The sequence below is a fragment of the Streptomyces bungoensis genome, from assembly GCF_001514215.1.
GTDB lineage: Bacteria > Actinomycetota > Actinomycetes > Streptomycetales > Streptomycetaceae > Streptomyces > Streptomyces bungoensis.
In genome coordinates, this window is the sequence record NZ_KQ948867.1 from 5,291 (window position 1) to 60,208 (window position 54,918).

The 54,918-nt window shown below is 73.5% G+C and carries 55 protein-coding genes, 1 tRNA gene and 3 pseudogenes; 30 read left to right on the forward strand and 29 right to left on the reverse strand.

Translation table 11 applies throughout. From position 1 onward, the window contains the following. Positions 1-94 precede the first annotated feature (94 nt). From AQJ66_RS40350 to AQJ66_RS27235, 3 genes are all read left to right on the forward strand, one after another. Complete coding sequence (locus AQJ66_RS40350) at positions 95-1,126, forward strand: hypothetical protein (protein WP_244162953.1); 1,032 nt, start codon at positions 95-97, stop codon at positions 1,124-1,126. Positions 1,127-1,157: 31 nt separating this feature from the next. Continuing rightward, the gene (sigJ, locus tag AQJ66_RS27230) at positions 1,158-2,102 is read left to right on the forward strand and encodes an RNA polymerase sigma factor SigJ (RefSeq protein ID WP_061927355.1); all 945 of its coding nucleotides are present in this window, start codon (positions 1,158-1,160) and stop codon (positions 2,100-2,102) included. 120 nt (positions 2,103-2,222) lie between these two features. Next, a complete protein-coding gene (locus tag AQJ66_RS27235) occupies positions 2,223-3,491 on the forward strand; it encodes an NAD(P)/FAD-dependent oxidoreductase (protein ID WP_079060458.1) in 1,269 nt (422 codons plus the stop codon). A gap of 13 nt (positions 3,492-3,504) precedes the next feature. On the opposite strand, the gene AQJ66_RS27240 is transcribed toward AQJ66_RS27235, so the two are convergent. Both AQJ66_RS27240 and AQJ66_RS27245 read right to left on the reverse strand, forming a co-directional pair. Then, a complete protein-coding gene (locus tag AQJ66_RS27240) occupies positions 3,505-3,834 on the reverse strand; it encodes a hypothetical protein (RefSeq protein ID WP_061927356.1) in 330 nt (109 codons plus the stop codon). A gap of 87 nt (positions 3,835-3,921) precedes the next feature. After that, the gene (locus tag AQJ66_RS27245) at positions 3,922-4,770 is read right to left on the reverse strand and encodes an RNA polymerase sigma factor SigF (protein ID WP_061927357.1); all 849 of its coding nucleotides are present in this window, start codon (positions 4,768-4,770) and stop codon (positions 3,922-3,924) included. Positions 4,771-4,984: 214 nt separating this feature from the next. Here AQJ66_RS27245 and AQJ66_RS27250 point away from each other — a divergent pair, with 214 nt between their 5' ends. Next, positions 4,985-5,389 (forward strand): ATP-binding protein, encoded by a 405-nt coding sequence (locus tag AQJ66_RS27250; RefSeq protein WP_167359191.1) that lies wholly within the window; start codon positions 4,985-4,987, stop codon positions 5,387-5,389. Between the two features lie 227 nt (positions 5,390-5,616). On the opposite strand, the gene AQJ66_RS27255 is transcribed toward AQJ66_RS27250, so the two are convergent. Then, positions 5,617-5,787, reverse strand: coding sequence for a hypothetical protein (locus AQJ66_RS27255; RefSeq protein ID WP_061927359.1), 171 nt, complete (start codon positions 5,785-5,787; stop codon positions 5,617-5,619). Positions 5,788-5,924: 137 nt separating this feature from the next. On the opposite strand from AQJ66_RS27255, the gene AQJ66_RS37805 reads away from it, so the two are divergent. The 4 genes from AQJ66_RS37805 (at position 5,925) to AQJ66_RS27270 (ending at position 9,259) form a co-directional block, all read left to right on the forward strand. Continuing rightward, positions 5,925-6,098: a CsbD family protein gene (locus AQJ66_RS37805; protein ID WP_079060460.1), complete on the forward strand. Its 174-nt coding sequence runs from the start codon at positions 5,925-5,927 to the stop codon at positions 6,096-6,098. A 186-nt stretch (positions 6,099-6,284) separates the two neighbouring features. Next, positions 6,285-6,689 carry an STAS domain-containing protein gene (locus tag AQJ66_RS27260; protein ID WP_159052652.1) on the forward strand — a complete coding sequence of 135 codons (405 nt, stop codon included), beginning with the start codon at positions 6,285-6,287 and terminating at the stop codon, positions 6,687-6,689. A 6-nt stretch (positions 6,690-6,695) separates the two neighbouring features. Continuing rightward, a complete protein-coding gene (locus AQJ66_RS27265; RefSeq protein WP_079060462.1) occupies positions 6,696-8,924 on the forward strand; it encodes a SpoIIE family protein phosphatase in 2,229 nt (742 codons plus the stop codon). Between the two features lie 107 nt (positions 8,925-9,031). Continuing rightward, positions 9,032-9,259 (forward strand): DUF4287 domain-containing protein, encoded by a 228-nt coding sequence (locus AQJ66_RS27270; protein ID WP_061927361.1) that lies wholly within the window; start codon positions 9,032-9,034, stop codon positions 9,257-9,259. 25 nt (positions 9,260-9,284) lie between these two features. Here AQJ66_RS27270 and AQJ66_RS27275 read toward each other — a convergent pair whose 3' ends face one another. Together AQJ66_RS27275 and AQJ66_RS27280 are read right to left on the reverse strand one after the other, a co-directional pair. Beyond that, complete coding sequence (locus AQJ66_RS27275; protein WP_061927362.1) at positions 9,285-10,109, reverse strand: hypothetical protein; 825 nt, start codon at positions 10,107-10,109, stop codon at positions 9,285-9,287. A 64-nt stretch (positions 10,110-10,173) separates the two neighbouring features. Continuing rightward, positions 10,174-10,806: an RNA polymerase sigma factor gene (locus tag AQJ66_RS27280; protein WP_061927364.1), complete on the reverse strand. Its 633-nt coding sequence runs from the start codon at positions 10,804-10,806 to the stop codon at positions 10,174-10,176. 393 nt (positions 10,807-11,199) lie between these two features. Between AQJ66_RS27280 and AQJ66_RS27285 the strand changes: the two genes are divergently transcribed. From AQJ66_RS27285 to AQJ66_RS27335, 11 genes are all read left to right on the forward strand, one after another. After that, complete coding sequence (locus AQJ66_RS27285) at positions 11,200-11,661, forward strand: DUF1877 family protein (RefSeq protein WP_061927366.1); 462 nt, start codon at positions 11,200-11,202, stop codon at positions 11,659-11,661. A gap of 81 nt (positions 11,662-11,742) precedes the next feature. Further along, complete coding sequence (locus AQJ66_RS27290) at positions 11,743-12,504, forward strand: hypothetical protein (RefSeq protein WP_061927368.1); 762 nt, start codon at positions 11,743-11,745, stop codon at positions 12,502-12,504. 14 nt (positions 12,505-12,518) lie between these two features. Then, complete coding sequence (locus tag AQJ66_RS27295) at positions 12,519-15,347, forward strand: glycosyltransferase (protein ID WP_244162954.1); 2,829 nt, start codon at positions 12,519-12,521, stop codon at positions 15,345-15,347. 212 nt (positions 15,348-15,559) lie between these two features. Further along, complete coding sequence (locus AQJ66_RS27300) at positions 15,560-17,626, forward strand: transglycosylase domain-containing protein (RefSeq protein ID WP_159052653.1); 2,067 nt, start codon at positions 15,560-15,562, stop codon at positions 17,624-17,626. A gap of 253 nt (positions 17,627-17,879) precedes the next feature. Further along, positions 17,880-19,094, forward strand: a complete 1,215-nt coding sequence (locus AQJ66_RS27305; protein WP_061927372.1) for a S53 family peptidase — start codon at positions 17,880-17,882, stop codon at positions 19,092-19,094. A 187-nt stretch (positions 19,095-19,281) separates the two neighbouring features. Continuing rightward, positions 19,282-20,595 carry an NAD(P)/FAD-dependent oxidoreductase gene (locus AQJ66_RS27310; protein WP_061927374.1) on the forward strand — a complete coding sequence of 438 codons (1,314 nt, stop codon included), beginning with the start codon at positions 19,282-19,284 and terminating at the stop codon, positions 20,593-20,595. After that, the gene (locus AQJ66_RS27315; protein WP_061927376.1) at positions 20,592-21,326 is read left to right on the forward strand and encodes a DUF1365 domain-containing protein; all 735 of its coding nucleotides are present in this window, start codon (positions 20,592-20,594) and stop codon (positions 21,324-21,326) included. Before AQJ66_RS27310 ends, AQJ66_RS27315 begins: the two co-directional genes overlap by 4 nt. After that, positions 21,323-22,855, forward strand: a complete 1,533-nt coding sequence (locus AQJ66_RS27320; RefSeq protein ID WP_244162955.1) for a class I SAM-dependent methyltransferase — start codon at positions 21,323-21,325, stop codon at positions 22,853-22,855. The genes AQJ66_RS27315 and AQJ66_RS27320 overlap by 4 nt, the downstream gene beginning before the upstream one ends. Then, the gene (locus AQJ66_RS27325; protein WP_061927378.1) at positions 22,852-24,165 is read left to right on the forward strand and encodes an SAM-dependent methyltransferase; all 1,314 of its coding nucleotides are present in this window, start codon (positions 22,852-22,854) and stop codon (positions 24,163-24,165) included. The genes AQJ66_RS27320 and AQJ66_RS27325 overlap by 4 nt, the downstream gene beginning before the upstream one ends. Then, entirely contained in the window at positions 24,162-24,965 is an 804-nt protein-coding gene (locus AQJ66_RS27330; protein WP_061927380.1) for a DUF1295 domain-containing protein, read from the forward strand. The genes AQJ66_RS27325 and AQJ66_RS27330 overlap by 4 nt, the downstream gene beginning before the upstream one ends. Further along, positions 24,962-25,663, forward strand: coding sequence for an alpha/beta fold hydrolase (locus AQJ66_RS27335; protein WP_061927382.1), 702 nt, complete (start codon positions 24,962-24,964; stop codon positions 25,661-25,663). Before AQJ66_RS27330 ends, AQJ66_RS27335 begins: the two co-directional genes overlap by 4 nt. Here the strand turns inward: AQJ66_RS27335 and AQJ66_RS27340 are convergent. The 4 genes from AQJ66_RS27340 to AQJ66_RS27350 all read right to left on the reverse strand — a co-directional run bounded on the left by AQJ66_RS27340 (position 25,633) and on the right by AQJ66_RS27350 (position 29,289). Beyond that, a complete protein-coding gene (locus AQJ66_RS27340; protein ID WP_061927384.1) occupies positions 25,633-26,547 on the reverse strand; it encodes a YihY/virulence factor BrkB family protein in 915 nt (304 codons plus the stop codon). The two genes, AQJ66_RS27335 and AQJ66_RS27340, sit on opposite strands and share 31 nt — an antisense overlap. Beyond that, a complete protein-coding gene (locus tag AQJ66_RS39060; RefSeq protein WP_159052654.1) occupies positions 26,537-26,698 on the reverse strand; it encodes a hypothetical protein in 162 nt (53 codons plus the stop codon). Before AQJ66_RS39060 ends, AQJ66_RS27340 begins: the two co-directional genes overlap by 11 nt. A 217-nt stretch (positions 26,699-26,915) precedes the next feature. Then, complete coding sequence (locus tag AQJ66_RS27345) at positions 26,916-27,581, reverse strand: fasciclin domain-containing protein (protein WP_061927386.1); 666 nt, start codon at positions 27,579-27,581, stop codon at positions 26,916-26,918. An 85-nt stretch (positions 27,582-27,666) separates the two neighbouring features. After that, positions 27,667-29,289: a sulfite oxidase gene (locus AQJ66_RS27350; protein ID WP_061927388.1), complete on the reverse strand. Its 1,623-nt coding sequence runs from the start codon at positions 29,287-29,289 to the stop codon at positions 27,667-27,669. A gap of 457 nt (positions 29,290-29,746) precedes the next feature. Here AQJ66_RS27350 and AQJ66_RS27355 point away from each other — a divergent pair, with 457 nt between their 5' ends. Further along, the gene (locus tag AQJ66_RS27355) at positions 29,747-29,980 is read left to right on the forward strand and encodes a hypothetical protein (protein WP_244162956.1); all 234 of its coding nucleotides are present in this window, start codon (positions 29,747-29,749) and stop codon (positions 29,978-29,980) included. 29 nt (positions 29,981-30,009) lie between these two features. On the opposite strand, the gene AQJ66_RS27360 is transcribed toward AQJ66_RS27355, so the two are convergent. After that, the gene (locus tag AQJ66_RS27360; protein ID WP_061927654.1) at positions 30,010-30,738 is read right to left on the reverse strand and encodes an anti-sigma factor; all 729 of its coding nucleotides are present in this window, start codon (positions 30,736-30,738) and stop codon (positions 30,010-30,012) included. Between the two features lie 573 nt (positions 30,739-31,311). Here AQJ66_RS27360 and AQJ66_RS40355 point away from each other — a divergent pair. Further along, entirely contained in the window at positions 31,312-31,626 is a 315-nt protein-coding gene (locus AQJ66_RS40355) for a hypothetical protein (RefSeq protein WP_061927390.1), read from the forward strand. Positions 31,627-31,653: 27 nt separating this feature from the next. On the opposite strand, the gene AQJ66_RS27370 is transcribed toward AQJ66_RS40355, so the two are convergent. Continuing rightward, a complete protein-coding gene (locus tag AQJ66_RS27370; protein WP_061927392.1) occupies positions 31,654-31,986 on the reverse strand; it encodes a helix-turn-helix domain-containing protein in 333 nt (110 codons plus the stop codon). A 462-nt stretch (positions 31,987-32,448) separates the two neighbouring features. Here AQJ66_RS27370 and AQJ66_RS27375 point away from each other — a divergent pair, with 462 nt between their 5' ends. After that, positions 32,449-32,823, forward strand: coding sequence for a hypothetical protein (locus AQJ66_RS27375; RefSeq protein WP_061927394.1), 375 nt, complete (start codon positions 32,449-32,451; stop codon positions 32,821-32,823). A gap of 120 nt (positions 32,824-32,943) precedes the next feature. Here the strand turns inward: AQJ66_RS27375 and AQJ66_RS27380 are convergent, their stop codons facing one another. The 9 genes and pseudogenes from AQJ66_RS27380 to AQJ66_RS27420 all read right to left on the reverse strand — a co-directional run bounded on the left by AQJ66_RS27380 (position 32,944) and on the right by AQJ66_RS27420 (position 40,301). Further along, positions 32,944-33,270, reverse strand: a complete 327-nt coding sequence (locus AQJ66_RS27380) for an SCO5918 family protein (RefSeq protein ID WP_061927396.1) — start codon at positions 33,268-33,270, stop codon at positions 32,944-32,946. A 34-nt stretch (positions 33,271-33,304) separates the two neighbouring features. Further along, on the reverse strand, positions 33,305-33,619 hold the full coding sequence (locus tag AQJ66_RS27385) for a CBS domain-containing protein (protein WP_061927398.1): 315 nt from the start codon (positions 33,617-33,619) through the stop codon (positions 33,305-33,307). A gap of 90 nt (positions 33,620-33,709) precedes the next feature. Then, entirely contained in the window at positions 33,710-35,200 is a 1,491-nt protein-coding gene (locus tag AQJ66_RS27390; RefSeq protein WP_208611471.1) for a DEAD/DEAH box helicase, read from the reverse strand. Positions 35,201-35,398: 198 nt separating this feature from the next. Next, positions 35,399-35,602 (reverse strand): cold-shock protein, encoded by a 204-nt coding sequence (locus tag AQJ66_RS27395; RefSeq protein WP_028799214.1) that lies wholly within the window; start codon positions 35,600-35,602, stop codon positions 35,399-35,401. Between the two features lie 676 nt (positions 35,603-36,278). Beyond that, positions 36,279-36,695: a YeeE/YedE thiosulfate transporter family protein gene (locus tag AQJ66_RS27400; protein ID WP_061927400.1), complete on the reverse strand. Its 417-nt coding sequence runs from the start codon at positions 36,693-36,695 to the stop codon at positions 36,279-36,281. Continuing rightward, positions 36,695-37,354: a YeeE/YedE family protein gene (locus AQJ66_RS27405; RefSeq protein ID WP_061927402.1), complete on the reverse strand. Its 660-nt coding sequence runs from the start codon at positions 37,352-37,354 to the stop codon at positions 36,695-36,697. Before AQJ66_RS27405 ends, AQJ66_RS27400 begins: the two co-directional genes overlap by 1 nt. Before the next feature lie 1,166 nt (positions 37,355-38,520). Then, positions 38,521-39,313, reverse strand: a pseudogene (locus AQJ66_RS27410) (GvpL/GvpF family gas vesicle protein). A gap of 3 nt (positions 39,314-39,316) precedes the next feature. Further along, on the reverse strand, positions 39,317-39,712 hold the full coding sequence (locus AQJ66_RS27415) for a gas vesicle structural protein GvpA (RefSeq protein WP_061927403.1): 396 nt from the start codon (positions 39,710-39,712) through the stop codon (positions 39,317-39,319). 211 nt (positions 39,713-39,923) lie between these two features. After that, on the reverse strand, positions 39,924-40,301 hold the full coding sequence (locus AQJ66_RS27420; RefSeq protein WP_079060465.1) for an STAS domain-containing protein: 378 nt from the start codon (positions 40,299-40,301) through the stop codon (positions 39,924-39,926). 159 nt (positions 40,302-40,460) lie between these two features. Between AQJ66_RS27420 and AQJ66_RS27425 the strand changes: the two genes are divergently transcribed. Beyond that, positions 40,461-40,940, forward strand: coding sequence for an ATP-binding protein (locus AQJ66_RS27425; protein WP_061927405.1), 480 nt, complete (start codon positions 40,461-40,463; stop codon positions 40,938-40,940). A gap of 161 nt (positions 40,941-41,101) precedes the next feature. Beyond that, the gene (locus tag AQJ66_RS27430) at positions 41,102-41,473 is read left to right on the forward strand and encodes an STAS domain-containing protein (RefSeq protein ID WP_061927407.1); all 372 of its coding nucleotides are present in this window, start codon (positions 41,102-41,104) and stop codon (positions 41,471-41,473) included. A gap of 41 nt (positions 41,474-41,514) precedes the next feature. Here AQJ66_RS27430 and AQJ66_RS27435 read toward each other — a convergent pair whose 3' ends face one another. The 4 genes from AQJ66_RS27435 to AQJ66_RS27450 all read right to left on the reverse strand — a co-directional run bounded on the left by AQJ66_RS27435 (position 41,515) and on the right by AQJ66_RS27450 (position 45,685). Further along, entirely contained in the window at positions 41,515-42,084 is a 570-nt protein-coding gene (locus tag AQJ66_RS27435) for a DinB family protein (RefSeq protein ID WP_079060466.1), read from the reverse strand. A gap of 482 nt (positions 42,085-42,566) precedes the next feature. Then, the gene (locus AQJ66_RS27440) at positions 42,567-43,061 is read right to left on the reverse strand and encodes a DUF5994 family protein (protein WP_244162957.1); all 495 of its coding nucleotides are present in this window, start codon (positions 43,059-43,061) and stop codon (positions 42,567-42,569) included. A gap of 177 nt (positions 43,062-43,238) precedes the next feature. Next, the gene (locus AQJ66_RS27445) at positions 43,239-45,008 is read right to left on the reverse strand and encodes a SpoIIE family protein phosphatase (protein WP_167359189.1); all 1,770 of its coding nucleotides are present in this window, start codon (positions 45,006-45,008) and stop codon (positions 43,239-43,241) included. Positions 45,009-45,184: 176 nt separating this feature from the next. Next, positions 45,185-45,685, reverse strand: a complete 501-nt coding sequence (locus tag AQJ66_RS27450; RefSeq protein ID WP_061927411.1) for a DUF5994 family protein — start codon at positions 45,683-45,685, stop codon at positions 45,185-45,187. A gap of 537 nt (positions 45,686-46,222) precedes the next feature. Between AQJ66_RS27450 and AQJ66_RS27455 the strand changes: the two genes are divergently transcribed. Next, positions 46,223-46,543 carry a hypothetical protein gene (locus AQJ66_RS27455; RefSeq protein ID WP_061927412.1) on the forward strand — a complete coding sequence of 107 codons (321 nt, stop codon included), beginning with the start codon at positions 46,223-46,225 and terminating at the stop codon, positions 46,541-46,543. A gap of 17 nt (positions 46,544-46,560) precedes the next feature. On the opposite strand, the gene AQJ66_RS27460 is transcribed toward AQJ66_RS27455, so the two are convergent. Further along, a complete protein-coding gene (locus tag AQJ66_RS27460) occupies positions 46,561-48,918 on the reverse strand; it encodes an arylsulfatase (RefSeq protein ID WP_061927414.1) in 2,358 nt (785 codons plus the stop codon). A gap of 200 nt (positions 48,919-49,118) precedes the next feature. Between AQJ66_RS27460 and AQJ66_RS27465 the strand changes: the two genes are divergently transcribed. From AQJ66_RS27465 to AQJ66_RS40360, 3 genes and pseudogenes are all read left to right on the forward strand, one after another. After that, positions 49,119-49,460 (forward strand): YidH family protein, encoded by a 342-nt coding sequence (locus AQJ66_RS27465; protein ID WP_061927416.1) that lies wholly within the window; start codon positions 49,119-49,121, stop codon positions 49,458-49,460. 63 nt (positions 49,461-49,523) lie between these two features. Then, on the forward strand, positions 49,524-50,042 hold the full coding sequence (locus tag AQJ66_RS27470; protein WP_061927418.1) for an SRPBCC family protein: 519 nt from the start codon (positions 49,524-49,526) through the stop codon (positions 50,040-50,042). Positions 50,043-50,107: 65 nt separating this feature from the next. Further along, a pseudogene (locus tag AQJ66_RS40360) lies at positions 50,108-50,287 on the forward strand (tyrosine-type recombinase/integrase); the annotation flags it as partial. Positions 50,288-50,361: 74 nt separating this feature from the next. On the opposite strand, the gene AQJ66_RS27480 reads toward AQJ66_RS40360, so the two are convergent. Then, a tRNA-Gly gene (locus AQJ66_RS27480) sits at positions 50,362-50,435 on the reverse strand. A gap of 522 nt (positions 50,436-50,957) precedes the next feature. On the opposite strand from AQJ66_RS27480, the gene dcd reads away from it, so the two are divergent. Then, positions 50,958-51,533 (forward strand): dCTP deaminase, encoded by a 576-nt coding sequence (dcd, locus tag AQJ66_RS27485; RefSeq protein WP_061927420.1) that lies wholly within the window; start codon positions 50,958-50,960, stop codon positions 51,531-51,533. 13 nt (positions 51,534-51,546) lie between these two features. Beyond that, a complete protein-coding gene (locus AQJ66_RS27490) occupies positions 51,547-52,050 on the forward strand; it encodes a phosphoribosyltransferase (protein ID WP_061927422.1) in 504 nt (167 codons plus the stop codon). A gap of 81 nt (positions 52,051-52,131) precedes the next feature. Here AQJ66_RS27490 and AQJ66_RS27495 read toward each other — a convergent pair whose 3' ends face one another. From AQJ66_RS27495 to AQJ66_RS27500, 3 genes and pseudogenes are all read right to left on the reverse strand, one after another. Further along, positions 52,132-53,154: a Yip1 family protein gene (locus tag AQJ66_RS27495; protein ID WP_107119063.1), complete on the reverse strand. Its 1,023-nt coding sequence runs from the start codon at positions 53,152-53,154 to the stop codon at positions 52,132-52,134. Beyond that, positions 53,075-53,284: pseudogene (locus AQJ66_RS41065) on the reverse strand (hypothetical protein); the annotation flags it as partial. The gene AQJ66_RS27495 and the pseudogene AQJ66_RS41065, both read right to left, overlap by 80 nt. Before the next feature lie 72 nt (positions 53,285-53,356). Beyond that, complete coding sequence (locus tag AQJ66_RS27500; RefSeq protein ID WP_061927426.1) at positions 53,357-54,838, reverse strand: FG-GAP and VCBS repeat-containing protein; 1,482 nt, start codon at positions 54,836-54,838, stop codon at positions 53,357-53,359. Positions 54,839-54,918: the final 80 nt, after the last annotated feature.

Below are 54,918 nucleotides of genomic sequence, written 5' to 3' on the forward strand. Positions count from 1 at the left end.
GTCTGCGCGAGTCCTGCCCCGGACGGGGGAGCCGACCCGGGCGCTGTCGACTGCCGGTGAGTCCCCCCGGGTGCCGCCGCCTGCAGGGGAAGCCATGCAGGTGCTGTCGCCTGGGGGAGAGCCCACACAATCCCTCTCCGAGGCAGGCGAGTCCACCAAGTCGCTGTCGATCGCTGGTGGGACCCACCCGGCGCTGCCGCCTGCCGACGAAGCAACGCAGGTGCTGCCGCCTGCCGGTGAGCCCGCTCAGGTCCTGCCCCGGACGGGCGAGCCGACCCGGGCGCTGTCGCCCGCCGGTGAGTCCACCCGTGCGCTGCCGCCCGTCGGCGAAGCCACGCAGGTGCTGCCGTCCGTCGGCGAAGCCACCCAGGTGCTGCTCCCCGTCGGCGAAGCCACCCAGGTGCTGCGGCCCGTCGGCAAGTCCCCTCAAGCCCTCGCCGCCGAGCACGACGCCACCGTCCACCTGAAGGGCCCGGCCGACGACCCCACCCACGCTCCCACCCCCGACGCCGACTACAGCGCCACCGTTCTCGCCAGCCACTGGATCCAGCGACCCGAACCGGACGGCGACGGCACCCTCCCCGAGGAGCCGTCCGCCGGCAGGGCGCAGCCGGGGCCGGAGGCCGATCGCGCCCAGGGCAGCGTGCTGCGGTTCGGGCCGGGTGTGACCGCCGCCGTCGCCCACCGCACCCACCGGACCCTCCCGGCCCTGGCCGCGCCCGCCGCGGCCCCGCGCCGGCGGTTGCGCCGGCACGCTCTGCCCGCCCTGGTGGTGCTGCTCGTCCTCGCCTTCCTCGCCTGGCAGCGGCTCGGGCCGCCCGTGGCGGTGCGCACCGTGGCGGTGCGGGCCGAGCCGGCGGCTCTCGGGTGCGGGGGCACCGCGGACATCGTCGGCCTAGTCACCACGAACGGCCGCCCGGGGACGCTCTCGTACCGCTGGATCCGCAGCGACGGCACCGCCTCGGGCGTCCTGCGGGAGGTGGTGGTCCGCGGCCAGCGGCAGGCGCGTCTGCACCTGCGCTGGACCTTCCAGGGCGAGGGCCGCCGCACGGCACGCGCCGACCTGCGCATCCTCTCCCCGGCCCACCGGCCGGTCGCCGCCCACCTCACCTACGCCTGCCCCTGAGGCCCGGCGCCCGGGGGCTAGGATCCGGGCCATGGCCCTGACCATGAACGACGTGGAGCGGTTCGAGGCCGCCAGGCCCCGCCTGGAAGCCATCGCCTACCGGCTCCTCGGCTCCGCGAGCGAGGCCGAGGACGCCGTGCAGGACACCTTCCTGCGCTGGCAGGCCGCCGACGTCGGTCGCATCGAGGTCCCCGAGGCCTGGCTGACGAAGGTCCTCACCAACCTGTGCCTCAACCAGCTCACCTCGGCCCGCGCACGCCGCGAGACCTACGTGGGCCAGTGGCTGCCCGAGCCGCTGCTCGCCGGGGACCCGATGCTCGGCCCGGCCGACACCGCCGAACAGCGCGAGTCGGTCTCGTACGCGGTGCTCACCCTGCTGGAGCGCCTGTCCCCGGGCGAGCGGGCGGTGTACGTGCTGCGGGCCGCCTTCGACTACCCGCACCGGGAGATCGCCGAGATCCTCGACATCACCGAGGCCGCCAGCCAGCAGATCTTCCACCGTGCGAAGAAGCACGTCGCGGCCGGGAAGGCGCGCGCCGAGATCGACGGGGCCGCCGCCCGGCGGATCGTCGAGGAGTTCCTCGCGGCGGCCACGAGCGGCCGGACCGAGCCGCTGGTGCGGCTGCTCACCCAGGACGCCGTCGCGATCGGCGACGGCGGCGGGAAGGTCCCGGCCCGGGCCAAGGCGTTCGAGGGCGCCCTCGCGGTCGCGAAGTTCCTGCGGGGCCTGTTCAAGCCCAGCAAGGCCAAGCAGGCGTACGTCGGCGGCTCGCCCGAGGTCCACGCCACGACCGCCAACGGCGGCCCCGCCGTCGTGGGGGTCGTCGACGGCCGGGTCGTCGGCGTCATGTGCCTGGAGATCACCGCGGACGGCATCGCCGCGTTCCGCAGCCAGGTCAACCCCGACAAGCTCGACCGCGCCACCCGGCGGTGGGCGGCAACCGTCCACGGCGAACCCGGGATCGGCGGCTTCTGACCCTGCCCCCGGCCCCGGTGTGAGGTGCTTCACATCGCAGGCCTGTCAGGAAAGGGCGGGCCGCCCGGTTCAAGGGGCGAACCGCCCAGGAGCAGGAGCGATCGAGACAGGAGCAACGAGATGCAGCACCGCATCGTCGTCCTCGGAGCCGGGTACGCCGGAGCCGTCGCCGCCGGGCGCCTCGCCCGGCGGCTGCGCCCCGAGGGCGCCGCCGTGACCCTCGTCAACGCCGAGCCCGACTTCGTCGAACGCGTCCGGATGCACCAGCTCGCGGCCGGCCAGGACCTCGAACCCCGGCCCCTCGCCGAGATGTTCGCGGGCACCGGCGTCGCCGTGCGGACGGCGCGGGTCACCGCCGTCGACGCCGACCGCCGCAGCGTCGCCGTCCTCGGCGCGAACGGCCCCGAGGAACTGGCGTACGACACCCTCGTGTACGCCCTCGGCAGCGGCTGGCACGACCAGGGCGTCCCGGGCGCCGCCGAGCACGCCCACGAGATCGGCTCCCGCGCCGGTGCGCTCCGGCTGCGCGAGCGCCTGGCCGGCCTGGACGCCGGGCAGCCCGTCCTGGTGGTCGGCGGCGGCCTCACCGGGCTGGAGGCCGCGACCGAGCTCGCCGAGGCCCGCCCGGACCTCGACGTCGCCCTCGCCGCGCGCGGCGGCCTCGGCGACTGGCTCTCGCCCAAGGGCCGCCGGCACCTGCGCGGGGCCTGCGGCAGGCTCGGCATCACCGTGCACGAGCACACCGAGGTGACCGGCGTCGAGCCCGACCGCGTCACCACCGCCGACGGCACGTCCCTCCCGGCCGCCGTCACCGTGTGGGCCACCGGCTTCGCCGTCCACCCGATCGCGCGGGCCACCACCCTGGAGGTCACCGGCACGGGCCAGATCGTCGTCGACGCCACCATGCGCTCCGTGTCCCACCTGGACGTGTACGCCATCGGCGACGCCGCCCGGGCGGCGGGCCCGGGCGGCAAGCCGCTGCGGATGTCGTGCGCCTCGGGCGTGCCCACCGCATGGCAGGCCGCGGACGCCATCGCGGCGCGCCTGACCGGCGGCAAGCTCCCGAAGGTGCCGCTGCGCTACTTCAACCAGTGCATCTCGCTGGGCCGCGGGGACGGCCTCATCCAGTACGTCACCGCCGACGACCGCGCGGTCCGGGGCGCCCTGACGGGCCGGCTCGCCGCCGTCTACAAGGAGCTGGTCTGCAAGGGCGCGGCCTGGGGCGTCGCCAACCCGACACTCGGACTGCCGGTCCGGCGCCGCCCCGTCGTAGCGCGGCCGGACCACGCGGGCCAGCAGGACCGGTCAGCTCAGCCGGACCGCTCGGCCCGGTCGGGCCAGTCGGCCCAGCCTGACCAGGCGGCCTCGGGGGCCGAGGCCCCGGCCTGACGCGCGGCGGCGGCTACGGGTCCGGCGGAGGCGGCTCCGGCCCCGCGCCGGCCTCCGCCCCCGCCCCGGCGGGGACGGGAACGCGCCGGGCCACCAGCCGACGGGCGAAGGCCGTCACCGCCATGCCGGTGACGGACACGGCCGGCGCCTGCTCCCCGGCCCGCGCGTTGATCCGTACCGGTTCGTCGGCCGCGGCCTCCGTGATGCCCCCTGACGCCGCCTTCGCGCGCAGGGCGTCGTCGCAGACGGCGGTGACCTGGACCTGCTGCTCCACCGACCGGGTCACCAGCCGCTTGACCTTCACCGCCGCCGTCCCGAAGCGGGCCGTCGCCGACGGGATCAAGCGGACCCCGAACTGACGGGCAGAACCACGTCGGGCCGGCCCCGTCTCCGTCGGAGGCGGGTGGCCGGCCCGGGGGCGTCGGTTTCGTCAGCGGTCGGTGAGCATGCCCTCGCGCAGGCGCGCGAGGGTGCGCGACAGCAGCCGGGAGACGTGCATCTGGGAGACGCCGAGGCGCTCGCCGATCTGGGCCTGGGTGAGCTCCTCGACGAACCGCCAGTGGATGATCTTGCGGTCGCGCTCGTCGAGCTCGGCGATCAGCGGGGCCAGGGTGTGGAAGTCCTCCACGAGCTCCAGGGCCGCGTCCTCGGTGCCGATGAAGTCCTGCAGCGCGGCCTCACCGTCCTCGGTGCCGCCGATGGCGGCGTCCAGGGAGGAGGAGTTGTAGCCGTTGGCGGCCAGCCGGGCCTCCCGGACCTCGTCCTCGGGCAGGCTCATCAGCTGCGACAGCTCCTTGACCGTCGGCGTGCGGCCCAGCCGGCTGCGCAGTTCCTCCGTCGCCCGGGCGAGCTGGCCGCGGGCCTCCTGGAGGCGGCGCGGCACGTGCACGGCCCAGGTGGTGTCGCGGAAGAACCGCTTGATCTCACCGACGATGTACGGGATGGCGAAGGAGGTGAACTCCGCCTCCCGGGACAGCTCGAAGCGGTCGATCGCCTTGATCAGGCCGATCATGCCGACCTGGACGATGTCCTCCATCTCCTCCGGGCCGCGGCTGCGGAAGCGGCCGGCCGCGTAGCGGACCAGGGACATGTTCATCTCGATCAGCGTGTTGCGGGCGTAGCTGTACTCCGGCGTGCCCTCCTCCAGCACCGCCAGCCGCCCGAAGAACAGCCGGGACAGCTCACGGGCGTCCTTGGGCGCCACCTGGGAGGGATCGACGACTTCCGGCAGCTCCTCGGCGGACTGACGACCGGTTGCCTTCGTGCTCACGAGCACCATGCTGTTCCCCTCCCGAGTACGAGTCACACGCCGACCGGGGGCGGTCGACGTCGCGCGGTTACCCCGTAATCCTGCACCTACACACACCTCGGTGCGAATGGGCGAACCCGGGGCCCGGATCCCCGTCGCCCCCTTGGGCCCGCCGGTCCGGGGCACACGGGAAGGGCACCCGGCCGGCGGTCGCTAGGAGGAGACAGTGGTGGAGCAGTCGTCGATGAGAGCGGTGGGCTGGGCACGCTCACTGCCGGTGAGCAGCGGACCGAAGGCGGCCAGGGACTGGACCCGGGAGCACCTGGCGGCGCTCGGCTGGACCCGGACGGCCCCGGACCTGGTGGACTCGGTGCTGCTGACGGTGTCCGAGCTGGTCACGAACGCGCACGTGCACGCCCACAGCCCGGCGCAGCTGATCCTGACCTGGGACGAGGAGTGCCTGCACGTGACCGTGCACGACGCCTCCCCGCGCCTGCCCGAGCCGCGCCCCCCGGAGGAGGACGCGCCGGGAGGGCGGGGCCTGCTCCTCGTCAGCGCGCTGGCCGACGCCTGGCAGACCCACCGCTGCCCCCAGGGCAAGGACGTCATCGCCTGCTTCCAGCCGCCCCGCTCGGCCACCGTCGCCTAGGGGCGCCGCTCACCGGCACCCGCCCGGGTGCCGGGGGCGGGGTGCGGCAGGAGGTGGCGCGGTCCCTTCGCGCGTGCCGTCCCGCCCCCGGCCGCCCTCCGCCTACCCCCGTATCCGCTTTGGAACTCCTTCGGGCGATCTGGCCGCTTCACGTTCCGGCGCATGCCTCAGGGCCCGGCCGCCACGGCGGCCGGGCCCTGAGGAGCGATGCGTGTGTCAGGTGGGGGTCACCATCGGTACCAGCGGCCGCGACCGCCGCCGGAGGTGCTGGAGCGCATGACGAAGCCGAGGAGCCACAGCACCAGCACGGCCACGGCCACCCACCAGAGGATCTTGACGGCGAAACCGGCGCCGAAAAGGATCAGGGCGAGAAGAAGAACGAGAAGCAGGGGAACCATAGTTATCAACCTCCTGCACCTCCGTCTGCCCTTTGTCGGTGCCCTCATTCGTCAATGCGACCTTGTTTGTGAAGGGACCGTGGGGGCACGAGCGTTTCACCGCGACAACGGACGATGACCAGGAGGAGGCGCGTTCCATGACTGCCGGTGAGAAGGCCAAGGCGAAGACCGAGCAGGCCGAGGGCAAGGCCGAGGAGGCGCTGGGAAAGGCCACCGGGAACGGCCGCATGGCCGCCGAGGGCCAGGCGCGGAAGAGCACGGGTGACGCCCGTGAGGCCAAGGAAAAGACGAAGGACGCTTTCCGGCACTGACACCGCCCCCGCGGTATTTCCGGAAAGGGGCCCTCCCGGGCGTGACCGGGACGGCCCCTTTCCCGCGTGCCCGGCCGGCGTGTGGGATTCCGCGGGCGGCTCGCGGGTGTTTTCCGCTCTCCGCGGGGTACGGGTTCCGTTCTGTCATCGGGCGGTCCCGGTTGTGGCAAGGTGGAGGCAGTCGAGGTGTTCTCGGTACGAGTGGGGCAAGCCGGCCAGGCGTCCGTGTTCGTGCTGTGCGGCGAGCTCGACTACGAGAGCGCCGTTCAGCTGCAGGAAGCCGCCGACCGGATGCTCACCGGGGAAGGTGGGCCGAACGTGGTGGTGATCGACTGCGCGGGACTGGACTTCTGCGACTCCTCCGGCATCAACTGCCTGGTCCGGATGTACCAGTCGCTCTCCGCCCACGGCGGTGTGCTGCGCATGGCCGCGATGCCCGCGCCCGTGACGCGGATCTTCACCCTGACGGGGCTGGACCAGGCGATCGCGGTGCACGCCACCGTGCACGAGGCCCTGGCCGCCGGCAGCGGCGTCCGACAGTCCCGCGGCGAGGATGCTCCGAGCTCGCTGCGTTCGGCGAGCGGGAGGTAGCGGGCGATGACCCGTGTTCCACGGCAGCAGCCCTCACCCGGCACCTCCCCGAGTCCCGGCGGGCCCGCCGGCGACGGGACGGAGGGGGACGTCGGCGACCTGTTCCGCCGGCCCTCGGCCGTCTTCGCCTCCCTGGCCGGGCCCGCCCACATGGTGGAGGCCGCCAACGCCGCCTTCTTCACCGTGATCGGCGGCGCCGAGCACGCGCGCACCGGGGCACCGCTGGGGCAGCTGGCGCCGGAACTCGCCGGCCAGGGCTTCCTCCGCCTGCTCGACCGCGTCTACCGCACCGGTGAGCGGCGCACGGCCCCCGCCGTCCGCCTCCTGCTGGGCGACGGCCCCGAGGCGCGCGAGGCCTTCTTCGACTTCACCTACGAGCCCCGGCTGGACTCGGGCGGCAACGTCGTCGGCGTGCGCGTCATCGGCGTGGACACCACCAGGACCGTGCACGCCCAGCGGATCACCGCCGAGCACCGCGCCCTGCTGGAGCAGATAGCCCGCCAGGCTCCCCTGGAACAGGTGCTGGAGGGCATGGCACGCGCCATCGAGGATCTCGTGCCCGAGGAGGTGCTCGTCTCCGTCCTGCTGGCCGGGCCCGACGGACGGCACCTGCGGCACGGCGCCGCGCCGAGCCTGCCCGACTTCTACAACCAGGCCATCGACGGCATCGCCACCGGCGAGGGCGTCGGCTCCTGCGGCACCGCCGCCCACCGGCGCGAGCCGGTCGTCGTCGCCGACATCGCCACCCACCCCTTCTGGGACGACTTCCGCGAGCTGGCGGACCGCGCCCGCCTCGCGGCCTGCTGGTCCACCCCGATCCTGGCCCGCGACGGCTCCCTGCTCGGCACGTTCGCCGTGTACCACCGGGTCCCCCGCGCGCCTCAGGACTCCGACCTCGCCCTGGCCCGGGTCTTCGCCGAGACCGCCGCCCTGGCCATCGAACGCCACCGGACCGAGGAGGCCCGCAAGGCGGCCGAGGCGAAGGAGCGGGCGGCCCGCGCCGACCTCGCCTTCCTGCTGGAGGCCAGCACCCTGCTGACCTCCGACCTGGACCACACCCAGACCCTGCGGCGGCTCGCCGCCCTGTGCTCCCCGAAGCTGGCACCGCTGTGCGCGGTCGACATCGTCCAGTCCGGCCGGGTGCGCCGTATCGCGACCGCCGCGCCCACCGCGGCCGAGCAGGAGGCACTCGCCGCCCACATCCCGGTGTACGACACCGCCGACGACGCGGTCGCCCGCGTCCTGGCCTCCGGCCTCACCGAGGTCGCCCGCCGCGCCCCCACCGGGCCCGGCCCCTGGCGCGACCTGTCGGTCACCGGCTACCTGTGCGTCCCCCTGCTCGACCGCGGCCGCGCTTTCGCCACCCTGACCCTGCTGACCACCGGCGCGGACACCTTCGACGGGCACACGGTCGCCCTGGCCGAGGAACTCGCGCGCCGCGCCGCCTCGGCCGCCCTCAACGCCCGCCAGTACAACCAGCGCGTCACCCTCGCCCGGGACCTCCAGGCCGGTCTCCTGCTCCCCGAGGTCCCGGCCCTCCGCGGCGTCCAGGCCGCCACCTTCTACCATCCCGCCGGCGAGGGGCTGGACATCGGCGGCGACTTCTACGACGTCTTCCCCCTCGCCGACGGCACCTGGGCGTTCCTGCTCGGCGACGTCTGCGGGCGCGGCGCCACCGCCGCCACCACGACCGGCCTCGTCCGGCACACCGCCCGGGCCGTCGCCCCCCTGCTGCCCGAACCCGAGGCCGTCGTCCGGGCCGTCGACAAGGCCCTCCGCGACCGTCCGCACAGCCACGGCACCGGCTTCGTCACCCTCGTCTACGGCCACCTCACGCCCGCCCCGGACGGTGGCGCCGACATCACCTTCGTGCGCGCCGGCCACACCCTGCCGGTCCACATCGACGCCCGGCACACCGCGCGCCCCGTGACCGGCGAGGGCTCCCTCCTCGGCATCGGAGCCGTCCCGCACCTGAAGGCCCACCACCTCCACCTGCGGCCGTCCGAGAGCCTGCTGCTCTACACGGACGGCATCACCGAGGCCCGCAACGACGACGGCGAGCAGTTCGGCGAGGAGCGCCTCGTCCGCACCCTGACCGCCACGGGCCCCGCCCCCACCGCGGACGACGTCATCAAGGACCTGACCCACGCGGTCCGCGCGTTCTCCGGCACCCACGAGATAGACGACGACCAGGCGATCCTGGTCCTGAGGGCGGCACCGCCGACCGACCTGTGACCGAGTGGCGCAGGTCACATCGGCGGCCCGATGACTTCTCCCGCACCCGCCGGTCATGACCGGTGACACGTACGGAAGAGCCCGCAGGCCGAGAGGACACGACCGCCATGACCGCACCCGTGAAGGGCCCCGCGAGCTACTTCCCCTCGATCGAGAAGAAGTACGGCCGCCCGATATCCGAGTGGCAGGCCCTGATCGGCGCCTCGCCGCTGACCAGGCACATGGAGCTCGTCTCCTGGCTGAAGAGCGAGCACGGCCTGGGGCACGGCCACGCGAACGCGCTCGTGGCGCACACCCTCGCGGAGAACACCCTCGCGGAGAACATCGGCAAGTGAAGCCGGCGCCACGCGTGGCGGGACGCTATTTGTGCTTCCCGCCGCCCGTGCGGCCCTTCCCGCCCGCGCTGTCCGTGCCGCCGGTGCCGGTGCCGGTGCTGTTGCCGGAGGCGCCGGTGCGGCCGGAGGTGCCGCTGCCGGAGGCGCCGGTCCCGCCCGCCGCCCCGCTGCTTCCGGTGCCCGCGCTGTCGGAACCGCGGTCGGCGGCGGAGCCGCTCGGTGCGGCCGTCGCCCGGGTCAGCCGCTCGGAGCAGTACGCGGCGACCTCGGACCGGCCGCCGGCCGCCTTGACGAGCTGCCGCCAGACCTTCGCTTCGAGCGCCTTGCCGTGGCCTCCCACCTGCTCGTAGGCGCGGCAGTGGGCCTCGGTGTCCCGGGCGGCCGCCGGTCCGCCCGTGGGCTCGGTGGCGCCGGAGTGCGCTGGCGAGGCCGCGGCGCCCGGCCGGTGCGGGGCGAGGGCCGACGGGTGGGTGGTGTCCCGGTCGGCGCCCCCGCCGCCGTGGGAGGGGCCGACGGAACCGATGGCCGCGACGGCGACGCCGCCCAGCGTGAGGCTGGCGAACACCGCACCGAACGTCATCTTCAGGGAGCGCCGGGGACGCCGCCGGCCGGGTGCCCGCCAGTCGTCCCGGCGCCGGGCGTGCGCCCGGTGAGCGCCCGTGTCGCGGGCGGCCCGGAAGGCGGCCACGGCCCGCTGCTCGGCCCGCGGGTCGAGCGTCTCCGTGCGCAGGGCGGCGGACAGAAACGTTTCCAGGGCGGCGTCGTCGCCCCTGTCCGCGGAGCCGGACAGGACGCCGCCAGGCCCACGTCGGCGGCCCGGAACTCCGCCGCCGCTCAGCCCTTCACCCATGTCCGCTTCCGTCCTGTCCCACAGAGTCCGTTCCTTCGGCACGCCGGTCCGCCGCCGCCGTCGTTCATGTCGACTTCCCCAGCGCGCGGTGAGCCCCTTGCGTCACACCTTCCTCGGCCTCGTCCCCGATGCCCAGCTGGCGGGCGAGCCGTTTCAGGCCCCGGTGGGCGGCGGTGCGCACCGCTCCCGGGCGCTTGCCGAGGACGCGGGCGGCGGCGGGGCCGTCCAGGCCGACGACGACCCGCAGGAGCACGGCCTCGGCCTGGTCCCGGGGCAGTCCGCGGACCATCTCCAGGGCCCGCTCGGTGGAGAGGGACTCCAGCGCCTGGTCATGGGTGCTGTGCGCGCCGGGCAGGTCCAGCAGGTCCTGTTCGGTCCCTCCCGCCCGGGGCCGCACGCGCTGGCGCCGCAGGTGGTCCAGGGCCCGGTGCCGGGCGATGGTCGCGGTCCAGCCACGGAAGCCCGCGCCGTCGCCCTTGAACCGTCCGAGGTCGCGGGCTATCTCCAGCCAGGCGTCGGACGCCACGTCCTCGGCGTCGTCGCCGACGATGCCGCGCAGGTAGCCGAGCAGGCCCGGCTGCACGATCCGGTAGGCGACCGCGAAGGCGGTCTCGTCGCCGTCCTGGGCCCGCTCGACCGCCGCGCCCAGTTCCCCGTCGCGCGCGTGCGCGCGCCGGGGCTGCCGTACCTGGCCCAAGATCGTCCTCGTTCGCGCCTGTTCGTAGCGACTGCCCGCCGTCCGCCGCGCTCCGGTCGCACCGACGGCCCCTGATGTTCAGCGTCCGCCCTCACGGAAGTGTCACAACGCCCCAGAGGTCCTTCACGTCCCGCCGGTGTCCCGTCCCGGCCGGGTGACGCTTCGCGCGGCCTCTGCGCTGGGGGAATACCGGGCGCGGTACCGGTCGGGACCCCCGGGCGGCCGCCCGGGGGTGCCGGCGCCGTGACCGCTTCCCGGGACTCCTCCGCGTGCCGTCCGTGACTCCCCCCGTGGGCGGCACGCGGAGGGACGGGACGGCCGGGGCCCCGACCACTGACCGAGGTCCCGGCCGTCCCGCGTGACGGCTCGGCGCCCCCGTGCGCTCCTCCTGGCATGAGTGCCTACCTCCGTCTGCGCGCGGTGCCGCCCCCGGCCCTGCGCAACAGCGCGAACTGGCTGGAACGGTGTTTCGAGGGCGACGCGAAGACCGTCCGCCGCTACCGGGACCAGGAGCGCATCTACGCCGGTGTTCCCCCGCACCCCCCGGTCCGGTGCCGGCCCGGGGCCCAGGTGGTGCTCGGCGGCCGGCCGGTGTTCCGGGCCGACCGGCACAGGCCGCCGTTCCTGGTGCTGACGGCGGCGCAGACCCGCCGGGTGGCCGGGTTCCTGGCGGCGGCCGACTTCGACGCGCTGTGGGACTTCGCCCGGGACGCCCTGCTGCCGCGCTACGGCGGCACGGCCGCGGAGTCCGAGACGTGGGGCGCGTTCGCGGCGGCGCACCAGGAGCTGAGGGCGTTCTACGCGCGCACGGCCGAGCACGGCGACGCGGTCGTGAAGTGGCTGCCCGAGGCCTGAGGTGTAACGGTTCCGGGCCGCCGCGCTCTGTCCATGCGGACGGCCGCGTCGGCCGGCCGGTCAGGACAGGGGACACGACTCGTGCAGTGGACGGACGAAAACGGCGCGTACGGCGGCGACCCGTACGGCGCCGCCGGGTACGGGTACGCCTGCGGCCGGGACGGCGGCGCCGACCCCACCGGACCCGGCCACCTCGCCACGACGGCGTGGGACACGCCCGGCGCACCCCGCGGCCACGGCGACGTCCTCACCGCGTTCTCCCCGCGGCCCGGCACGTACGGCCTTCCCCCGCAGCCCGGCTCCTACGACCTTCCCCAGCAGCCCGGCGGGTATGCCGTCCCCCCGGAACCCGATCCGTCCACCCGCCCCGCGCAGGGGGACACGGCGGAGGGCGAGCCGGTGCGGCCGGTCTTCGTGGACTCCTCGGGGCGCCGCCAGCGCCGCGTGCTGCGCGCCGCCCGATTGCTGGTGATCCCCGCAGGCGGCTACGTCGCCCTGCTGGTCAGCACGGTGCTGGGCGGTCCCACCGTCAGCGCCCCGTTCGTCCCGCAGCCGCAGACCGCCGGTTCGGCCACGCACCGCGCGACCGCCCCCGAACCCTCGTCCGACACCGGCCACCCGGCGGCCGGCGCCGGCTCCACGGCCGCGTCCTCCCGCCCCCGGGCGCGACGGACGACCTCGGGTCCGACCGCCCGGTCCACGGCCTCGACCGCCCCCGCGGCCGGCGCCGGAACCACCGCGGGCCCCACCGCCACCACCACCCCGACGGCCACCGCCGCTCCGGCCCCCGCCTCTTCCCCCCGCGGACATGCCCTCGGCGTGTCCCACAAGCCCGTGAAGTGACCCGAGGCCCCGACGTGACCGATCGCCGCACCGCTCCCCGCCGCCACGGCCGTACCCGCCAGATCACTCCCCGCACGCACTGGCTGCTGCTGAGCGTGCTCGCGGTGACCCTCTCGACGGCTCTCCTGCTGCAGGGCTACACCCACCACATGTTCGGGATCACCTCGGACGACGTGACCGGCGCCCGCGGACGCAGCGCGGCGGTGCCCGCCCGGGTGACCCACGGCGGCCCGGTGATCGCGAACGCCGCCGGCGCCGTGCACACCGCCCGCCCCGGGACCCGCACGATCGCCCTCACCTTCGACGACGGGCCCGACCCCGTCTGGACGCCGCGCATCCTCGACGTGCTGCGCCGCAACCACGTGGAAGCGACCTTCTTCGTCGTCGGGACCGAGGTCGTGGACCATCCCGACCTGGTCCGCCGGATCGTCGCCGAGGGCCACCAGATCGGCATCCACACCTTCACCCACGCCGACCTGTCCCACCTCGCCCCCTGGCAGCGCTCCCTGGAACTGCGCGAGACGCAGCTGGCCGTGGCCGGCGCGGCCGGGGTCACCACCGCACTGCTGAGACCGCCGTACTCCTCGCGGAACGACGCGCTGGACGACGCCGGCTGGTCCGTCCTGAAGCAGGCCGACACGGCGGGCTACGTCACGGTGCTCTCCACCCAGGACGCCGAGGACTGGCAGCGGCCCGGCACGGGCCGCATCCTCGCGAACGCCACCCCGCACGGGCACGCCGGGCAGATCCTGCTGATGCACGACGGCGGCGGCGACCGCTCCCAGACCGTCGCCGCCCTGAACACCCTGATCCCCCGGCTCAAGGCGCGGGGCTTCCGCTTCACGACGGCCGGCGCGGCGGTCGGCATGGCCGGCCCCGTCCAGCCCGCCGGGCTCGGCGACCACCTCCAGGGGATGGCCCTCATCACGGCGCTGCGGACCGGCGACCGGTCCGTGTGGCTGCTGGGCGTGCTGATGTGCGCGGCCGGCGCGATCAGCGTGCTGCGCGCGGTGGTCCTGGTGGTCGCGGCCCGACGCCACCGGCGGCAGCGGACCGGGCGCCGGGCCAGGTCCTGGGGGCCGCCGGTGACCGAGCCGGTCAGCGTGATCGTCCCCGCGTACAACGAGAGCGCCGGGATCGAGGCGGCCGTGCGGTCCCTGCTCGCCTCGGACCATCCGGTGGAGATCATCGTGGTGGACGACGGCTCCACCGACGGCACCGCCGACCTGGTGGAGTCGCTGCGGCTGCCGGGGGTGCGGGTGATCCGGCAGGAGAACGCGGGGAAACCGGCCGCGCTCAACACCGGGCTCGCCGCGGCCTCCTGCGAGCTGGTCGTCATGGTCGACGGCGACACGGTCTTCGACACCGACACCGTCGACGCGATCGTGCAGCCCTTCGCCGACCCCCGGGTGGGCGCCGTCTCCGGCAACGCCAAGGTCGTCAACCGCGGTGGGCTGCTGGGCCGTTGGCAGCACATCGAGTACGTGGTCGGGTTCAACCTCGACCGCCGGCTGTTCGACCTCGCCGAGTGCATGCCGACCGTGCCGGGAGCCGTCGGGGCGTTCCGGCGCCGGGCGCTGCTGGACCTCGGCGGCGTCAGCGACGTCACCCTCGCCGAGGACACCGACCTCACCATGGCGCTGTGCCGCGACGGCTGGCGCGTGGTGTACGAGGAGGGCGCGGTGGCCTGGACCGAGGCGCCCGCGTCCCTGAACGCCCTGTGGCGGCAGCGGTACCGCTGGTGCTACGGCACCCTCCAGGCGATGTGGAAGCACCGCGGTGCCCTGGTCCAGCGCGGTGCCGCCGGGAAACTGGGCCGCCGGGGCCTGGTCTACCTGCTCCTCTTCCAGGTGCTGCTGCCCCTGCTCGCGCCGGCCGTGGACATCTTCGCCGTGTACGGCCTGCTCTTCCTGGACCCGGTCCGGATCGCCGGCCTGTGGCTGGCGTTCCTGCTGATGCAGCTCGGCATGGGCCTGTACGCCTTCCGCCTGGACGGCGAGCGCCCCGGCCCGCTGTGGAGCCTGCCGCTCCAGCAGTTCGTCTACCGCCAGCTCATGTACCTGGTGGTGATCCAGTCCGTCTTCACCGCCGTGTCCGGCTCGCGCCTGCGCTGGCAGCGCATGGAGCGCTACGGCACCCTGCGGGCGCCGGGTCCCTCCGGGGGTGACGGGGCAGCGGCCACGTGGCCGGGGCCGGAGGCCGACGGGGGAGCGGCGCGGCCGCAACCGCACACGGCCGTCTCCTCGCCCCCTCCCGGCCCGATCGACCCGTACGCGGGGGCCCCGGGCCCGGGCCCGCAGGTGTCGGCTCCGGTCTCCGGCTCGTACGCGGCGACCCCGGGCTCCGGCCCGCACGTGTCGGCTCCGGCCTCGGGCTCACACGTGGCGGCCCCAGGTTCAGACCCGTACGTCGCGTCCCCGGGCCCCGGCCCGTACCTGCCCGCTCCGGACTCGGGACCGTACCCGCCCGCTCCGGGTACAGGTCCGAACACGGCCGCTCCGGGCTCCGCACGGTACGCGGGGGCGCCGGGTCCCGGCCCCTCCACGGCCGCTCCGGGTTCCGCGCGGTACGCGGGAGCCCCGGGTCCCGGCCCGTACCCGCCCGCTCCGGGTTCCGCAAGGTACGCGGGGGCGCCGGGTCCCGGCCCCTCCACGGCCGCTCCGGGTTCCGCACCGTACGCGGGAGCCCCGGGAGCCCCGGGGGCCCCGGGGGCCCCGGCCCCAGCACCGCACGCCCCCGCCCCGGACCCCTGGTCGTACCCGCAGCCGGAGCCGTACGCCCCCCACCCGCAGCCGGGCCCTCCTCCTCCCGCGCCGCCCCACGACACCACCCGCTGGTACTGAAAGGAAAGTGATCCGAGCCCATGGGCGGAACCCGGCGCCGACCGGCGCAGCGCACCGTCACCGGCAGCCGTGCGGCGGGTCACCGCGGTACGAGGCGTGCCGCATCGCGCCGACGCCTGGTCGACTATCCGCGGACAGACCGGGCGGGGGTGCGCCGCTGGCTGCCGTCGTGGCGGCAGGTGCTGGGGTCGTCCCTGCTAGGTGTCGGCGCCGTGGCCGCGGCCGTCGGGTACGCCTACGCCACGACGACCATCCCGGACCCCAACCCCTCGACGCTGCTGCAGAACAACGTCTACTACTGGTCCGACGGCACGGTTCTGGCGACCGACGGCACCGTCAACCGGGAGAACGTGTCCCTCGCGCAGGTCCCGGCGGACGTGCAGGGGGACTTCATCGCCGCCGAGAACGCCTCCTTCTACACCGACCCGGGCATCGACCCGCAGGGCATCGCCCGCGCCGTCGCGCACATGGCCGAGGGCGGTTCCGTCCAGTCGGGTTCGACGATCACCCAGCAGTTCGTCAAGAACACCTACCTCGACCAGTCGCAGACGCTCTCGCGCAAGTTCAGGGAGCTGCTGATCTCCGTGAAGATCGGCGCGAGCATGAGCAAGCAGCAGATCCTCCAGGGCTACCTGAACACCTGCTACTTCGGCCGGCAGGCCAACGGCGTCCAGGCCGCCGCCCGCGTGTACTACGGCGTCCCGGTCGAGAAGCTGAACGTGAGCCAGGGCGCCTTCCTCGCCGCCGCGGTCAACGAGCCGAGCCTCTTCCAGCACGCCGACTCCGACCCCGGGGCGCGGGCGCAGGCGCGGGCACGCTGGTCCTGGGTGCTCGACCGCATGGTGGAGACCGGAAAGCTGACGCGGGCGCAGCGCGCCCGGTACGCGGCGGCCGGTTTCCCCGCGCCCAGGAAGTGGGCCCCCGGCTCGGCGCTCACCGGCCAGGCCGGCTACCTGGCCCAGCTGGCCCGGGCCTACGTCCAGCAGCACGATCCCGGCGTCACCGACAGCAGCCTGAGCCGGGGCGGCTACCAGATCCACACCACCTTCGACCGCAAGAGGACGGCGGACCTCGCCCGGGCCGTCGCCGAGGTGCGCGCGCAGCGCCTCGACCCCCGCCACCGGAAGGCCGACCGGGACGTCCAGGTCGGCGCCGCCTCGGTGGACCCGGCGACCGGCCGGATCCTGGCCGTCTACGGCGGCCCCGGGTACGGCAAGGGCCACTACGCGGACAACGCCGACACCTCCGGCGTCCCGGTGGGCTCCACCTTCAAACCCGTCGTCCTCGCCTCCGCACTCCAGTACGGAGCCGTGCTGGAACCCGGCGCGTCCCCGGCGACGATCACCCCGGCCAGCAGATTCGACGGCGACGACGGCATCCGGATCAAGGACCGGCAGGGCGCCTACGTCACCGACGACAAGGACCCCACCGGCCTGCTCCACCAGCACAACGACACCCCGCAGCGCTGGGGGTACATCTCGCTGCGCAAGGCGATGGAGCAGTCGGTCAACACGCCGTACGTGCAGCTGGGCGAGGACGTCGGCTATCCCGGGGTGGCCCGGACGGCGAAGGCCCTGGGCCTGCGCTCCGAGAGCCTCGCGGCGCCCAGCGCCGGCTTCTACATCGGCACCTCCACGCCGAGCGCCATCCGCATGGCGGGTGCCTACGCGACGTTCGCCGCCTCCGGGACGCAGAGCACGCCGTACTCGGTGACCCGGGTGACCCACGACGGGGCGGTGCTGCCCGGGTTCAGGGCCCCCACCCCCGTACGGGCCCTGCCGTCGGCGGTCGCCGACAACGTGACGGACGTCCTGCGGGGCGTCATCGCGCGCGGCACGGGCACCAAGGCGCAGGCCCTCGGCCGGACCGCGGCGGGCAAGACCGGCACCACCGACGACTACCGGTCGGCCTGGTTCGTCGGCTACACCCGTCAGCTCGCCACCTCGGTGGTGCTGTTCAAGGAGGACGCGACCCACCCGCAGCTGCAGTCCCTGGTGGGCGTCGGCGGCCTGCGGAAGGTGTTCGGCGGCGACATCCCGACCGAGATCTGGACCCGGTACATGCGCGACGCCCTGGCCGGCCGGCCCGACCTGCCGTTCCCGGACCCCGCGCCCCTCGGCCACGGCAGCGACGAGCCCGGCGTCCCCTCCGCCTCCCCGTCCCCGTCCCCGTCCCCCACCGCACGTCCGGGCAGGCCCGGCCGGCACGCGACCGCCACCGCCGCCCCCGGGCCGGGCGCTCCGACGGCGCGCCCGTGCCACGGCCGGAAGTGCCGTTGACCATCGGCCCGGGTGAGGCGTCACCCGGGCCGATGGTCAAGCCATGGAAGGGCAGATTCTCGGCCACGGCTTGCCCGGCGGCGTCCCACGATCCGCCCAGCAAAGGCAAAAGAAACGGTTGTGGCTTCAACGTCATCTTGTTGACGTGGCCCCGACATACGTAGGTTCCTCGCGACCTCGGCACACCCGAGCCGAGGCCGCATCGCGCACCCCCCACACCTTCCCGGTTCACCCACCAAGCGAAGGACGTACGTTGCGCAGAACCGTTTCCCTCACCGCTGTGGCCACGCTCGCCACGGCCGCCCTCGCCCTGGCCGCCCCCCTCGGCCAGGCGGCCCCGGCCACCGCCTCCCACGGCGTCAGCGTCGCGCACGCCTGCGCCGCCCCGACGAAGAAGGGCGACATGGCCTGCAACGCCCTGCAGGTCACCGCGGGCACCCCGAAGTCGGCGCATGCCGAGAGCGACCTCACCGCCGCCGCCGCGCCCTCCGGCTACGGCCCCGCCTCCCTCCAGGCGGCGTACAACCTGCCCTCCGCGAGCGGCGGTTCGGGCCAGACGGTGGCGATCGTCGACGCCTACGACGACCCGAACGCCGAGTCCGACCTCGCCACCTACCGCTCCCAGTACGGCCTGTCGGCCTGCACCACCGCCAACGGCTGCTTCAAGAAGGTCGACCAGACCGGCGGCACCAAGTACCCGCGCGGCAACTCCGGCTGGGGCGAGGAGATATCCCTCGACCTCGACATGGTCAGCGCGGCCTGCCCGAACTGCAAGATCCTCCTGGTGGAGGCCAGTTCGTCGAGCATGACCAACCTGGGCACGGCCGTGAACACCGCCGTGAACCTCGGCGCGAAGTTCGTCTCCAACAGCTACGGCGGCTCCGAGTCCTCCAGCGACGCGACCTACGACTCCAGCTACTTCAACCACCCGGGCGTCGCCATCACCGTCTCCTCCGGTGACAACGGCTACGGCGTGGAGTACCCGGCCGCCTCCAAGTACGTGACGGCGGTGGGCGGCACGTCCCTGAAGACGTCCTCCACCACCCGCGGCTGGACCGACACGGTGTGGAGCGGGGCGGGCTCCGGCTGCTCCGCGTACGACGCCAAGCCGAGCTGGCAGAAGGACTCCGGCTGCGCGAAGCGGACGGTCGCCGACGTCTCGGCGGTCGCCGACCCGAACACCGGTGTCGCGGTGTACGACACCTACGGCCAGGGCAGCGGCTGGATGGTCTTCGGCGGCACCAGCGCCTCGTCCCCGCTGATCGCGGCGACCTACGCGCTCGCCGGCAGCCCGTCGGCCGGCTCCACCCCGGCGTCCTTCCCGTACGCGCACACCTCGGCCCTGTACGACGTCACCAGCGGCTCCAACGGCAGCTGCGGCGGCTCCTACCTCTGCACCGGCACCACCGGCTACGACGGCCCGACCGGCCTCGGCGTCCCGAACGGCACCGCGGCGTTCACCGGCTGACCTCCGGCCTCACCTCGGCGACCACACCCGCCCCACCGCCCGGCACCCGAGAGGGAGCCGGCCCGGTGGGGCGGGCGCGTTCCCGGGCGCCCAACCCGCAAGGTGGCCGAGCCGACGGCCAATCCATCGCCCGACCTGCTCCGGATTACGCGCGGAAACCTGATCACGGACCGCCGGAGGGGACACGATGGAGCGGACGTCACGGGACGCCCCGGACAGCCGGGAGCACAGGGCCCGGCACGGGCGGCGGACGGCCGTCGTGGGATCCGGGGTCGCGGGACTGACCGCCGCCCACCTCCTGGCCCGCACCGGTCACGTCACCCTGTACGAGGCCGACGACCGGCTCGGCGGGCACGCGCACACCCACGAGCTGACCTCGCCGTCCGACGGCCGGGTACACCGCGTCGACTCCGGGTTCATCGTGCACAACCGGCGCACCTACCCGAACCTGCTGCGGCTCTTCGACGAACTCGGCGTCGCCACGCAGGAGTCGGAGATGAGCATGTCGGTGCGGTGCGAAGGGTGCGGACTGGAGTACGCGGGCGCCCGCGGCCCGGCCGGCCTCTTCGCCCGGCCCGGCAACCTGCTGCGCGGCCCCTATCTGCGGCTGCTCGCCGAGGTGCCCGTCTTCCACCGGGCGGCCCGGCGCGTGCTGGCGGAGGGCGCCCGGGAAGGCCTGACGCTGGGCGAGTTCCTGGACCGCGAGGGCTTCTCCAACTATTTTCGGGCCCACTTCGTGACCCCGGTGGTGTCGGCCGTGTGGTCCTGCGACGCCGGCACCGCCCAGCGCTACCCGGCCGCCTACCTGTTCCGGTTCCTGGAGCACCACGGGATGCTGTCGGTGGGCGGATCGCCGGTGTGGCGCACGGTGAGCGGCGGTTCGCGCGAGTACGTCGACCGGATCGCCAAGCACCTCGGCGAGGTCCGCACCGGCACACCCGTGCGGGCCGTGCGCCGCCACGCCGACGGGGCCGACGTCACGGCCGAGGACGGCACCACCGAGTCCTACGACGCCGTGGTGATCGCGGTCCACCCCGACCAGGCCCTGCGGCTGCTGGCCGACGCGAGCGCCCGGGAGCGCGAGGTGCTGGGCGCGTTCCGCTACTCCCGCAACACCACGCTCCTGCACACCGACACCCGGCTGCTGCCCCGGGCCCGGGGCGCCCGCGCCTCCTGGAACTACCTGATGCCGGGCTGCGCGGCCGGCGCCGACCGGGTGCGGGTCAGCTACGACATGAACCGGCTCCAGCGCCTGGACGCCGGCGAGTCGTTCGTCGTCACCCTGGGCGGCGAGGACCGGGTCGACCCCGGCCGGGTGCTGGCCCGCATGGTCTACGAACACCCCGTCTACACGCCCGAGTCGGTGGCCGCGCAGCGGCTTCTGCCCGAACTCAACAGCCCGGTCTGCGCGTTCGCGGGCGCCTACCACGGCTGGGGGTTCCACGAGGACGGCTGCCGCTCCGGCGTCGAGGCCGCCGCCGCACTGGGGGAGCGCTGGTGACCGCCGTACCCGCCCTCTACCCGTGCACCGTCACGCACGTGCGCACCACGCCCCTGCGCCACACCCTGCGGCACCGCACCTACCTGTGGCTCGTCGACCCCGACCGCCCGCCCCGCCTCCCGCGCCTCCTGCGGCCGCTGGCCCGGCTCGACGCCCGCGACCACTTCACCGGGGACCAGCCCTCGATCCGCGCCGGCCTGGACGCCTTCCTCGCCGCGCACGGGGTCCGCCTGGACGGCGGACGGGTGCTGATGCTCACCCACGCCCGCGTGCTCGGGTACGTCTTCAACCCGCTCACCCTGTACTGGTGCCACGGCCCCGGCGGCGACCTGCGCTGCGTGGTCGCCGAGGTGCACAACACGTACGGCGGCCGGCACTGCTACCTGCTGCGGCCCGACGCCACCGGCGCCGCCCACGCCGGCAAGGAGTTCTACGTCTCGCCGTTCTTCCCCGTCGACGGCGGCTACCGCATGCGGCTGCCGCCGCCGGGGGAGCGGCTCGACCTGACCGTGCACCTCGACCGCGAGGGCGGCCGGGCCTTCACCGCGACGGTGCACGGCACCCTGCGCACGGCGACCCCGGCGGCCCTGCTGCGCCTCGCGCTGCGCCACCCCTGGTCCACCCTCACCGTCTCGGCCGCCATCAGGACCCACGGCATACGCCTCTACCTGCGGGGACTGCCCGTCCAGCCCCGGCCCGACGCCCACCGCATCCCGGAGAACACCCCATGAGGACAGCAGAGCCCGGCACGACTCCCGCCGGACGGACCGCGCGGCCCGGCCCCGCCGGCGTACCCGCCACGCGCGGGGCGTCGGGTGGTCCCGCCGAGGCCCCCGAGGGACGGACGCCGCCGGCCGGCTCCCCCGCGGCGGGGCATCCGGCCGCCACGTCCGCCCCTGCGGCGGCGGGTTCCGGCGGGCCGAGCGCCCCGGCCGGGCCCTCGGCCGCCGACGGACCGGCCGGGCCGGCCGGCCCGCCCGCCGGCCCGGCCTCTCCCGCCCGCCCGGCCTCTCCCGCAGCGGGACCCGCCGCCCCGATCGACCCCGCCCGCTGGCCCGACGTGGCCGCCGTGCCCCGCTCCTCGTGGGCGCGCACCGCCGTGACCGGGGCCCTGGTCCGCCGGGCCCTGCGCGGGCTGCCGCTGCGCGCCCGGTTCGCCGGCGCGGAGCCCGTCGGGCGGGGCGGCCCGCTGCTGGAGGTGCGCGACCCGGCCGCCTTCCACGCCCGCGTCGGCACGAGCGGTCTGGTCGGGTTCGGCGAGTCGTACATGGCCGGCGAGTGGGACGCCCCCGACCTGGTCGCCGCCCTCACGGTGCTCGCCGCGCACACCGCCGACCTCGTCCCGGCCCCGCTGCAGCGGCTGCGCGGCCTGTGGGCGCCGCGCCACCCGCACGAGGAGCGCAACACCCCCGACGGCTCCCGCTCCAACATCAGCCGCCACTACGACCTGTCCAACGACCTGTTCGCCCTCTTCCTCGACGACACCCTCAGCTACTCCTCCGCCGTCTTCCGGGGCTTCCCGGCGACCTGGGACCTGCTCGCCGCCGCCCAGCGCCGCAAGGTGGACCGGCTGCTCGACCTGGCCGGCGTGCGCGAGGGCACCCGGCTGCTGGAGATCGGCACCGGCTGGGGCGAGCTGGCCCTGCGGGCCGCCGCCCGCGGCGCCCGGGTCACCTCCATCACCCTCTCCCGCGAACAGCGCGAGCGGGCCCTGGAACGGGTGCGCGCGGCCGGGGCCGGCGACCGCGTGTCGATCGAGCTGTGCGACTACCGCGAGGCGCGCGGTACGTACGACGCCGTGGTCAGCGTGGAGATGATCGAGGCGGTCGGCGCGGAGTTCTGGCCGGCGTACTTCCGCACCCTGGACGAGCGGCTGGACCCCGGCGGCCGGGTCGCGCTCCAGGCCATCACCATGCCGCACGAGCGGATGCTCGCCACCCGGGACACCTTCACCTGGATCCACAAGTACGTCTTCCCCGGCGGCGTCATCCCCTCCACCGAGGCGATCGAGGACACCGCCCGCGCCCACACCCGGCTGCGCCCGGCCCGCCGCGACGCCTTCGGCGCCCACTACGCCGAGACGCTACGCCTGTGGCGGGAGCGGTTCACCGCACGCGCCGGGGAACTCGGGGCGCTCGGCTTCGACGAGACCTTCCGCCGCCTGTGGACCTTCTACCTCGCCTACTGCGAGGCCGGGTTCCGGGCCGGCTACCTCGACGTCCAGCAGTACCTCTTCACCAAGGAGCGCCCCGCCCGATGACCAGCCTCCTGCCCGCCACCCGGACCGGCGCCGCCCACCGGCTCGCCGCCCTCGCCGCGGACGCGCTCGGCGGCCCCCTGCCCGTACGGCTGCGCGCCTGGGACGGCAGCGAGACCGGCCCGGCCGGAGCCCCCGTCGTCGTGCTGCGGTCCCGGCGCGCGCTGCGCCGCCTGCTGTGGCAGCCCGGCGAACTCGGCCTGGCGCAGGCGTACGTCACCGGCGAACTCGACGTCGAGGGCGACCTCGGCGAGGGCCTGCGCACGATGTGGGCCGCCGCCCGGGAGCGGGGCCCGCGCCCGCCCCGGCTCACGCCCGCCGACCGGGCCAGGGCGCTCGCCACCGCCGTACGCCTCGGTGCCGTGGGCCCCCGGCCGCCCGTCCCCGCCTCCCAGGCCCGGCTGCGCGGAGGCCTGCACAGCCGGGCCCGGGACCGGGCCGCCATCAGCCACCACTACGACCTGTCCAACGAGTTCTACGCCCTGCTCCTCGACGAGACTATGGCCTACTCGTGCGGCTACTGGGCGAGCGAGGACCCCGGGTTCACGCCCGCCGACGCCCAGCGGGCCAAGCTGGAGCTGATCTGCCGCAAGCTCGGCCTGAAGCCCCGCGCCCGGCTGCTGGACATCGGCTGCGGCTGGGGTGCGCTCACCCTGCACGCCGCCGAACGGCACGGCGCCCTGGTCACCGCCGTCACGCTGGCCCGGGAGCAGGCGGCGTACGTGCGCGAGCGGGTGCGCGAGCGCGGCCTGACCGACCGGGTGGAGGTGGTGTGCCAGGACTACCGTGACATCGCGGCCGGCGGCTTCGACGCCGTCACCGCGATCGAGATGGGCGAGCACGTCGGCGACGCCGAGTACCCGGCCTTCGCCGCCGCCCTGCACCGGCACGTCCGGCCGTGCGGGCGGGTGCTGGTGCAGCAGATGTCGCGCGGCCGCAGCGCTCCCGGCGGCGGGCCCTTCATCGAGGCGTACATCGCCCCCGACATGCACATGCGGCCGCTGGGCGAGACGACGGGCCTGCTGGAGGCGGCCGGTCTGGAGGTCCGGCACACCGAGTCGCTGCGCGAGCACTACGTCCGCACGATCACCGCCTGGCACCGCACCCTGGAACACCGGTGGGCGGACTTCACCGCCCTGGCCGGGGAGGAGACCGCGCGGGTGTGGCGGCTGTACCTGGCGGGCGGGGCACTGGCCTTCGAGGAGGGGCGGATGGGAGTCGACCAGATCCTGGCCGTACGGCCCGGCCCGGACGGCGCCAGTGGCATGCCGGCGACCACGTCCGACTGGTACGAGGGGCTGGAGAAGGCGTGAGCGGCTTCCCGTGGGACGCGTTCGCCCTCAACCTGGCCTGGGCCGCCGCCGCGGCCCTCGCGGTCATGCTGGCGACCTTCGCCGTCGCCGTGCGCGCGGGCGTGCACCGGATCGTGGACGTCGCCTGGGGCATCGGCTTCACCGCCGTGGCCGCCGTGACCTTCGCGGCCTCCGCCGGGCACGGGGACCCGCTGCGGCGGGTCCTGGTCACGGCGCTGACCTCGGTGTGGGGGCTGCGGCTCGCCGCGCACATCGCCCGCCGGGGCCGGGGCCACGGCGAGGACCCGCGCTACGAGGCGATGCTGGCCAAGGCGCCCGGCAACCGGAACGCGTACGCGCTGCGCATGGTCTACCTGCTCCAGGGCGCCCTGGTGTGGCTGGTGTCCCTGCCCGTCCAGGCGGCGCAGTACGTACCCGGCCCGCCGTCCTTCCTCACCTGGGCTGGCACCGCGCTGTGGGCGGCCGGTCTCGGCTTCGAGGCGGTCGGGGACGCCCAGCTCGCCCGGTTCAGGGCCGATCCGGCCAACCGGGGAAGGATCATGGACCGGGGTCTGTGGGCCTGGACCCGGCACCCGAACTACTTCGGGGACTTCTGCGTCTGGTGGGGCCTGTACCTCCTGGCCTGCGGCTCGCCCGCCGCGGCGGCCGTGTCCCTGGTGTCCCCGGTGGTGATGACCCTGCTGCTGACGCGCGGCAGCGGAAAACGGCTGCTGGAACGCCACATGGCCGGCCGGCCCGGCTACGCCGCCTACCAGGCCCGCACCAGCGGCTTCCTCCCGCGCCCGCCGAGGCGGCCGTGACCGGCCCCGGCGCCCCGCCGGGGGGAGGCGCGCTCGTACCGCTGGTGCTCCCGCGGCGCCCCCGTGCCGCCGTGCTGGTGCTGCACGGCGGCCGGGCGGACGGCACCGGCCCCGCCCGCTCCTGGCACCTGGCGGCCCTGCGGATGCGGCCCTTCCACCGGGCGATCAGTGCCGGGCTGCCGCACGAGGACGTCCTGCTCGCCCGGGTGCGCTACCGCCTGCGCGGCTGGAACGGCGTCCGCGCCGACCCCGTGCGGGACACCCTGGAGGCGCTGCGCCGCCTCGCCGAACTGGCCGGCCCCGTGCCCACGGTGCTGGTCGGCCACTCCATGGGCGGCAGGGCCGCGCTGCACGCCGCGGGACATCCGCAGGTGCGTGCGGTGGTGGCCCTGGCACCCTGGTGGCCGGCGGGCGAACCGGTCCGGCAGGTGGCGGGCCGTCACCTCGTCGTCCTGCACGGGGAACGGGACCGGATCACGTCGCCCGCCGAGTCGGCGGCCTGTGTCCGCCGGGCGCGCGGCACGGCGGCCAGGGCGGCGATGGCGCTCGTCGGCGACGGCGACCACGCGATGCTGCGCCGCTCCCGCTTCTGGCACGCCACCACCGCCGCGGCCGTCGCCCACCTCCTCGACCCCGCGGGCCGCCCGGACCCCCTGCCGGCGCAGTGCTACGGCGCCGGCACCGTCCCGGTGCTGTGACGCACGGCGGTGCCCTTGCCTAGCTCCGCCGTGAACTGGGCGCCGGTCAGCAGGGCCAGGTTGGACAGCCACAGCCAGATGAGGAAGACCACGACGCCGGCGAGGGAGCCGTAGAGCCTGCTGTACGTGCTCAGGGTGGAGGCGTACACGGCGAACCCCGCGGAGACGACGAGCCACAGCACGGCGGCCAGGGCACCGCCGGGCAGGGTGTGCCCGCGGCGGCGGGCGACGGGCGGACCGGTGTGGAAGACGACCACGACGAGCAGCACCACCAGGCACAGCAGCAGCGGCCAGCGCAGCACGCTCCACGCCCAGGCCGCGCCGGCGCCCAGCCCCAGCACCCGGCCGGCCGTCTCGGCCAGCGGGCCGGTGAGCAGCAGCGCCAGGGAGCCGGTCAGCAGCAGGGCGAGCAGCCCGAGGGCGGTGAGGGCGATGCGGGGGGCCCTGCGCCAGGGCGAGCGCCGGTCCTCCACCCGGTGCATGCGGTGCAGGGCGCGGCGGAAGACGGCGAGGTAGCTGGAGGCCGACCACAGCGCGCTGCCGGTGCCCACCACCAGCAGCGGCCAGGCGCTGCCGTCGGCGCCCAGCATGCGCGACAGGGCGGCGTGCAGGTCCCCGGCCGACTCGGCGGGCGCGTACGCGGTGACGACGGTGACGAACTCCTTCGCCGTGTCCGGGCTGATCAGGCCGAACGCCAGCACGGTGACGAGCATGGCGGGCAGCACGGCCAGGATCGCGTAGTACGTCAGCGCCGCCGCGTAGTCCGAGATGTCGTCGTTCCACAGGGACACCGGGGTGCGCCGCAGCGCCAGCCACCACGCGGCGGGCGGCCGGGGGCGGACGGCGCGGCGGGCGGCGTCGTCGGGGTACGGGTCAGCGGACATGCGGCGTCCGGTGCGAGGTGGCGCTGAGGCGCAGGCGGGTGTGGACGGTGTACGGCGCGGCCGACTCCTCCGCCTCGGCGACCACGACGGAGGGTGGCCACCGGCCGGTGCCGAGGGCCGACCGGTTGACGACGGTACGAGGCCGCAGCATCACACCTTCCCTTCCGTGACGCCGCCGAGGGCGGGAGCACCGGACCGTACCGTCTCCGGGTCCGGCGCCGGCGGCTGCCGGACCACCCGGGAGGCGTTTTCACCCGCGGCCGCGGCGAACGGCGCAGCCGCGGCTGTGACGCGGATTCCCGTAAAAAGCCCGCCGGAACGCCGACGGGGGCCGGGACCGTACGGCCCGGCCCCCGTCGGGGGCGTCGTCAGGAGGACGGCGGCATCAGCACCGTGTCGATGATGTAGACGTTGGCGTTGGCGGTCTTGACGTTGCCGCAGACGACCTTGGCGGAGTCGTTCACGGTGTAGGACTCGCCCGAGCCGGAGGTGGTCAGCTTCGACTTCTCCAGGGTGTCGAAGGAGCCGTTCTCGAGGTCCTTCGGCGTGAGCTTCTTGCCGACGACGTGGTAGGTGAGGATCTTCGTCAGCTGGGCCTTGTCGTTCAGGACCTTGTCCAGGGTCGCCTTGGGGATCTTCTTGAAGGCGTCGTTGGTCGGCGCGAACACCGTGATGTTCTGGGCGTTGTTGAGGGTGTCGACCAGGCCGGCCTTCTTCACGGCGGCCACCAGGGTGGACAGGGCCGGGTTGTTGGAGGCGGCGGTGGCGACCGGGTCCTTGGCCATGCCGTCGAAGGAGCCGGCACCGGTCTTCGGCACCGCCGAGCAGGCGGCCCCGAAGGGCTGGTCCATGGCGGCGGCGGTGGTGCCGCCGCCACTCATGCCGTCGTCCGGGGTGGTGGCCGACGCCGACGCCTTCGAGGCGGAGTCGGACTTGCCGGAGTCGCTGCCGCTGTCGGAGCAGGCGCTGAGCGCGAGCGGCAGCACGGCGGCGGCGGCCACGATCACGGCGGTACGGCGGATACGAGTGTTCATGGTGTTTCTCCTGATGGTGTTCGCAGGCTGAGCTGCCGGTCGGTAGGGGAAATCGGTAGGTGGGGGGAAGGGGCGGTCCGGTGGGTCACTCGACGGTGACCACGACGGAGTGCCGTCCACTGGCCCCGTCGGGGACGGTCCGGGTGCGTCTGTCGGTCTGCACCCGGCCGGTGCGGTCGGTGGCGCGCACGGTGAGCGTGTGGCCGCCCTTGGCGGCCTGCCAGGGGAAGGACCACTGGCGCCAGGTGTCCCGGCTGTCCTCGGGGGCCAGCCGGGCCTCCTGCCAGGGCCCGTCGTCGACCCGGACCTCGACCTTGTCGATGCCGCGGTGCTGGGCCCAGGCGACGCCGGCGACCATCACCGTGCCCGCCTTCGGCCGGGCGAACGGCTTCGGGGTGTCGATCCGGGACTGGGTCTTGATCGGTGCCTCGCGGGCCCAGCCGCGCTTGACCCAGTAGGGGTCGTAGGCGTCGAAGGTGGTCAGCTCCAGGTCCGTGATCCACTTGCAGGCGGAGACGTACCCGTAGAGGCCGGGGACGACCATCCGGACCGGGAAGCCGTGGTCGAACGGCAGCGGCTCCCCGTTCATGCCGACGGCGAGCAGCGCGTCGCGGCCGTCCATCACGTCCTCGACCGGGGTGCCGATCGTCATGCCGTCCACCGAGCGGGCCACCAGCTGGTCGGCCCGGCCGCCCCGCGACGGCGGCTTCACCCCGCACTCGGCCAGCAGGGGGGCCAGCCGGGCCCCGACCCAGCGGGCCGTGCCCACGTAGGGGCCGCCGACCTCGTTGGAGACGCAGGTGAGGGTGATGTCGCGTTCGACCAGTTCGCGGCGCAGGAGGTCGTCGAAGGAGAGCACGACCGGCCGGGACACGCCCGTGCCGTGGATCCGCAGCCGCCACGCCGCCGCGTCCACCTTCGGCACCACGAGGGCGGTGTCGACGCGGTAGAAGTCGGCGTTCGGGGTGAGGAAGGGACTGGCGCCGGGGATCCGCAGTCCGGCACCCCGGGGGACGGCGGCGGCGGGCGAGCCGGGCGCCGGCAGCACCAGCCGGTCGCGGGAGGCGACCGCGCTGCCGCCGCTCGCACCGTTCAGGGCCCGGCCCACCGCCCCGGCCCCCGCGGAGGCGACGGCGGCGGCCGTGGCCGCGATCACGAACCCGCGCCGGTCCCAGTCCTGTTCGGGACCCGCGCCCGAGCCGGACGCACGGTCCGCCGGACCGGAGCCGGCCGGTTCGCGCCGGGCGAGCCTGCCCGCCAGGACGTGGAGGAGAACCGCTCCGGCGCCCGCGCCCACGAGCGACGGCAGCGCGTCGGACAGGCCGCGCGAGTCGGGCCGGGTGGTCGCCGCGAGCGCGCCGACCGCACCGAACAGCACGACGCCCGCCGCTCCCGCCCGCCGGAATCGCAGCGCGGCGATTCCCAGGGCGAGTGCGAAAAGCGCCAGCACCGCGAGAATTCCGAGTTGCAGCACGAGTTTGTCGTCGGTGCCGAAATTCCTGACCGCCCAGTCCTTCACGGCGGCGGGCGTGCGGTCGATCGCCGCCCCTCCCACCGCGACGACGGGACCCGCCTGCGGGCGGACCGCCGCCGAGACCAGCTCGGCCACGGCGAGCGCGGCGAAGCCGGCCAGGGCACCCGCGAGCGCGCCCGCCACGAGGCGGAGCGCCCCCGAGGGCTTGCGCGGTTTCTTCTCGTCGTCGGTCACGTGGGGAATCCGGCTCCGGAGGGGCGCCGGATTGGTCGTCCCCCCGATCGGGTGAATCTTTTTTCCGCACCAATCCGCCCGCGGAGCGGCTACGGATGAAAAGGAAAAAGGAAGAACGGAGAAGGCGAGGGAAGTGGCGGGCTCCCGCGGACCGACCGCACCACCGGACGTCGCAGGCGCCGGGGAGGGCACCTCGGCGCCGCCCTGCCGGACCTGGCGGGGCGGCTACGGCAACGGGTGCGGGAGACCGCCGACCGCGAACCGGGCACGGTCCTCGCGGCCGGGGACATCCGCGTCACCGGCCTCGTCGACACCCCGGCCGACGATCAGCAAGGGCGAACCGCATGACCGTGCGCCTCGCGCATCACACGCTCGTGGAGGACGCGGGCAGGGGCGTGGAGAGCGTGCCGGGCGTCGCCTTCCCCAAGCCGGGCCTGGCCGGCCGGCTCCGCCCGGCATGGTCCGGGCCCGGGCCCGGCGCCGGAGCCCGCCGACCGCCGGAGTCCGCCTGACGCCGGGAGCCGGCGACGGCGCCGTCCGGCACGTCGACGTCCAGGTGGTGGCGTCGCGCCGGACCCGGACCGTCGACGTGGCCCGCGCCGTCCGCACCGCCGTCCGGGGGCACCTGGCCGCGCTGTTTCCCGGCCGCCCCGGGGCACGGGTGACGGTGACGGTGACCGGCCTGCTCTGAACGTGCCGCCGGGTGCCGCGCGGCAGTTCTCACACGGGCAGGCCCAGGAGGGCCACCGGCGCGGAGGTCGGCGCCGAGGAGCCGCCCGCCGGCTCCACGGTGACCCCGACGCCCGAGGCGCCGTCGACACCGCCGCGCAGCAGCACGGCCTGGTCGGTGCGGGCGGGGTCCATGAGCCCGGCCGGCCGCATGGTGCCGTCGTGGTCGAACCACAGCTGGTAGACCTTCCCGGCCGCGGGCCGGGCCATCCCGGTGGCGGCGAACACGGCCTCGTCCCGTCCCCGCGAGACGACGACCGTGCCGGTGGCGCCGCCGCCCAGGGCGGCGGTCCGGGCCCGCGCGTCCGGCGCGGCCAGCACGGCGGCGACCTCGTCCGCCCCCTGCCGCGCGCCGCTCGCCCGGTGCAGGGCGTCCTCGGCGCGCTGGTGCTGCCACACCGTCGTACCGCCGAGCGCGGCGGCCGCCGCGAGACAGGCGGCGAGCGCCCACCGGGACAGCGGCCGGGCCCGCCGTCCGGCCCGGCCCGCGCGCACCGCCGTCCCCACGCCGGGCGGCTCCTGCCGGACGCAGGGGATACGGCGCAGGACCTGCTCGCGCAGGGCCGCCGGAGGCGTCACCGTGGCTGTGAGTCCCAGCCGGGCCACGGCGGCGGACAACTCGGCGGTCTCCCGCGCGCACGGCTCGCAGCCCGCCAAGTGACGCTCGAACGCGGCGTGCTCGTCGTCGGGCAGGGCGTGCAGGGCGTAGGCGCCCGTCATCCGGTGCAGGTCGGCGGTCCTGCGGTCGGCGGTCCTGTTCACGCGGTCACCCCCGGTCGGTCACGCAGGCGGACCAGACCGCGGCGGCGCGCGGCCCGCCGTACCTCCGGCACGGCTTCTCTCACAGGGGGCCTCCGAGGTCGCGACATCTCCGGACGTAATCCGGTCCCGGCCGGGCGGCGGATTGGTCGGAACGGCGAGAGAACCGAACGCGCGGCCGCCGCCTGCCGCCGGACGCGTAACGCGGGAGCACCCCCACCGCGTGTAAGAGGTGACGTCCGACCACGAAAGGACCCACGGTGAGGGAAGCACCCGCGGAGGGCTCGGCCGGCGGGTCCGACCCGGTGCTGTCGACGGACCGGCTGACCTCCATCGCGCGCAGCCCGCTGTGGAAGGAGGCGATCGCCGCGCTGCCGGCTCCCGAAGGTGCCCCCACCGGCCCGGCGCAGGCGCCCGCGAGCCACCTGACCGGCGTGCTGAGGTCACACCTGCCGCCCGGCGGCACCGTTTCGGATCTGAACGCGGGCGACGGCCTGGTCCAGCTGGTGTACGACGACGGCCACGGCAGGAAACATGCTGGAGGTCGACGTGCGGCGCCACGCGGCCGCCTCTCTGGCCGGGCACATGGGCTGCGCCGGCGTCTCCGGCGACTGCGAGTCCACTCCCCTGGCCGACGGAACCATGGTCAAAAAGGTCGAGGGCCCCTCGGAGAAGGGCGGTCCGGCCACGGTGTGGCAGGTCGACACCCTGCGTCCGGACGGCCGCCGGGTGGTGGTCCGGGAGATCAACTCCTACGCCGAAAGCACCCCCGTGACGCGCCCGCGCCCGGCGCTGGCCATGGACCTGCTGCTGACCATCGCGCTCGACGGGCGGTTCTTCACCGGCTGAGCCGGCACGGGGCGGCGGGTCCTGCCCTCAGCCACCCGCCGCCCCGTGTGCGGCACGGCGGTACTCCTCGTTGATGCGCTGCGCTTCCTCGAGCTGGTCCTCGAGGATGACGATGCGGCAGGCGGCTTCGATCGGAGTGCCCCGGTCGACGAGCTCGCGGGCGCGTGCGGCGACGCGCAGCTGGTAGCGGGAGTACCGGCGGTGTCCTCCCTCCGAGCGGAGCGGAGTGATCAGGCGGGCCTCGCCGATGGCGCGGAGGAACGCCGGGGTGGTGCCGAGCATCTCGGCGGCCCGGCCCATGGTGTACGCGGGGTAGTCGTCGTCGTCCAGACGATCATTCAGAGGGTTGTCCGATGTCATGTCACCTCGCTGTGCAACGCGTCGAGGGGCCCTGGTGCCGTACGGCACCAAGGCCCCGAAGGAAATTGAACACCATCTGTCGGCCCTGTAGCTGGGCCGGCCTTCTGTTTCCGCTACCCGGCCCGGCAGGGCGGAGCGGGGGATCGCAGCTGCGTGACCGGGGACCACCATCCATTCCGGGGTCTTGCGGTACCCGGCCGAGTGCTCCTCGGGCCGGGCGATCCTGATGGCGTCTGCTCCCTCACTTTCTCGTCGCGTTCGACCTTGTCTACGAGAAGAAGCGTACCCATGGTGGGAGCGAAAGTCTACTGCCGCAAGGATAGATTTCACCCTTCCGGTGGAGGAGGTACCCGGCCGCGGCCGGCCCTTGCCGGCCGGCGGGCGGTCACACCCCGCCGCGTACGCAACCAGTTCGGCCCCGCGGGGAGTTCGAGTCCCGGTGGGCCGCATAAGCTCTGCTGCATGTCGAACCCTGATGAGCTGCTCGTCGCCATCTCCGCCGCGGTGGAGTCCGAGCGAAGCAATCAGATGTCCCTGACCGTGGTCGTCGGCGGCGCCGTCATCACCGGCCGGCTGGCTCCGGAGGCCGTGTGGAGGGAACGGGTGGCGGAGGTCCTGCGGGACTCGGACCGCCTCGGCCCGTTCTCGGACGTCTTCGCCCGCGGCTCGCGGGGAAGCCGGTCCTCTCGCGGCGAGACGCCCACGCATCTGCACTTCCACCTCGCCCGGATCCTGCAGGGAAGCCTCGGCATCCCGGAGACGGGCGGCATGTACCGGGTCGCGATCGAGGACGTCAGCGCCTGGACCGTGGGCGACATCAGCTACTCCGACCGCTGAGACGCCGCCTGCGGCCCCGGCCCGGCCGGCGGTTCCCGGGCGGACACAGCGGTGGGGGCCCTGCCGACGCGCGTCGGCAGGGCCCCCACCGGGATCCCGAGGGCGGTTTCCCGCCCGTCCTCACCCTCCCGCGGGACCGGCACCGCCGAGCAGTGCCGACGCGGTCTGCAGCGGAGTGGGAACGCCCGCGTCCGAGCCCGCGGGCTCGGCGCCGGGGCGGTCGTGACAGGTGAACCCGAGGCGTGTCATGGCCCGCGTCACCTCGAGGGTGGTGAAGTCACGGGGGTCCTGTCGCGTGACGATCCGGCCCACCTGCTTCACGGGGTAGCGGCGGCGGCCGATGGTCACGGACTCACCCGTGACGAGTTCGGGCCTGACGCCCTTCATCGAGGCGACCACCCCGTCCTTGGTGAGGTCGAACGGGTAGCGGGCGATGACACAGCGCATGATGCCTCTCAGGGGTAGTCGCGGGAAGGACGCTTCAGCGCGAGACGGCGAGCACGTCCGGCGTCCGGCCGTGTCCACCGGTGCCGCCGAGGACGTCCCGCAGGCGGATCCGGTCCGTGTACGTGGGACTGTCACGCAGGACGGCGAGCCGGCCCAGGGTGATCAGGCCCGTGCGCTCGTCGTCCTCGTCGCACACGGTCAGGTACGCGACGCGGGCACCCGCCATGACGGCCAGAGCCACCTCGACGGTCATGTCGTCACCCACCCGGGGCCCGTGCCGCTCGCTGTCGTCGGCCACGGACCCGGGGGCGGGCTCCGGCCTGCGGTACTGCGTCCGCGCTGGCGTCAAGGGTGTCTCCTTCGGTGCGGGCTGGTCGGCCTGACGGCCCTGTGCGTTCCGGCACCGGGAGGCCACGGGGCCTCCCGGGACCGCGCCGGTCTACGCGGCCGAGTCGTTTCCGGGCCGCCGCTGCGCCCCGCGGCGCATCCCCGCGCCGGCGGGGCGGCCCTGACCGGTACGGCTGCGGCGGCCGCGGGACGCGGAGGCCGTGCGGCGGGGGCGTTCCACGACCGGTGCGGTGATGACGACCGGGACACCGGAGGGCGCCTGGGCGCCGGTGATGCGGCTCAGCTCCGCCTCGCCCGAGCGGACCGGGGTGATGTGCGGGGTGATGCCGGCCGAGGCCATCAGCCGGGTCATGCCGCGGCGCTGGCCGGGGGTCACCAGGGTGACGACGCTGCCGGACTCCCCGGCGCGGGCCGTACGGCCGCCGCGGTGCAGGTAGTCCTTGTGGTCGCTGGGCGGATCCACGTTGACGACCAGGTCGAGGCTGTCGACGTGGATGCCGCGCGCCGCGACGTTGGTGGCCACCAGGACGGTGACGTGACCGTCCTTGAACTGCGCCAGGGTCCGGGTGCGCTGGGGCTGGGACCGGCCGCCGTGCAGGGCCGCGGCGCGGACACCGTTGTTCAGCAGGTGCTTGGTCAGCCGGTCCACGGCGTGCTTGGTGTCCAGGAACATGATGACCCGGCCGTCCCGGGCGGCGATCTCGGTGGTCGTGCGGTGCTTGTCCGTGTCGTGCACGTGGAGGACGTGGTGCTCCATCGTGGTGACGGCACCGGCCGACGGGTCGACGGAGTGGACCACCGGGTCGGTCAGGTAGCGGCGGACCAGCAGGTCGACGTTGCGGTCCAGGGTGGCGGAGAAGAGCAGCCGCTGGCCGCCGGGCCGCACCTGGTCGAGCAGGGCGGTGACCTGGGGCATGAAGCCCATGTCGGTCATCTGGTCGGCCTCGTCGAGGACCGTCGTGGCGACGTCGTCGAGCCGGCAGTCGCCCCGGTCGATGAGGTCCTTGAGCCGGCCGGGCGTCGCCACGACCACCTCGGCGCCGGTGCGCAGCGCGCCGGCCTGCCTGCCGAGGGACATGCCGCCGACGACCGTGGTGAGCCGCAGGTGCACGGAGCGGGCGTAGGGCGCGAGCGCGTCGGTGACCTGCTGGGCCAGCTCACGGGTGGGCACGAGGACCAGGGCCAGCGGCCGGCGCGGCTCGGCGCGCCGGCCCGCCGTACGGGCCAGGACCGCGAGGCCGAAGGCGAGGGTCTTGCCCGACCCGGTGCGGCCGCGGCCGAGCACGTCGCGGCCGGCCAGGGAGTTCGGCAGGGTCGCCCCCTGGATCGGGAACGGTACGGTCACCCCTTCCCGGCCGAGCGTGGTCAGCAGCGGGGCCGGCATGTCGAGATCGGCGAACGACTCGACGGCGGGCAGCGCGGGCGTGACCGTCTTCGGCAGGGCGAACTCGCCCCGCGCCGGCTGCCGGTTCCCCTGGCCGCCGGAGCGGCGCGGACCGCCGGAGCGGCTCGCGGTGGCACTTCCCGCGAAACGGTCGGACGGGCGGTCGGTGCGTGCGCGAGTGGTACGTGTGCGGTTCATGCGGAACCTTCCTCGATGCGGGCGCGTATCAAGGAATTTCCGCAGCAGAATGAGCGGCGCAGAGAATCGCGAGAACGAGCCGGAAATGACAGGGTCGGCCGGAGAACGACAGGCCGATCATCCTGGAAATGAAGCGAGCTGGGGCCCGCACCCCAAGGTGCGGGCCCCAGCTGCGAAGTATGCGTCAGTGCCGGTGCGTCAGGCGGGAACGATGTTCTCGGCCGTCGGGCCCTTCTGGCCCTGCGCGATGTCGAACGACACCTTCTGGCCCTCCAGCAGCTCACGGAAGCCCTGGGTGGCGATGTTGGAGTAGTGGGCGAAGACGTCGGCGCCGCCGCCGTCCTGCTCGATGAAGCCGAAGCCCTTTTCCGCGTTGAACCACTTCACAGTGCCAGTAGCCATTTTGTTTCTCCTTCGGAGGACGGTGTCAGGAAAACGCCCTGTGCGTATTCCGTGTCGCCGTGATGATCAGCCGTCGGAAAAACCTTCTGGCAACCACACCTGCAACTGATGACGACAGTAGCACGCCGGCATCGGCCCCGCCCGGGCAAGTATTTCCGCGTCGGCAGCCGTTTCGGGAATATTTCTCGTGCGCCGATCCGATTTCTTACTTTGCGGTGACAGATATTGTCTTCCAGGCTGCGGTGCCGCCGCCGGGCGTTTCCGCCCGCAGCGCTGTGACCTCCCCCGACGGCGTGTTCGGGCCCGCTGCCGTCCTCGACGGACCGGACGCCGGCGATCCCGCGCCGATTCCCGAACGAGACGAAGCGCACAGGGGCGTTTTGCACCTCCATGCACCTGCCCGGGGCCGCCGCCGGAACGGTGGTGTCGATCGGCTCGGCCCCCCCCTCGCCCCGACGCTGATCGAGCGCGCCCCGGCGGGCCGCGGAAACTCATCGCCGGCAGCCGGCCGGTGGCACGGTGCGGATGCGGTGAGCGGCCCGCCCACCGCATCCGCGCAACGAACAACCCCCGGGTCTGGGACCTGGGGGTTTCGTCCGGAGCGGGTGACGAGAACCGAAGGCGCACTCTCAGCCCGGGAAGCGACGGCGCTCGGCGCGGCACTCCACGCCCCTGGTCACAGGCCGCAGGAACCGCGGTCGAGGTGGAAGTAGCGGGCGTTGGCCCAGCGGCACAGCCGGATGCCGACGGCGACGCCGACGATGGTGACCAGGGCGGGCAGGTATCCGCCGGCGACCTGGACGATCGGGATCGCCGGACACCCGCCGGAGATCGCCCAGCCCGTACCGAACAGCACCGCGCCGGGGATCACGCCGGCGTGGATGCGCCCCGGGGTGCGTCGGACCCGCAGCAGAGCGAACGCGCACACGATGATCAGGACGGCGCCGGCGAAGGAGAGGAGCATGCGCAGGTCCTGGAAGGTGAACATGCGGTTCAGCTCGGTGTAGTCGCCGAAACCGATGTTGGAGACGGTGTACCCGAGAGCCAGCCCGGTGATGATGTTGGCCAGCAGGATCGCGCCCCGAGTACGCATCAGATCACCTTCCACAGCAGGAACGACACCGCGACGGCGGTGCCGAAGAACACGGCGGTCGCCACCAGGCTGACCGGGCGCAGACGTCCGCAGCCGTTGAGTCCGTGGCCGGAGCTGCACCCACCGGCCAGCCGCGTGCCGAAGCCGACCAGCACGCCTCCGGCGAACAGCAGGATGACCATGGTGGTCGGATTCGCCGTGACCACGTTCCTGAATCCCGGGCCCATGTCGAAGCGGAGGTGGAACCGTCCGGAGGTGACCGCGGCGATCAGTCCGCCGAAGAAGATCGACACCAGCAGGGCGGCCTGGGTGACCAGCGGGGCCGGGCCCGGGCTCCCCACCTGGGCGTCCTCACGCACCGTCGGGTCGACGTCCGTTTCGAGCGGCGACCGGGAGGTCCCGTACGGCGCCGGTGGCACCGCGGGCGCGGTGAGGCCCGTGCCGAAGTGCTCCGCCGTAGCCGCGGCGAGGGCGTCGGCGAGAGCGCGCTCGTCGGTGAACTCCTCGTCCATCTGCTCCAGGCGCCGCTCCCTGCGCCAGTGCAGCACGCGGTCCCACGCGGACGACACCCCGAAAGACCGCTCCGTGGTGAGGGCGTAGTTGACGGTGATCAGAGCGAGCCCGGCAGCGCCGGCCCACCAGGGCCAGTAGCCACTCATGCGGGGCCTCCCATCCATTCGGTGAATCGCGCCCACCAGCCGCGCTTCGACCTGGGCTTGTGCCCCGCGCGCCGAGAGGGAGGACGCGGAGGCTCGGGTAGGTGCGGGGACGGTGACGGTCGGTAGTGCGAGACCGGTATCGTCGGAGACGCCGGCCCGAGCTGAGTCACAGGCTCCGGTGCCGCGGGCACGGATTCCGTCGGCTCCGCCGGCCGTGCCGGTGCCGGCTGCGACCAGGACGCGTTGGCCGCCGACCAGGGACTGGGCTGCGATCGCGGGACCTGATGGGACCTCTGCTCCGCATCGGCGGGCGCGTGTTCGAGGTGCCGTGCGTAGGCTCCGTTGGGCAGCAGGCTGATCGGCACACGATCACCGGTGAGCGACATCTGGTAGCGCGCACAGCCGTGCCACTGATCCGCGCTGTCGCAGTAGTAGTCGCGCCACCCTTGCAAGCTCGCTCTCAGCAAGGGGAAAAGGGGGCATCCTGCGGCGTGCGAGCAACCCACGTTGCTCCCTTCTGACCGGCGCACACCACCCGTTCCGTGAGGGCGGTCGCCGTTCTCGGTCTCCTGCCCTCGCCGCGCCCAGGTCGACGATGTCAAAAGGAGCGGTGATGGCCTGTCACGGTGCGGAGGAATGCCTCCCTTTCTCGACCGGGCGTGATGCAACCACTGTTTCGGTGTCCCGGGCAACCTCAGGGGTATTCCGCTCCCCACCGCTTGGCGGCATCAAGTGACGTATCCCACGAGGAACTTAGGGCATGAAGCCGTCGTCTCCGGGCGTTCCGCTTCCGAATCGGCAGCTATTCATGGAGACGGTGTACGTCCTGGCCGGATTGTGGTGGAGTTGTGAATTTGACTGTGACGAAACTGTTGATATTACTGGTGGTTAATGCCGCAGCCGATGAAGAGGAATTATGTGCCGACGTGCTGTTTGCCAGTCATGCCGGAAGGCGACCTACGAGGGCTGCGGGATGCACGTGGAGCAGGTACTCGCCGGCGTGCCACGGCACGAGCGGTGCCTGTGTGACACGGCGGGGCGTGAGCGCGTGCGCCGAGGGGGCAGGTCGAACGCCGGCTGGTGGGAGCGACTCGTCGCGTGGATGAAGAGCCCGGCATGAGGGTCATGGCGCCCGGCCTCCGGGGGAGGCACGGGGGCGCCGCCTGTCACCCGTGCGGCTGCGCGGCCGCGTTCCCGAACGCTTCCGTGTCGCCGCCTTCGGCCTGCCGGGACGAGGGGGGCTCGGCGAAACCGTAGGGCGGCAGCGGGCCGCTGACGCGCAGCTCGAGGTGGGGGTGCTCCTGGCGGAACGCCTCGACCGCGGTCAGGAACCGCTCTGCTGAAGGGCGGTCCACCAGGAAGGAGAGGTTGGCCGGCCAGCCGCTGCTCGGCGGACCGGCGCTGACGTCCTTGGCCATCGGTGCGAGCGCCTGGTGGAGCAGCTCCGCGTCGGTCGCCTCGCGTTCCTGGACGGCCGCGGCGACCATCTCCCCGAGCCGGATCTTCTCCTCCTGGGTGCCACCGCCGGCCTCGCGGTTCGCGTGCGCCAGGGACCGGATGTCGTCGTGGGCCGCCATGACGAGATGGAGCACGGCCTCCTCGTCGTGGTTGGCCTTGATGTTGTACTCCGCCGTGCCGTCCAGTGCGTGCAGCCGCTCGGCGAATCGGTCCGCGCGCTCGGCGAGCACCGCGGTCACCGTGCCGTCGTCCGGGGAGGTGCTGCCGAACCGCATGGGCAGGACCACGCCGGCCGCCCCGGCTTCGTCCAGTACCCGCTGGTGGGCCAGCAGGTCACGGCGTTTGGGGCGCAGCTCCTGGGGGGGGGGCGTCGCCGACGATCGCGGCCAGCTCGCCCTGACGCAGTACGCGCACCGGCCGCGGGGGGTCCCCGACGCCTTCCAGGTCCTGGGGGAGGGAAGACCGGGAGGCGCGGACGATCCCGTAGACGTAGGTGCCCATCTGCTATTCCCCTCTCCTGGCCCGCTCGCCCTGACGCGCCTGCCCCTCGTCGCGTGCCTGCTTGAAGGCCTCGGAAACGGTCTCCGCGGCTCCGGACAGGGCTCCCTTGGTCTTGCCGTGCGCGCCGGACTCCGTCATCTTTCCCGTGAGTTCCGTGAGCCCGGCCGGCTTGCGGGGGCCCGCTTCGAGGTCGAGGCGGTTGCACGCCTCGGCGAAGCGGAGGTAGGTGTCGACGCTCGCGACCACGACCCGTACGTCGATCTTGAGTATCTCGATACCGACGAGGGAGACGCGCACGAACGCGTCGATCACCAGCCCGCGGTCCAGGACGAGTTCCAGCACGTCGTACAGGCCGCTGGAACCGCCGCCTCCGCCACCCCCCTGTGTCACCATGGTCATCCCGACCAGCTCCTTGCCGTCTGCTCCGCAGGGTCCCGTCGGCGGAGACCGCCCAGCGGCAGCGCGTCGACCTCGCGGTCCTCGCCGCGAGCAGGCTTCGGCCTGCGAGTAGCCGCCACACCCATGACCAAACAGGGGTGCGAGAGGGGAAGTGGACCGGCCTCACGATGCCGATCCGCCGGAGTACCGAGGGGGCGGGGGCTCTGACCGGTCAGTCGGTGAGTGCCTGGTGGAGTGTCTCGTGGCAGTCGATGACGGCGTCGATGCCGACGAGGCGCAGGACCCGTTGCACGGATTGGCCGGGCCGGGCGAGGCGGAGCCAGCCGCCGGCCTCGGTGAGGGTGCGGTGGGCGGTGATGAGCACGTTGATGCCGCTGGAGTCCATGAACGTCACCTGTCCCAGGTCCACCACGACCCGGGGCCGGGGCGCGCCGGAGACGTCGAGGGCCTGCGCGAGGGTGTCACCGGTCTGGTGGTCGATCTCCCCGGCGGCGGTCAGTACGTGAACACCGTCGGTGACGGACGCCACGACCGACAGCTCGCCCGCCGGTGTCGCCTGTTCGGTTTCCGCCACTTCGCCTTCAGCCATGCCGGTGATCCTGGCACAGCCCTTCCCTCGCGGGAACCGCTGCCCTGGACGCACGGGGCGATGCGTGGGTGAGACGAAGACAACACGGGGGCGGGAAGCGTCACCTTCCCCGGAGCGGGTATACGGCGCGATGTGAATGGGGTAATGAGGGCGGCCGCGATGGAATCAGTCCCTGTGGGCGAGGACGGCACCACGCCGAGCGAACAGACCGTCCAGGCCACGGTGGCCCTGGACGGGACCGACTCGGTGATCGCCGAGGCCCGTCACATGGCCGCCGATTTCCTCACCCGTGTCCAGGCCGACCACGGCCTGCCGGTCTCCGAGCGCGCCATGGACCTGACCCGGCTGGTGGTGAGCGAGCTGGTCACCAACGCCCGTAAGTACGCTCCGGGACCGGTGCTGCTGGACCTGCGGATCGCCGGTGACACGGTCGAGGTCGTGGTGTGGGACTCCGACCCGGTGCTGCCCATCGCCCGGGCCGCGGATGCCGGCCGGGTGGGCCAGCACGGCCTGGAGATCGTCATGGCCGTCGCCCAGGGCTTCGAAGCGCAGCGGGAACCGGTCGGCAAACGCATCACCGCCCGCATCGCCCTGCTGGACGACCCGGGCGGTGCGGTCGCCGGACGACGCCCCCTGTAGCGGCGAGGCGTACGAACGAACCCCGGGCCGCCGACGAAACTTGCTCTCCCTTCCCCCGCACATCGCGCGCACCGACGCTTATCAGGGCTCAACCAGGGAAGCCGACGTGCGGGCGTTGGGCCCACAGCGCCCCCGTTCCGGTGTGGAAGTGGTGGAGCGTCGTGTCCGACGTGCCCTCGATCGTGAGGACCCTCGCAGGCAGCTGCCTGGTAGGCCGAGTCATCGGCGAGATGGACTACCTGACCAGACCGGCCTGTCTGACGCTCTTCGGTGACCTCATCGCCACGCGGCATCCCTGTGTCGTCCTGGACCTCTCGGGGGTCACGTTCTGCGACTCCGCCGGCCTGAACGCTCTCCTGGCGGCCCACCGGATCGCGACGAGCAACCGCGCGTCCCTCGTCCTGGCCTGCGTGCCACCACAGCTGAGGCGGGTCCTCGAGCTGACCGGCGCGGACCAGGTGCTCACCGTCCACGACACCGTCGCGGAGGCCGTGGCGGCCCTGGGAGGCGAACCGCTGCCGGACCCGTCCTGACGTCCGGGGCGGCGCCGTCCCGAACCCTGCCGCGCCGCCGGCTAACCCATGCTCTTGGCGCCGTCCAGGGACTCGCGGATGATGTCGGCGTGGCCGGCGTGCTGGGCCGTCTCGGCGATGACGTGCATCAGCACCCGGCGGGCCGACCACCGTGCGCCCGGCTCGGACCACGGGGCCTTCGGCAGTGGCTGTGCGGCGTCCAGGTCGGGCAGGGTGACGACCAGCTCGTCGGTGCGGCGGGCTACCTCGGCGTAGTCGGCGAGCACGCCGGTCAGCGTCTCGCCGGGCAGCATCCGGAACTGGTCGGCCCGACGGGCCCAGTCGGCATCGGTCATGGCGGTGAAGTCGGGCATCGCCGACGGGCCGTCCAGGACGAACCGCGCCCAGCTTCGCTCGACCGCGGTGACGTGTTTGATCAGACCGCCCAGACACAGCTGGCTGGCGGTGGTCCGGCGCCCCGCCTCCTCGTCGGTGAGGTCGCGGGTGGTGAAGCGCAGGAAGTGCCGTTGCTTGGCCAGTGCCTCCAGCAAGTCGCCGCGCTCGCCGGTGACGGCCGGCTCATGGGCCGGTTCGGGGGTGGCCGCTTCGTTGACAGTCACGCTCTCGCTCATGGTCGCTGCCTTCCGTGGTTCGTGTTCCGCCGGGCAAGGAAGACGCTAGGGGCCATGGAGGTCAGATCCTGACCTAAACGGCCGGAGGGACCGTGGTCCACGTGGGCCGAGATCGCCACCCGTGAACTCGGGCGCGTGGGTCCTGCCCGGCGATCTGCCGCTCCGACGGGGGTCGCGAAATTCGATGCCAGGCCGCCGGGGAGAAAGAGGCCCCGCATCGGTGGCCTCGTCCTCGCGGAGTGGGTTCCCTGCTCGCCGCCCGGGTACCCAGCGGGCGGAACGTCGGGTTGGGACCGCAGCTCGGCGGACTCGCGCTCGCGGAGATGCTGCACGCATCCCCGCGAGTGCGTCATGTGCGTCGTTCCCGGGTGACGAGTGGTGGGGGTCTGCCGACCCGGCGAGGCCGATCCCGCGAGCGCGAGCGTCCGCGCTGCGGACAGCGGGTGGCGGTGTCGGCCCCCGGCGGCGGCCGGGCGCGTCCCTCAGTCCGCCTGCCCCGCCGTGCCCCCGAGCCGTCCGGTCTCGGCGAGCGCCAGCATCCGGGTGGCGGTCAGCGGGTTCTCGGGGTCGGCCGCGGCGGCGAGCAGCCGGGCGGCCGTTCCGGCAGGCTCCTCGGGCGGCACGATCAGGAGCACCCAGCGCCCCACGCTGCCGCAGTCCAGGGTGATGACGTGCGCCTCGCTCCCGGGGCCGGCCGGCTCCACGGCGATCACCCTGCCGGGCGCCATGACCGTGCGGGGGGCGTCGGGCCATTCGGAGGGCTCCACGGTGACCCGTACCGTGGTGTCCGGGTCCGGCTCCAACGAGCCCACGAGACAGGGAAGTTCGAGTTCCAGCGCGTCGCAGCGCGGCCACCAGGCCCCGTCCAGAGGGCCATGGCTGACGTCCGTGGTGAGGGTCAGGCGGGGCGGGGGCATGCGGTACGAGTGCGCGGAGGCCGAGGTCGGGTCTTCGGCGGGTGTGTTGCTGGGTTCCATCGTGCGGTCCCGTTCCGGGAGTCGTCGGACGACCGCCCGTTTCGTCACTCGCCGGGAACGGCACCGCCGACCGCGCTGCGCGAAGAGCTCTCGGTGCGATCAGGCTACTCCTGGCCGGGAGAGGTGGGCGGGTCACTCGTCCGGCCGGGCCCTCCGCGCCGGCGACCCCACGGGCGATCACCCCGTCGTCGGTCGCGGTTCGCCTTCGGTCCGGGGAGCGGGCAGGCGCACGGCGAGGAGGGCGATGTCGTCGGTGCTGCCCGGGGGCATCCGGGCGGACAGCCGGTCGCACAGGGTGTCCAGCGGCTCGTGGGCGAGGGCGAGGGCGTGGTTCCGCAGTCGGGCGAGTTCGGTGCCCAGGTCGCTCCCGGGTACCTCGACCAACCCGTCGGTGTAGAGGAGGAGCGTGGATCCCGGCGGCAGGGCGCGGGCGGCGCTCGGCCGATGACCGGCGACACGCAGGTGTGTCCCGAGGAGCAGTCCCTGCCCGGCTTCGAGGTACTGCGCGTTCCCGTCGGGGGTCAGCAGCAGGGGCGGCGGGTGCCCGGCACTGGTCCAGTGAAGCGTCCACGGGCCGGTGCCCGGGGCGGCGGGGCCCTCCAGCCGGGCGAGGACGAGGGTGGCCATCGGCACCTCGGTGATGGCCTGCATGGCGTCGTCGAGCCGGTCCACGACGGCACCCGTCGGGCCGGTGCGGTCCCAGGCGAGGGCACGAAGGATGCCCTGCAACTGCGCCATGCCGGCGGCCGCGGTCAGATCGTGGCCCAGGACGTCCCCGATGACCAGGGCGAGCGTGCCGTCCCTCAGGGTGAACGCGTCGTACCAGTCACCGCCGACCTGCGAGCCGGCCGGCGCGGGCTGGTACCGAGCGGCCAGCTGCACCGGCCCGTGCCGGGGCAGCGGGGGAAGGAGGTTGCGCTGCATGGCCTCGGCGACGGCGCGCTGGCGGCCGAACCGGCGGGCGTTGTCGATGACCGGGCCGACCCGGCGGCCGATGTCGCTCACCACGTCCACGTCGCCGCCGTCGAAGGGGCGCGCCGGGTCGGTGCGCACCAGGGTGAGGGCGCCGGTGACATGCCCCCGGGTGCCCAGGGGCACGGTGACGACGGACTCCGCGCCGGTCGCCCGGAGAAAGGCACTGTGGACGGCGGCCAGGGGGGAGTCCGGCGGTACGTCCACGCACGCCCGGTCCTGCAGGACGGGGTCGCCCCCGCTCAGCACCTGAACCAGGGGCGAGCGAGCCCCTTCCCCGGCCGGTGGAAGGTGACCGCGCCAGTCCTCCTGCCCGGAGTCACGGCCCTCGGGGCCGGTCACCGCCACCCGGTACACCTGGCGGGAGCCGACCCGCAGGTCCACCGCCGCCCAGTCGGCGAGACGGGGAACCAGGAGCCGGCTCAACCGGGCGAGGGCCTCGTCCACCTCCAGCGTCTGCCCGAGCACGTCGGTGATCTCCGCGACGAGCGTCAGCCGCTCGGTGAGGTCCTCCAGGGCACTCGCACGGGCGACCCGCTCCGCCTGGTCGCTCCGGTCCGCCTGCTCCGCGCGTTCCCCGCGTTCCCGACCGCCTCGGCGCTCCGTCGCGGCTGCGGCGACCAGTACGACCATGCCCGAGGGGAGGCCGTCCTCCGTCAGAGGCGTGGCCGACCAGGAGACCGGGACCAGCCGGCCGTCACCCCGCAGGCACCTGTCGTCGTCCCCGTACGCCGCACGTCGTTCGGCCAGTGCCCGCAGCAGCGGGCAGCGCTCGCGCGGGATCAGGTCGCCTCCCGGGTCCCGGTGGCACAGGTCGTGCAGGTCCTGGCCGTGCATCGCCGCCGCCGGGCGTCCCAGCAGCCGTTCGGCGGCGGGGTTGACGACGACGATGCGCCCTGCCGGGTCCACCACGGTCACGGCCGTACCCAGCTGCTCCACCACCCGCTGCCACAGGCCCGGGTCCGCCGCCGACACCCGACGTTCCTCCTCTCCGTCACGCCCCGCACCTTCCACCACACCGCCCACCGCCTCACGGACACTCCGCCGCCGGGACCTGGTCCCCCCGGGGTCACTGGAACTCCGGCGCCCCGATGATCCCGCGCGGGAGCCCGGCTGCCCGGTTGCCACGACCGCCCCGGGGCGAGCGGCGTCTACCGCTGCCCGCCGGGGCCGGTGGGACGCGTCCGATCGCGGGCGGTGTCGACCAGGATCTGGCGGGCCTGCCGAGGGTTGCCGGCTCGGACCGCATCGGCCATCGCGGCCCTCGCCGCGGGCGGGGGTGTGTCCGGGGGGATCACGAGCAGCGAGAAGTGGTCGCGGTCGCCACGGGTCACGAGGGCGGTGTCGTCCCCCACGACGGAGGAGTCGATGTGCACGAGGCGACCGTCGACGGTGATCCGGGTCGGCAGATCGTCCCAGGCGTCGCCGTCCAGGCCGACGCGGGTGACGGGCCCGAGCCGCTCGGACAGCGCGGCGATCAGGCTGGGCAGCTCGGTGGCGGGATCCCTGGAACGGGGCCACCACGCACCGTCGAGGATGCCCTCGCGGTCATGGGTGGTCGCGAGCCGCAGGAGCGCCGTTCCCGGGCGCAGGGACTCGTACACGCCGTCCGCCAGCAGTCCTGCCGGGGGAGGGGGGTCGGAGACGGCCATGGACATCACCTGCCTGTCGGTTCCGGCAGGCCGCCGACCGCGGAAGGCGGTGACGGAGCAGCTGCCGCACAGGGGTCACGCCCTCCTCGCGGCCCGCGCTCCCACGCTACTCCCGCACCGTCACATATCCAGGGGGAGGACGAGAAACAAGGCCCAGGCGGTCGGCCTGGACCTTCGTCATGGAGCGGGTGACGAGAATCGAACTCGCGCTCTCAGCTGGGGAAGCTACGGTCATGTGCGGCCGGTTCGGGGGCTGGCGGAGGCGCGGTGGCAGGGTCCTCGGCGCGTCGACGCAGATGGTGCAGGAGGAGACGGGGCGTGCGGTGGCGTGCGCGAGGTCCTTTGCTCGGTGGTGCAGTTCCCCAGGGGGTTGATCAACAAAGTGGCGTACTGCCAACCGCGCTCGCTCGCCTGAGACACGACCGGCGCTCTTCGTGAGGTGGGTCACCGCCCGGTGGATTCGGCGCGCCGGCTGCTTACCATGGGCGCCACTGCCGAGCGCTTTGCCCGGTTTGTCCGGCGGAAGGGACGGGCGGAATGGTGTGGCTGGTTGCCCCGGACGACGTCCGCGTGACCTCGGTGCGTGAGGCGCTGGCGCCATACGCGTGGCAGTCTCTCCGCCCCGAGGCGCTGTGCCGGCGCGCGCTGGCGGCCATGGACCGCGTGGACGTTCATCGGCCCCTTCCTGGCGCGGCCGAGCGTCTGGCCGCGCTGTCGGCTTTCCTGGACGGCCGCCCGTGGCGGTCACTCACGGTCCAGGCTCTGAGCCGGCAGCTGGTCAGTGCCGCTGAGAGATGGCGGCAGGAGCAGGCCTGGCTCGACATTCAGCTGGGCCTGCTCCTGGACGACGCCGGCTGAGCGGTCGCCGCTCGGCCCTACTGCCGGGCCATGTGCATGCGCATCTCGCTGTTCATATCGGTGATCAGCTCTCCGGACAGGTCGACCGTCACGCTGTGCAGGGTGCCGGTGAACGGGAACGGTGAGGTGTAGTCCGGGTCCACGGCGGAGCCCGGGTTGCGGCCGCACGTCAGGCCGCCGGGGTTGAACATGACCGGGGTGGTGACGGGGAGATCCGTCTCGGCCGCGAGTTGCCGGTCGATGTAGAGCTGGGCCTTGCCCGGGGTGCCCTTGCCGTGCTGGATGTCGGGCTGGCCGGTGGGCTCGAACTCGAACCGCAGCTCGTGGCGGCCCTCGGGGACGGGGTCCGCGCCGGTCAGACGGTACAGGGCGCGGCGGACGTAGTTGTGGGTGTAGTGCAGTCGGCCGTCCTTGACGAACAGCGTCCAGCCGCCGGCGTCGGTGCCCTGGCAGACCAGTACGCCCTCGGCACCTGCCGCGAGGTCGACGTCCACGGTGACACTGTGCGGGCGGTTGAGCACGCGCGGGGTGACCGCGGACGGCAGGCTCTGGGTACCGGGGCGGAAGGTGTAGCTGGTACGGGCCTCGGTGATCTGCGGGCGCTGTGTCATCATCCGCTGCACGGCGCTGCCGTCGATGGGCAGCACGTCGTACTTGCCGGCCTCGACGTACCACAGGGCGACCATCTCCACCAGCTTGTCGCGCTGCCCGGCGGCCAGGTCGCGGGTCTCGGCGAAGTCCTCGTCCACGTGGTACAGCTCCCAGTGATGGGCGTCCAGGTCGGTGAGGTCCTGCACGGTGATCGGGGTGCCGAAGGGGCGGCCGGCCTCGGCGAACGAGGGACCGGGCCACGGGCACACCGCTCGCCAGCCGTCGTGGTCGATGGCACGGTGCCCGATCATCTCGAAGTACTGCGTGTGGTGGTTGCTCGGTGCGTCGGCGTCGTCGAAGGTGTGGGCGAAGCTCACGCCGTGCAGCGGCGCCTGCGTCACCCCCCGGATGGTGGACGGTGGCTCGATGCCCAGGGCTTCGAGCACCGTGGGGACCATGTCGACGAGGTGCGCGTACTGGGTGCGGATCTCCCCGCGTGCTCTGATCCCGCTGGGCCAGTGGACCAGGAACGGGTCGCTGGCGCCGCCGCGGTAGGTCTCCCGCTTCCACCTCCTGAAGGGGGTGTTGCCGGCCCAGGTCCAGCCCCACGGGTAGTGGTTGAAGGTGGTGGGGCCGCCGAGTTCGTCGATGGAGCGCAGGCTGTCCTCCAGCGGCTCGGGGGCGTTGTTGAAGAACTGGGCTTCGTTGGCGGTGCCGGTGACGCCGCCCTCCGGGCTGGCGCCGTTGTCGGACACCACCATGATCAGGGTGTTGTCGAACTCGCCGATCTCCTTCAGGAAAGCGAGCAGCCGCCCGATGTGGTGGTCGGTGTGGCTGAGGAATCCCGCGTAGACCTCCATCATCCGTGCCGCCAGGCGCCGCGCCTCGGGGCTCAACGAGTCCCACTCGGGCACGTCCGGGTCGTGGCGGGAGAGCCGGGCGTCCGCGGGGGCGACGCCGAGTTCCTTCTGCCGGGCGAAGGCGGCCTCTCGGTAGGCGTCCCAGCCCTCGTCGAACCGGCCCCGGTAGCGGTCCGCCCACTCCTTGGGCACGTGGTGCGGGGCGTGGGTCGCGCCGGTGCTCAAGTTCAGGAAGAACGGCTTGTCCGGGGCGACCTGCTTGGCGTCGGCAACGAACGCCATCGCCTTGTCCACCAGGTCGGGGGTCAGGTGGTAGCCCTGTTCCGCGGTGGCCGGCGGCTCGATCTGGTGGTTGTCGTAGACCAGTTCCGGATACCACTGGCTGGTGTCGCCGCCCAGGAAGCCGTAGAACCGCTCGAAGCCGCGCCCCAGCGGCCAGCGGTCGTACGGGCCGGCCGCCGATTCCTGCTCGGAGGGCATCAGATGCCACTTGCCGACCATGTAGGTGTTGTAGCCGTGCTGGAGCAGCATTTCGGAGACGAAGCCGTTTTCGAACGGTATCTGCCCGTTGTAGCCCGGGAAACCCGTGGACATCTCGGTCACACCGGCCATCCCGTTCGCATGGTGATTCCGGCCGGTGATGATGCAGGAGCGCGATGGTGAGCACAGGGCCGTTGTGTGCATGTTGTTGTACAGCAGGCCGCCTTGGGCCAGGGAGTCCAGGTTGGGGGTGGCGATCGGACCGCCGTAGCACCCCAGCTGTCCGTACCCGGTGTCGTCCAGCACGATGAACATCACGTTCGGTGCGCCCGGCGTCGCCCGCAGCGGCTGCGGCCACGCAGGCCGCGACTCCTCCGCGGTCCGTCCGATCACCCCCGGAAACGCCGCCCCCGGCCGGTACTCCCTCCACGACGGCTGCGACATGAGGCCCTCCGTCCCGTCGGCCTGCGCCCAGCGTCATGGGTCGGCACTCTTCTTCGGGTTCTTCGAGGCATGGATGAAACGCGCCGCCCAACACGGCAGTCGGCCGGACCGGCCTCGGCGGCCCCCACGTCCGGCTGCGGTACGGCGGCACACCACCCACACTAAGAACACAAGGCCACCGCTGCCACTGCGGAGGAGGCATGAAGGGCACCGGCACACCGCGACCCAACACCGGCAGCACCGCCCGCGACCACCTGGCAAACGAACGTACGTACCTGGCCTGGCTGCGCACCGGTATCAGCGTCTCGTCACTCGGCATAGCGATCGCCAAATTCGCCCCTGCCCGCGGCGAGCGGGCCGTCGCCGCGGGAGTGATCCTTCTCTTCGCCGGTCTCCTGGTGGCCGCCTACGGCACCTGGCGCTATCGGGATGTCGCCCGACAACTCGATGCCGGACTCTTCGCCCCTGCCGGCTTCACGGCCATCGTCACTGCCGGCGCCGTCACCTTCCTCGCTCTGATCGCTCTCCTCGTCCTGGTCTGACCACCAGGCCTGCCGGGGAATGGAAGTTCCAACCTGCCCGATCACAAGGGGACTTCGCGGACCATGAAATACCGACTACGACCCGAGGACCTCGATTTCCTGGGAAGCGCCCCGTTCCGGCAGACCTGCACCGGCGAACTGCAAGCACCGGCCGCTGCCGTCTTCGACCAGATCGCCGCCCGTCCCGAAAACTGGCCCCGCTGGTTCGCACCTGCCGACGACGTCCACTACGAGGGACCGCCGCCCCACGGCGTCGGCAGCATGCGCTCCTTCCGCCTGTACCGCCTCGTCCGAGCACGCGAGCAGATCATCGCCTGGGCCCCGGACGAGCGCTTCGCCTACCAGGTCCACGAAGCCAACGTGCCAGGGGTATCCGCACTGATGGAACAGTGGACGCTGACGCCGCTCACCGACACCAGAACCGGGGTCGGCTGGACACTCGCCGTCGACTGCGGACCGTTCGTCCGCCTGCTTCTCCGGGCGGGACGGCGCCACATCGACAAGCTGTTCCATGACTCGGCGCACCGCCTCGAAACCCTGTGCCTCGCCGGTGCCGGTGGCCGAGGGAGGCGGCCGGCATGACCGAGCACGGGCCCGGCGAGCTCAATGAGCCGAACCTTCGCCTCGTGCGCGAGGACGAACCCGGCCTTCGTCACACCGGACACACCCTGTCGACCCGCTCGGGTGCCACCCTCCGCGACACGATGGTGCGCGCCGGCCGGTCCTCGGAGAAGGCAGCGCCGATCTATCAGCACTCCGGCGAGGAGCGGCAGCGGGAGGTCGCCGCCGGACTCGACGACCTCGTACGCGCCGAGCGTGCGAAGCGCCACACCGACCGGCGTGTGCTGCACCCGGTCTGGACAACAAAGAACCCCCGGGCCTCTGACCTGGGGGTTTCGCATGGAGCGGGTGACGAGAATCGAACTCGCGCTCTCAGCTTGGGAAGCTGATGTTCTACCATTAAACTACACCCGCGTAAGACGGACGGTCGACCCGTGCGGAGTCGATGTCCGAACGCTCGCTCACTGTACCTCATCGCGGACCCCCGGTGCTCGGACCGTCGGGTCCGTGTGCGTTTTTGGGCATGGGATCCGGCTGCGGGGGAACCGAGTTGAGGGCTACGGTGGAGGAGTGGGAGAGGGGCCGGGTGGGGCCGGAGTGCCGCCTGGAGAGTCGTCTCTTTGATCCCGTAATGTGGCTTTCGTCGTCAGGCCGGTGAGCCCGACGCGGCTCTTGGGGAAGGGACTTGAGGGATTTGATGGAACGCACCGTCGTTCGCTGTGCGGACGGGCACGTCTTCAGCGCCGCTTCGTTCCCGATGCAGCAGGCCGAGCGGCTCGGCCCCGGCCGGCTCGTGAGGTGTCCTCGGTGTGCCAGGCTGCGCAGTGTGGTGCCGGTGGCGCTGCAGAAGCAGTAGGCGGCCGAGCAGGGAGATCATCAGGCGCGCGGGGCCGTCACGATTGTCACGGCTCCGTGCGCCTTGCGTATCCTCGGGACGTGCTTCTCTCAGACAAGGACATCCGGGCCGAGATCGACGCCGGGCGGGTGCGGATCGATCCCTACGACGAATCCATGGTGCAGCCGTCGAGCATCGACGTGCGGCTGGACCGCTTCTTCCGGGTGTTCGAGAATCACCGGTACCCGCACATCGACCCCTCCGTCGAGCAGGCCGACCTCACGCGGCTGGTCGAGCCCGAGGGGGACGAGCCGTTCATCCTGCACCCCGGGGAGTTCGTGCTCGCCTCGACGTACGAGGTGATCACGCTTCCCGACGACCTCGCCTCCCGGCTCGAGGGCAAGAGCTCGCTCGGGCGGCTCGGGCTGGTCACGCACTCCACCGCCGGGTTCATCGACCCCGGGTTCAGCGGCCACGTCACGCTCGAGCTGTCCAACCTGGCCACCCTGCCCATCAAGCTGTGGCCCGGCATGAAGATCGGCCAGCTGTGCATGTTCCGGCTGACCTCGCCCGCCGAGTTCCCCTACGGCAGCGAGCGCTACGGTTCCCGGTACCAGGGCCAGCGCGGGCCGACCGCCTCGCGGTCCTACCTGAACTTCCATCGGACCCAGGTGTGAGGGCGACGACGACATGACGGACGCGGCCGTGCGGGAGAACCTGACCTACGAGCGGTTCGGGACCGCCGTGCGCGAGCTGGCGCAGACCATCGCCGACGACGGGTACGAGCCCGACATAGTGCTCAGCATCGCCCGCGGGGGCGTCTTCGTCGCCGGCGGGCTCGCCTACGCACTCGACTGCAAGAACATCCACCTGGTCAACGTCGAGTTCTACACCGGCGTCGGCACCACCCTAGAGATGCCCGTCATGCTCGCCCCGGTGCCCAACGTGATCGACTTCTCCGACAAGAAGGTGCTGATCACCGACGACGTCGCCGACACCGGCAAGACCCTCAAGCTGGTGCGCGACTTCTGCCTCGACACCGTCGCCGAGGTCCGCTCCGCCGTGATCTACGAGAAGTCCCAGTCCCTCGTGAAGTGCGAGTACGTCTGGAAGCGCACCGACGACTGGATCAACTTCCCGTGGAGCGTCCTGCCGCCCGTGGTGCAGCGGGCGGGGCAGGTCCTCGACGCCTGACGGACGCGTGACGGACGAACGAGAAGGGGCCCCGGCGTGCCGGGGCCCCTTCTCGCTGTGCCTGCGTGGCGCGCGGCCGCGTCAGAACGTGCCCAGCTTCACGATCGACAGCAGGGCGATCAGCTGGATCGCCGACGCGCCCAGGGCCTTCGGCCAGGGCAGGTCGTGGGAGCGGGAGACCATGAGGGTCAGCAGGGCGCCCGCGCCGATCCAGGTGGCCCAGCCGAGGAGCTGGACGAAGCCGGCGTCGCCGCCGAAGAACATGGCGAACACCAGGCGGGGGGCGTCCGAGAGGGCCGCGATCAGCATGGACAGGCCGACCGTGGGCTGCCAGGCGCCGTCGCCGCCGAGCTGGCGGGCCAGAGTGTGGGTGACCACGCCCAGGACGAAGAGGCCGAGCACCATCACGACGGCGGTGATCAGGACGATCGGCACGGCGTTGGAGAGCGTCGCGTTGATCGCGTCCGCGCGGGCGGTGTCGAAGCCGAAGACGGCGAGCAGGCCGTAGAGGAAGGTGACGACGAGGGCCGGGACCCACATCGTGTAGTCCCGCATGCGCAGGAAGGTCTGGTTCGGGGAGAGGACGATCCCCTTGAGGAGTTCCTTCCAGTGCAGCGGCGGGCCGATCGGCCCGGGCGGGGCCGCCGAACCGGCGTGGTAGGTCGCGCCCTGGGTGTAGCCGGAGGCCTCGTCGACGGAGAAGGCCTGGGTGTGGCCCGGGTTGTTGGCCGCGTACGGGTCGTGGCCGCCCTGTCCCGGGTGGCCGCCGTCGCCGAAGTACTCCGGCCCGTCGTCGCCCGGCCCGGGGTAGCCGTACGCCGGCCCCTGCTGCGGGTACGGCCGCTGCGGCGCCTGCGGGGAGCCGTACGACGGGCCCGCGGGCCGGCCGTACGACGGCCCCTGCTGTCCCTGGCCGTAGGGCGGCGGCGGTCCCGGCCGGCCGTACGACGGTCCCTGCGGCGCCTGCTGTCCCTGCGGGGTGCGGTTGTCACGGCCCCCGCGTCCGTTCCTGAATCCAGCCACGTCATCGAACGTACCTGGTCCCGGAGGGTGACGTGCCGGGCCCGGGCGTCCGGGCCCGGCTTTGCGGCCGACCTGTGACATCCCCTAAGGGACCGTCAGGGGCTGCTTCCGGGTGTTCCCGGAGTGTCGGTCCAGGAAGCCGCCCCCTGCCGTTGGTGCCGACGGCCAGGTCGGCCCTGCCGTCCCCGGTGAGGTCGCACAGCCGGACGGAGCCGCCGAACTCGGTGTACGCATCGGCCGGGCCCGCCGCGGTGGGGGCCCGGCCGGGTGTGCGTACGCCGGCTCAGTCCGCGAAGACGGCGCCGAACTGGGGCGAGCCCGTGGTGGAGACGCCCACGGAGCCGGCGGAGAGGCTGCGGGCGCCGGACGTGGTGATCTTCGTGCCGTTGGAGGGCAGGTAGGTCACCGAGCCGTCGCCGCCGTTCTCGTACGAGCCGACGACCAGGTCGGCCTTGCCGTCGCCGGTGACGTCGTCGAGCTTGACGTCGGCGCCGAACAGGTCGCTCTTCTCGTCGCTGCCGGGCACGCCGGCCGTGCTCTGGGCGAAGGACTGGGCGCCGGAGGCGGTGTTCACGCCGTCCTTGGAGCCGTACAGCACCGTGACCATGCCCGTGTCGGTGACCCCGTTGATGTCCTCGTCCGGGGTGCTGACGACCAGGTCCTGGAAGCCGTCGCCGTTGATGTCGCCGAGGTCGAGGTCCCAGCCGAAGCCGTCGCCCTTCTCGGAGGTGCCGGGGACGCTGCCGGTGTTCTGGCTGATGCCGGTGGTGCCCGCCGGGCCGTCGACGGAGCCGTAGGTGACGTTCACCCGGCCGCCGTCGGAGGAGTCCGGCACGGGGGTGCCGTCGTCGAGCTTGGAGTCCCAGCCGGCGCCGCTGACGATGTCGCCGTAGCCGTCGCCGTTGATGTCGCCGATCGCGGTGATGATGCCGGGCTTGAGGGCCTTGGCGGTCGAGCCGCTGAGGCCGCCGGCGGTGCCGGGCAGCCAGTAGTTGGTGTTCCAGCCGTACCGCGTCTGCGTCTCGAAGCCGTCGACCACCAGGTCGGTGCGGCCGTCGCCGTTGACGTCACCGGCGGTCAGGCTCATCGGGCCGTACGGGTTGTCGTTGGTGCCGGACTGGATGGGGGGCGTCACGGTGGTGAGGCTGCCGTGGCCGCCGGAGGTCGTGAAGCCGCCCCTGTAGAGGTAGAGGGTGCTCTTGGAGCTGCCGACGACCAGGTCGGCCTTGCCGTCGCCGTCGAAGTCGCCGGCGGCCAGGTCCTTGCCCCAGTAGTCGTGGGAGCTCGCGGCCGGGTCGGCCACCGTGACGCCCTTGCCGGTGAGACCGGTCGGGGAGCCCCAGAGGATGGCGACGGTGCCGCCGTCGGTGTCGGTGCCGACCTTCTCGCCGGGAGCGCCGACGGCGAGGTCGTCGTACCCGTCGGAGTTGAAGTCGGCGTAGGCGAGCTCGGCGCCGAAGTTGTCGCCCGCCTCGGAGGTGCCGGGGACGCCGGAGGTGTTCTGGCTGATGACGCTGCGCTGGGCCGAGGTGACGCCGGTGGCCGTGCCGTACAGCACGACGACCTGGCCGGCGCCCTTCTGGCCGTTGACGTAGGCGGTGGCCGCCTCGGTGGCGACGTCGCCGATGCCGTCGCCGTTGAAGTCGGCCTTCGCGACGTGGGTGGAGTCGGCGGCCGTGGCGGGCGAGGCGGCGAACGTGAGCAGACCGCCCGTCAGCGCGGCCGCGGTGGCCGTCGCGAGGGCGAGTCGGCGGTGCATGTGCATGCGGGTTCTCCTGCGGCATGCGGGGATGCCTGGCCGGCATCCGCAGTCGGTGGGCTGCGAACCGTCCGTGTCCACTCCGG

Bases quoted from the DNA above. Each gene is read 5' to 3' on its own strand.
- AQJ66_RS27255 (WP_061927359.1), bottom strand. From the start codon at position 5,787: ATGGTTCCCCTGCTTCTCGTTCTTCTTCTCGCCCTGATCCTTTTCGGC.
- AQJ66_RS27345 (WP_061927386.1), bottom strand. From the start codon at position 27,581: ATGAACACTCGTATCCGCCGTACCGCCGTGATCGTGGCCGCCGCCGCC.
- AQJ66_RS27235 (WP_079060458.1), top strand. From the start codon at position 2,223: ATGCAGCACCGCATCGTCGTCCTCGGAGCCGGGTACGCCGGAGCCGTC.
- sigJ (WP_061927355.1), top strand. From the start codon at position 1,158: ATGGCCCTGACCATGAACGACGTGGAGCGGTTCGAGGCCGCCAGGCCC.
- AQJ66_RS27245 (WP_061927357.1), bottom strand. From the start codon at position 4,770: ATGGTGCTCGTGAGCACGAAGGCAACCGGTCGTCAGTCCGCCGAGGAG.
- AQJ66_RS27275 (WP_061927362.1), bottom strand. From the start codon at position 10,109: ATGGGTGAAGGGCTGAGCGGCGGCGGAGTTCCGGGCCGCCGACGTGGG.
- AQJ66_RS27380 (WP_061927396.1), bottom strand. From the start codon at position 33,270: ATGCGCTGTGTCATCGCCCGCTACCCGTTCGACCTCACCAAGGACGGG.
- AQJ66_RS27400 (WP_061927400.1), bottom strand. From the start codon at position 36,695: ATGCGTACTCGGGGCGCGATCCTGCTGGCCAACATCATCACCGGGCTG.
- AQJ66_RS27265 (WP_079060462.1), top strand. From the start codon at position 6,696: ATGACCCGTGTTCCACGGCAGCAGCCCTCACCCGGCACCTCCCCGAGT.
- AQJ66_RS27425 (WP_061927405.1), top strand. From the start codon at position 40,461: ATGGAATCAGTCCCTGTGGGCGAGGACGGCACCACGCCGAGCGAACAG.
- AQJ66_RS40350 (WP_244162953.1), top strand. From the start codon at position 95: ATGCAGGTGCTGTCGCCTGGGGGAGAGCCCACACAATCCCTCTCCGAG.
- AQJ66_RS27375 (WP_061927394.1), top strand. From the start codon at position 32,449: ATGTCGAACCCTGATGAGCTGCTCGTCGCCATCTCCGCCGCGGTGGAG.
- AQJ66_RS27470 (WP_061927418.1), top strand. From the start codon at position 49,524: ATGAAATACCGACTACGACCCGAGGACCTCGATTTCCTGGGAAGCGCC.
- AQJ66_RS40355 (WP_061927390.1), top strand. From the start codon at position 31,312: ATGCTGGAGGTCGACGTGCGGCGCCACGCGGCCGCCTCTCTGGCCGGG.
- AQJ66_RS27405 (WP_061927402.1), bottom strand. From the start codon at position 37,354: ATGAGTGGCTACTGGCCCTGGTGGGCCGGCGCTGCCGGGCTCGCTCTG.
- AQJ66_RS27320 (WP_244162955.1), top strand. From the start codon at position 21,323: ATGAGGACAGCAGAGCCCGGCACGACTCCCGCCGGACGGACCGCGCGG.
- AQJ66_RS27415 (WP_061927403.1), bottom strand. From the start codon at position 39,712: ATGACCATGGTGACACAGGGGGGTGGCGGAGGCGGCGGTTCCAGCGGC.
- AQJ66_RS27490 (WP_061927422.1), top strand. From the start codon at position 51,547: ATGACGGACGCGGCCGTGCGGGAGAACCTGACCTACGAGCGGTTCGGG.
- AQJ66_RS37805 (WP_079060460.1), top strand. From the start codon at position 5,925: ATGACTGCCGGTGAGAAGGCCAAGGCGAAGACCGAGCAGGCCGAGGGC.
- AQJ66_RS27450 (WP_061927411.1), bottom strand. From the start codon at position 45,685: ATGGCCGTCTCCGACCCCCCTCCCCCGGCAGGACTGCTGGCGGACGGC.
- AQJ66_RS27495 (WP_107119063.1), bottom strand. From the start codon at position 53,154: ATGTCACAGGTCGGCCGCAAAGCCGGGCCCGGACGCCCGGGCCCGGCA.
- AQJ66_RS27310 (WP_061927374.1), top strand. From the start codon at position 19,282: ATGGAGCGGACGTCACGGGACGCCCCGGACAGCCGGGAGCACAGGGCC.
- AQJ66_RS27370 (WP_061927392.1), bottom strand. From the start codon at position 31,986: ATGACATCGGACAACCCTCTGAATGATCGTCTGGACGACGACGACTAC.
- AQJ66_RS27500 (WP_061927426.1), bottom strand. From the start codon at position 54,838: ATGCACATGCACCGCCGACTCGCCCTCGCGACGGCCACCGCGGCCGCG.
- AQJ66_RS27270 (WP_061927361.1), top strand. From the start codon at position 9,032: ATGACCGCACCCGTGAAGGGCCCCGCGAGCTACTTCCCCTCGATCGAG.
- AQJ66_RS27355 (WP_244162956.1), top strand. From the start codon at position 29,747: ATGGTCCGGGCCCGGGCCCGGCGCCGGAGCCCGCCGACCGCCGGAGTC.
- AQJ66_RS27395 (WP_028799214.1), bottom strand. From the start codon at position 35,602: ATGGCTACTGGCACTGTGAAGTGGTTCAACGCGGAAAAGGGCTTCGGC.
- AQJ66_RS27340 (WP_061927384.1), bottom strand. From the start codon at position 26,547: ATGTCCGCTGACCCGTACCCCGACGACGCCGCCCGCCGCGCCGTCCGC.
- AQJ66_RS27250 (WP_167359191.1), top strand. From the start codon at position 4,985: ATGAGAGCGGTGGGCTGGGCACGCTCACTGCCGGTGAGCAGCGGACCG.
- AQJ66_RS27420 (WP_079060465.1), bottom strand. From the start codon at position 40,301: ATGGCTGAAGGCGAAGTGGCGGAAACCGAACAGGCGACACCGGCGGGC.
- AQJ66_RS27285 (WP_061927366.1), top strand. From the start codon at position 11,200: ATGAGTGCCTACCTCCGTCTGCGCGCGGTGCCGCCCCCGGCCCTGCGC.
- AQJ66_RS27465 (WP_061927416.1), top strand. From the start codon at position 49,119: ATGAAGGGCACCGGCACACCGCGACCCAACACCGGCAGCACCGCCCGC.
- AQJ66_RS27460 (WP_061927414.1), bottom strand. From the start codon at position 48,918: ATGTCGCAGCCGTCGTGGAGGGAGTACCGGCCGGGGGCGGCGTTTCCG.
- AQJ66_RS27435 (WP_079060466.1), bottom strand. From the start codon at position 42,084: ATGAGCGAGAGCGTGACTGTCAACGAAGCGGCCACCCCCGAACCGGCC.
- AQJ66_RS39060 (WP_159052654.1), bottom strand. From the start codon at position 26,698: ATGCTGCGGCCTCGTACCGTCGTCAACCGGTCGGCCCTCGGCACCGGC.
- AQJ66_RS27325 (WP_061927378.1), top strand. From the start codon at position 22,852: ATGACCAGCCTCCTGCCCGCCACCCGGACCGGCGCCGCCCACCGGCTC.
- AQJ66_RS27440 (WP_244162957.1), bottom strand. From the start codon at position 43,061: ATGGAACCCAGCAACACACCCGCCGAAGACCCGACCTCGGCCTCCGCG.
- AQJ66_RS27390 (WP_208611471.1), bottom strand. From the start codon at position 35,200: ATGAACCGCACACGTACCACTCGCGCACGCACCGACCGCCCGTCCGAC.
- AQJ66_RS27455 (WP_061927412.1), top strand. From the start codon at position 46,223: ATGGTGTGGCTGGTTGCCCCGGACGACGTCCGCGTGACCTCGGTGCGT.
- AQJ66_RS27360 (WP_061927654.1), bottom strand. From the start codon at position 30,738: ATGACGGGCGCCTACGCCCTGCACGCCCTGCCCGACGACGAGCACGCC.